Origin of the sequence: Polaribacter staleyi (genome assembly GCF_038024045.1) — a bacterium.
In the GTDB taxonomy this organism is placed as follows: Bacteria; Bacteroidota; Bacteroidia; order Flavobacteriales; family Flavobacteriaceae; genus Polaribacter; species Polaribacter butkevichii.
This window is the reverse complement of the sequence record NZ_CP150665.1, coordinates 1,384,116-1,441,786: the sequence shown is the minus strand read 5'-3', so window position 1 is coordinate 1,441,786 and position 57,671 is coordinate 1,384,116. Positions and strand designations below refer to the sequence as shown.

General features: G+C 31.6%; 63 protein-coding genes (2 of these 63 cut by a window edge). 47 read left to right on the top strand and 16 right to left on the bottom strand.

Features of this window, described 5'->3' with window-relative positions:
- From WHD07_RS06375 to WHD07_RS06360, 4 genes are all read right to left on the bottom strand, one after another.
- Positions 1-1,075, bottom strand: the start of a protein-coding gene (locus WHD07_RS06375) for a TonB-dependent receptor (protein ID WP_343330479.1). It extends 1,994 nt beyond the left edge of the window; the window shows 1,075 of its 3,069 coding nt (coding positions 1-1,075); its start codon is at positions 1,073-1,075; its stop codon lies beyond the left edge, outside the window.
- Between the two features lie 742 nt (positions 1,076-1,817).
- Positions 1,818-3,365 (bottom strand): SusD/RagB family nutrient-binding outer membrane lipoprotein, encoded by a 1,548-nt coding sequence (locus WHD07_RS06370; protein WP_343330478.1) that lies wholly within the window; start codon positions 3,363-3,365, stop codon positions 1,818-1,820.
- A 12-nt stretch (positions 3,366-3,377) separates the two neighbouring features.
- On the bottom strand, positions 3,378-6,617 hold the full coding sequence (locus WHD07_RS06365; protein ID WP_343330477.1) for a SusC/RagA family TonB-linked outer membrane protein: 3,240 nt from the start codon (positions 6,615-6,617) through the stop codon (positions 3,378-3,380).
- Positions 6,618-6,733: 116 nt separating this feature from the next.
- Positions 6,734-8,398: a ShlB/FhaC/HecB family hemolysin secretion/activation protein gene (locus WHD07_RS06360; protein ID WP_343330476.1), complete on the bottom strand. Its 1,665-nt coding sequence runs from the start codon at positions 8,396-8,398 to the stop codon at positions 6,734-6,736.
- A 176-nt stretch (positions 8,399-8,574) separates the two neighbouring features.
- Here WHD07_RS06360 and rpsL point away from each other — a divergent pair, with 176 nt between their 5' ends.
- The 40 genes from rpsL (at position 8,575) to WHD07_RS06160 (ending at position 36,421) form a co-directional block, all read left to right on the top strand.
- Entirely contained in the window at positions 8,575-8,949 is a 375-nt protein-coding gene (gene rpsL / locus WHD07_RS06355) for a 30S ribosomal protein S12 (protein WP_018943587.1), read from the top strand.
- A 138-nt stretch (positions 8,950-9,087) separates the two neighbouring features.
- Complete coding sequence (gene rpsG, locus WHD07_RS06350; RefSeq protein WP_087522435.1) at positions 9,088-9,567, top strand: 30S ribosomal protein S7; 480 nt, start codon at positions 9,088-9,090, stop codon at positions 9,565-9,567.
- Positions 9,568-9,572: 5 nt separating this feature from the next.
- On the top strand, positions 9,573-11,690 hold the full coding sequence (gene fusA, locus WHD07_RS06345; protein WP_343330475.1) for an elongation factor G: 2,118 nt from the start codon (positions 9,573-9,575) through the stop codon (positions 11,688-11,690).
- A 19-nt stretch (positions 11,691-11,709) separates the two neighbouring features.
- The gene (gene rpsJ, locus WHD07_RS06340; RefSeq protein ID WP_004568745.1) at positions 11,710-12,015 is read left to right on the top strand and encodes a 30S ribosomal protein S10; all 306 of its coding nucleotides are present in this window, start codon (positions 11,710-11,712) and stop codon (positions 12,013-12,015) included.
- A 287-nt stretch (positions 12,016-12,302) separates the two neighbouring features.
- Complete coding sequence (gene rplC, locus WHD07_RS06335; RefSeq protein ID WP_105050445.1) at positions 12,303-12,920, top strand: 50S ribosomal protein L3; 618 nt, start codon at positions 12,303-12,305, stop codon at positions 12,918-12,920.
- Complete coding sequence (gene rplD, locus WHD07_RS06330; RefSeq protein ID WP_105050446.1) at positions 12,920-13,549, top strand: 50S ribosomal protein L4; 630 nt, start codon at positions 12,920-12,922, stop codon at positions 13,547-13,549. Before rplC ends, rplD begins: the two co-directional genes overlap by 1 nt.
- Before the next feature lie 9 nt (positions 13,550-13,558).
- Complete coding sequence (gene rplW / locus WHD07_RS06325; RefSeq protein ID WP_105050447.1) at positions 13,559-13,849, top strand: 50S ribosomal protein L23; 291 nt, start codon at positions 13,559-13,561, stop codon at positions 13,847-13,849.
- A 12-nt stretch (positions 13,850-13,861) separates the two neighbouring features.
- Positions 13,862-14,686: a 50S ribosomal protein L2 gene (rplB, locus tag WHD07_RS06320; protein ID WP_105050448.1), complete on the top strand. Its 825-nt coding sequence runs from the start codon at positions 13,862-13,864 to the stop codon at positions 14,684-14,686.
- Positions 14,687-14,692: 6 nt separating this feature from the next.
- The gene (gene rpsS / locus WHD07_RS06315) at positions 14,693-14,971 is read left to right on the top strand and encodes a 30S ribosomal protein S19 (protein WP_015482224.1); all 279 of its coding nucleotides are present in this window, start codon (positions 14,693-14,695) and stop codon (positions 14,969-14,971) included.
- A gap of 6 nt (positions 14,972-14,977) precedes the next feature.
- Positions 14,978-15,382, top strand: coding sequence for a 50S ribosomal protein L22 (gene rplV / locus WHD07_RS06310; protein ID WP_068451511.1), 405 nt, complete (start codon positions 14,978-14,980; stop codon positions 15,380-15,382).
- An 11-nt stretch (positions 15,383-15,393) separates the two neighbouring features.
- Positions 15,394-16,119: a 30S ribosomal protein S3 gene (gene rpsC / locus WHD07_RS06305; RefSeq protein WP_105050449.1), complete on the top strand. Its 726-nt coding sequence runs from the start codon at positions 15,394-15,396 to the stop codon at positions 16,117-16,119.
- Between the two features lie 22 nt (positions 16,120-16,141).
- Positions 16,142-16,573, top strand: coding sequence for a 50S ribosomal protein L16 (rplP, locus tag WHD07_RS06300; RefSeq protein ID WP_105050450.1), 432 nt, complete (start codon positions 16,142-16,144; stop codon positions 16,571-16,573).
- Positions 16,574-16,584: 11 nt separating this feature from the next.
- Positions 16,585-16,776: a 50S ribosomal protein L29 gene (gene rpmC / locus WHD07_RS06295; RefSeq protein ID WP_068451520.1), complete on the top strand. Its 192-nt coding sequence runs from the start codon at positions 16,585-16,587 to the stop codon at positions 16,774-16,776.
- Between the two features lie 20 nt (positions 16,777-16,796).
- On the top strand, positions 16,797-17,054 hold the full coding sequence (gene rpsQ / locus WHD07_RS06290) for a 30S ribosomal protein S17 (RefSeq protein ID WP_065320234.1): 258 nt from the start codon (positions 16,797-16,799) through the stop codon (positions 17,052-17,054).
- A gap of 1 nt (position 17,055) precedes the next feature.
- Positions 17,056-17,424: a 50S ribosomal protein L14 gene (gene rplN / locus WHD07_RS06285; RefSeq protein ID WP_068451523.1), complete on the top strand. Its 369-nt coding sequence runs from the start codon at positions 17,056-17,058 to the stop codon at positions 17,422-17,424.
- Between the two features lie 12 nt (positions 17,425-17,436).
- On the top strand, positions 17,437-17,739 hold the full coding sequence (rplX, locus tag WHD07_RS06280) for a 50S ribosomal protein L24 (protein WP_105050451.1): 303 nt from the start codon (positions 17,437-17,439) through the stop codon (positions 17,737-17,739).
- 8 nt (positions 17,740-17,747) lie between these two features.
- Entirely contained in the window at positions 17,748-18,299 is a 552-nt protein-coding gene (gene rplE, locus WHD07_RS06275) for a 50S ribosomal protein L5 (RefSeq protein ID WP_105050452.1), read from the top strand.
- A 3-nt stretch (positions 18,300-18,302) separates the two neighbouring features.
- On the top strand, positions 18,303-18,572 hold the full coding sequence (rpsN, locus tag WHD07_RS06270) for a 30S ribosomal protein S14 (RefSeq protein ID WP_036825705.1): 270 nt from the start codon (positions 18,303-18,305) through the stop codon (positions 18,570-18,572).
- 163 nt (positions 18,573-18,735) lie between these two features.
- Complete coding sequence (rpsH, locus tag WHD07_RS06265) at positions 18,736-19,134, top strand: 30S ribosomal protein S8 (RefSeq protein ID WP_087522449.1); 399 nt, start codon at positions 18,736-18,738, stop codon at positions 19,132-19,134.
- Positions 19,135-19,143: 9 nt separating this feature from the next.
- A complete protein-coding gene (rplF, locus tag WHD07_RS06260) occupies positions 19,144-19,689 on the top strand; it encodes a 50S ribosomal protein L6 (protein WP_105050453.1) in 546 nt (181 codons plus the stop codon).
- A gap of 11 nt (positions 19,690-19,700) precedes the next feature.
- A complete protein-coding gene (rplR, locus tag WHD07_RS06255; RefSeq protein WP_105050454.1) occupies positions 19,701-20,051 on the top strand; it encodes a 50S ribosomal protein L18 in 351 nt (116 codons plus the stop codon).
- A 3-nt stretch (positions 20,052-20,054) separates the two neighbouring features.
- Positions 20,055-20,579: a 30S ribosomal protein S5 gene (gene rpsE / locus WHD07_RS06250; RefSeq protein WP_105050455.1), complete on the top strand. Its 525-nt coding sequence runs from the start codon at positions 20,055-20,057 to the stop codon at positions 20,577-20,579.
- 11 nt (positions 20,580-20,590) lie between these two features.
- Positions 20,591-20,773 (top strand): 50S ribosomal protein L30, encoded by a 183-nt coding sequence (rpmD, locus tag WHD07_RS06245; protein ID WP_068451547.1) that lies wholly within the window; start codon positions 20,591-20,593, stop codon positions 20,771-20,773.
- A gap of 14 nt (positions 20,774-20,787) precedes the next feature.
- Positions 20,788-21,237 carry a 50S ribosomal protein L15 gene (gene rplO / locus WHD07_RS06240; protein WP_105050456.1) on the top strand — a complete coding sequence of 150 codons (450 nt, stop codon included), beginning with the start codon at positions 20,788-20,790 and terminating at the stop codon, positions 21,235-21,237.
- A 13-nt stretch (positions 21,238-21,250) separates the two neighbouring features.
- Positions 21,251-22,573 (top strand): preprotein translocase subunit SecY, encoded by a 1,323-nt coding sequence (gene secY / locus WHD07_RS06235; RefSeq protein ID WP_105050457.1) that lies wholly within the window; start codon positions 21,251-21,253, stop codon positions 22,571-22,573.
- Between the two features lies 1 nt (position 22,574).
- Positions 22,575-22,790 (top strand): translation initiation factor IF-1, encoded by a 216-nt coding sequence (gene infA / locus WHD07_RS06230; RefSeq protein ID WP_004568721.1) that lies wholly within the window; start codon positions 22,575-22,577, stop codon positions 22,788-22,790.
- 13 nt (positions 22,791-22,803) lie between these two features.
- Positions 22,804-22,920 carry a type B 50S ribosomal protein L36 gene (ykgO, locus tag WHD07_RS06225; protein ID WP_004568720.1) on the top strand — a complete coding sequence of 39 codons (117 nt, stop codon included), beginning with the start codon at positions 22,804-22,806 and terminating at the stop codon, positions 22,918-22,920.
- Positions 22,920-23,285 (top strand): 30S ribosomal protein S13, encoded by a 366-nt coding sequence (gene rpsM, locus WHD07_RS06220; RefSeq protein WP_105050458.1) that lies wholly within the window; start codon positions 22,920-22,922, stop codon positions 23,283-23,285. The genes ykgO and rpsM overlap by 1 nt, the downstream gene beginning before the upstream one ends.
- A gap of 77 nt (positions 23,286-23,362) precedes the next feature.
- The gene (gene rpsK, locus WHD07_RS06215; protein WP_036825729.1) at positions 23,363-23,746 is read left to right on the top strand and encodes a 30S ribosomal protein S11; all 384 of its coding nucleotides are present in this window, start codon (positions 23,363-23,365) and stop codon (positions 23,744-23,746) included.
- 82 nt (positions 23,747-23,828) lie between these two features.
- Entirely contained in the window at positions 23,829-24,434 is a 606-nt protein-coding gene (gene rpsD / locus WHD07_RS06210; RefSeq protein ID WP_343330474.1) for a 30S ribosomal protein S4, read from the top strand.
- Positions 24,435-24,527: 93 nt separating this feature from the next.
- On the top strand, positions 24,528-25,520 hold the full coding sequence (locus WHD07_RS06205) for a DNA-directed RNA polymerase subunit alpha (protein WP_105050460.1): 993 nt from the start codon (positions 24,528-24,530) through the stop codon (positions 25,518-25,520).
- 60 nt (positions 25,521-25,580) lie between these two features.
- Positions 25,581-26,054, top strand: coding sequence for a 50S ribosomal protein L17 (rplQ, locus tag WHD07_RS06200; protein ID WP_105050461.1), 474 nt, complete (start codon positions 25,581-25,583; stop codon positions 26,052-26,054).
- A gap of 94 nt (positions 26,055-26,148) precedes the next feature.
- Entirely contained in the window at positions 26,149-27,267 is a 1,119-nt protein-coding gene (gene carA, locus WHD07_RS06195; RefSeq protein ID WP_105050462.1) for a glutamine-hydrolyzing carbamoyl-phosphate synthase small subunit, read from the top strand.
- A gap of 274 nt (positions 27,268-27,541) precedes the next feature.
- Complete coding sequence (eno, locus tag WHD07_RS06190; protein WP_105050463.1) at positions 27,542-28,828, top strand: phosphopyruvate hydratase; 1,287 nt, start codon at positions 27,542-27,544, stop codon at positions 28,826-28,828.
- A gap of 177 nt (positions 28,829-29,005) precedes the next feature.
- Positions 29,006-30,292, top strand: a complete 1,287-nt coding sequence (locus tag WHD07_RS06185; RefSeq protein ID WP_105050464.1) for a citrate synthase — start codon at positions 29,006-29,008, stop codon at positions 30,290-30,292.
- A gap of 63 nt (positions 30,293-30,355) precedes the next feature.
- Positions 30,356-31,270 (top strand): dimethylarginine dimethylaminohydrolase family protein, encoded by a 915-nt coding sequence (locus tag WHD07_RS06180; RefSeq protein ID WP_343330473.1) that lies wholly within the window; start codon positions 30,356-30,358, stop codon positions 31,268-31,270.
- Between the two features lie 99 nt (positions 31,271-31,369).
- Positions 31,370-31,813, top strand: a complete 444-nt coding sequence (locus WHD07_RS06175) for a hypothetical protein (protein ID WP_343330472.1) — start codon at positions 31,370-31,372, stop codon at positions 31,811-31,813.
- Between the two features lie 337 nt (positions 31,814-32,150).
- Entirely contained in the window at positions 32,151-34,244 is a 2,094-nt protein-coding gene (locus WHD07_RS06170; protein WP_343330471.1) for an HAD-IIB family hydrolase, read from the top strand.
- 11 nt (positions 34,245-34,255) lie between these two features.
- A complete protein-coding gene (locus tag WHD07_RS06165; protein ID WP_105050468.1) occupies positions 34,256-35,530 on the top strand; it encodes a glycosyltransferase in 1,275 nt (424 codons plus the stop codon).
- A gap of 9 nt (positions 35,531-35,539) precedes the next feature.
- Complete coding sequence (locus WHD07_RS06160) at positions 35,540-36,421, top strand: carbohydrate kinase (RefSeq protein WP_343330470.1); 882 nt, start codon at positions 35,540-35,542, stop codon at positions 36,419-36,421.
- Positions 36,422-36,430: 9 nt separating this feature from the next.
- Here the strand turns inward: WHD07_RS06160 and WHD07_RS06155 are convergent, their stop codons facing one another.
- From WHD07_RS06155 to WHD07_RS06130, 6 genes are all read right to left on the bottom strand, one after another.
- Entirely contained in the window at positions 36,431-37,198 is a 768-nt protein-coding gene (locus WHD07_RS06155; protein WP_343330469.1) for a hypothetical protein, read from the bottom strand.
- A gap of 5 nt (positions 37,199-37,203) precedes the next feature.
- Positions 37,204-38,571, bottom strand: coding sequence for a M28 family metallopeptidase (locus WHD07_RS06150; protein WP_343330468.1), 1,368 nt, complete (start codon positions 38,569-38,571; stop codon positions 37,204-37,206).
- Positions 38,572-38,700: 129 nt separating this feature from the next.
- Complete coding sequence (locus WHD07_RS06145; protein ID WP_105050471.1) at positions 38,701-39,651, bottom strand: succinylglutamate desuccinylase/aspartoacylase family protein; 951 nt, start codon at positions 39,649-39,651, stop codon at positions 38,701-38,703.
- Entirely contained in the window at positions 39,641-40,516 is an 876-nt protein-coding gene (gene rimK, locus WHD07_RS06140) for a 30S ribosomal protein S6--L-glutamate ligase (RefSeq protein WP_105050472.1), read from the bottom strand. Before rimK ends, WHD07_RS06145 begins: the two co-directional genes overlap by 11 nt.
- Positions 40,516-40,953 (bottom strand): ATP-dependent zinc protease, encoded by a 438-nt coding sequence (locus WHD07_RS06135; protein WP_105050473.1) that lies wholly within the window; start codon positions 40,951-40,953, stop codon positions 40,516-40,518. The genes rimK and WHD07_RS06135 overlap by 1 nt, the downstream gene beginning before the upstream one ends.
- Before the next feature lie 57 nt (positions 40,954-41,010).
- A complete protein-coding gene (locus WHD07_RS06130; RefSeq protein ID WP_343330467.1) occupies positions 41,011-42,567 on the bottom strand; it encodes an NAD(P)/FAD-dependent oxidoreductase in 1,557 nt (518 codons plus the stop codon).
- A gap of 184 nt (positions 42,568-42,751) precedes the next feature.
- Between WHD07_RS06130 and WHD07_RS06125 the strand changes: the two genes are divergently transcribed.
- The 4 genes from WHD07_RS06125 (at position 42,752) to WHD07_RS06110 (ending at position 48,267) form a co-directional block, all read left to right on the top strand.
- On the top strand, positions 42,752-43,609 hold the full coding sequence (locus WHD07_RS06125; RefSeq protein WP_343330466.1) for a PPK2 family polyphosphate kinase: 858 nt from the start codon (positions 42,752-42,754) through the stop codon (positions 43,607-43,609).
- A gap of 100 nt (positions 43,610-43,709) precedes the next feature.
- Positions 43,710-44,537, top strand: a complete 828-nt coding sequence (locus WHD07_RS06120) for a 3'-5' exonuclease (RefSeq protein ID WP_343330465.1) — start codon at positions 43,710-43,712, stop codon at positions 44,535-44,537.
- 96 nt (positions 44,538-44,633) lie between these two features.
- Positions 44,634-45,119 carry an ABC transporter ATPase gene (locus WHD07_RS06115; protein ID WP_343330464.1) on the top strand — a complete coding sequence of 162 codons (486 nt, stop codon included), beginning with the start codon at positions 44,634-44,636 and terminating at the stop codon, positions 45,117-45,119.
- A 229-nt stretch (positions 45,120-45,348) separates the two neighbouring features.
- The gene (locus WHD07_RS06110; RefSeq protein WP_343330984.1) at positions 45,349-48,267 is read left to right on the top strand and encodes a glycoside hydrolase family 3 N-terminal domain-containing protein; all 2,919 of its coding nucleotides are present in this window, start codon (positions 45,349-45,351) and stop codon (positions 48,265-48,267) included.
- Positions 48,268-48,380: 113 nt separating this feature from the next.
- On the opposite strand, the gene WHD07_RS06105 is transcribed toward WHD07_RS06110, so the two are convergent.
- From WHD07_RS06105 to WHD07_RS06080, 6 genes are all read right to left on the bottom strand, one after another.
- A complete protein-coding gene (locus tag WHD07_RS06105; RefSeq protein WP_343330463.1) occupies positions 48,381-49,439 on the bottom strand; it encodes a 1-acyl-sn-glycerol-3-phosphate acyltransferase in 1,059 nt (352 codons plus the stop codon).
- An 11-nt stretch (positions 49,440-49,450) separates the two neighbouring features.
- Complete coding sequence (locus WHD07_RS06100; RefSeq protein ID WP_105050479.1) at positions 49,451-50,368, bottom strand: bile acid:sodium symporter family protein; 918 nt, start codon at positions 50,366-50,368, stop codon at positions 49,451-49,453.
- 50 nt (positions 50,369-50,418) lie between these two features.
- Positions 50,419-51,060, bottom strand: coding sequence for a DUF4159 domain-containing protein (locus WHD07_RS06095; RefSeq protein ID WP_105050480.1), 642 nt, complete (start codon positions 51,058-51,060; stop codon positions 50,419-50,421).
- Positions 51,061-51,099: 39 nt separating this feature from the next.
- A complete protein-coding gene (locus WHD07_RS06090; protein ID WP_343330462.1) occupies positions 51,100-51,807 on the bottom strand; it encodes a 16S rRNA (uracil(1498)-N(3))-methyltransferase in 708 nt (235 codons plus the stop codon).
- A 146-nt stretch (positions 51,808-51,953) separates the two neighbouring features.
- Positions 51,954-53,075 (bottom strand): GTP cyclohydrolase, encoded by a 1,122-nt coding sequence (locus tag WHD07_RS06085; protein ID WP_343330461.1) that lies wholly within the window; start codon positions 53,073-53,075, stop codon positions 51,954-51,956.
- Between the two features lie 30 nt (positions 53,076-53,105).
- Positions 53,106-54,260 (bottom strand): transporter, encoded by a 1,155-nt coding sequence (locus tag WHD07_RS06080; RefSeq protein WP_343330460.1) that lies wholly within the window; start codon positions 54,258-54,260, stop codon positions 53,106-53,108.
- A gap of 178 nt (positions 54,261-54,438) precedes the next feature.
- Here WHD07_RS06080 and WHD07_RS06075 point away from each other — a divergent pair, with 178 nt between their 5' ends.
- The 3 genes in view from WHD07_RS06075 to WHD07_RS06065 are tightly spaced (at most 3 nt apart) and all read left to right on the top strand, a layout consistent with a single transcriptional unit that may run on beyond the window.
- On the top strand, positions 54,439-54,699 hold the full coding sequence (locus WHD07_RS06075) for a DUF4834 family protein (RefSeq protein ID WP_105050484.1): 261 nt from the start codon (positions 54,439-54,441) through the stop codon (positions 54,697-54,699).
- Between the two features lie 3 nt (positions 54,700-54,702).
- Positions 54,703-57,120 carry a YfhO family protein gene (locus WHD07_RS06070; RefSeq protein ID WP_343330459.1) on the top strand — a complete coding sequence of 806 codons (2,418 nt, stop codon included), beginning with the start codon at positions 54,703-54,705 and terminating at the stop codon, positions 57,118-57,120.
- Positions 57,117-57,671 carry the beginning of a glycosyltransferase family 4 protein gene (locus tag WHD07_RS06065; RefSeq protein WP_343330458.1) on the top strand. 636 nt of this gene lie beyond the right edge of the window, so 555 of the gene's 1,191 nt are visible here — the first part of the coding sequence; it begins with the start codon at positions 57,117-57,119; its stop codon lies off the right edge, out of view. Before WHD07_RS06070 ends, WHD07_RS06065 begins: the two co-directional genes overlap by 4 nt.

Sequence of the window (57,671 nt, the reverse complement as noted above, 5' to 3'; positions counted from 1 at the left end):
TAATTTTTTGTTCGATGTTCAGTTTTAATCTTGCTATTTTATAGGTATCTTCTTTAATAGTACCTTCTTGGTCAAATAATGAAGCTGAAAAATATGATTTAGTGTTCTCTCCACCTCCTGAAATGCTAAATTGATTATTTTGAATTACTGCGTCTTTATTTAAAACTAGAGATAACCAATCAGTATCATAACTACTCGTTGGTAAAGGCGTTAAGATAGTTGGGTCTTTTGGAGCATCCAAAACACCTTTAGTAATATCATTTTCATAGTTAATTCTTGCTGCATCTGATACTTGTTTGTATTGAGCAGCATTTAACATGTTTGGTTTACTTGTTACATTTTGAAAACCATAAGAAGAATTAAAACTAATTGAAGTTTTTTGGTTATACGATCCCTTTTTTGTTTCTATTAAAATTACTCCATTGGAGGCTCTAGATCCATATATAGCAGTTGATGCTGCATCTTTCAAAACACTTATAGATTTAACATCTTGAGAAGATATTCCGTTCATATTTTCTTGAGGAACCCCATCAATTATGTATAATGCACTGTTCGAGGCACTTAAAGAGCCGTTACCACGAATACTTATTTGTGTGGCGTCTCCAGTTCTTCCTCCTGTACTTACAATTTGTAATCCTGCTGTTTGTCCTTGTAAAGCTTGAGTTATAGAAGCAACAGGTTTTTCTTCCAATTGTGTTGGTGAAATTGTAGACACAGATCCTGTTAAAGCTTCTTTAGTACTGGTACCATAACCAACTATAATAACCTCTTCTAAAACGCTTTCATCTTCTGTTAAAATTAAATTAATAACATTTGAAGTGTTTACTGTTCTTTCTGTTTTTTTATATCCTAAATATGTAAAAACTAAAACATCTCCTTTTTTAGCTTTAATAGAGTATTTTCCATCAAAATCAGATTCAACACCTTTATTTGTCCCTTTTTTTAATACACTTACTCCTGGTAAAGGTCCTGATGCATCAGTAATCGTACCTGATACGGTTTTTTCTTGTGCAAAAGTTATTTGCACGATTAACGCTATGAGGAGCGTTAAAAATTTGTTAAACTTTGTCTTCATTTTTATTGTTATTTGAATTAATTAAGTGCTAAAGTCTTAAATTAATCTTAAAGAAACAACTTTTTAACCAAAAAAGGTTATGTAAATAAAGCGTTGATCTTAATTCTTGTTTAATATTTTATACTTTAAATTCTATACTTTTTTTTAATTTGCATTTAATTAATATAGTTGCCTTAGTTATTGGTTTTAGTGTTCTTTTTATGTTAAAAAAATAGAAACTAGATAATTCTTTGACTTTTAGTTTTTATAAAGATTTTAATTGTTTTATACCAGTTGTATTATTTATTTGTTATTTTTTGGCCTCTTTGTTGTGAATAAGATCATGTAATTGTTTTTTAAGTCTATCCTAAAACTATATTTATGATATATTCAATAATTGGTTGAATATGTTATTATTACAAAATTAGTCTTATTTGTAAAAACTTCAATTCTTCATATATTATAAGAATGTACTTTTAATATTTGTAATTAAAAATCGTATTTTGTATTGTGCTTTATCTTATTTGAGTTTTTAGAACATTTATTTTTTGTAGAACCTATTAAATACTTTTTTTTAGTTTGAATATTACTAATGAGTGTTTCTCTTTGTCTAGTAATTTACTTTTTATAAGGCCTATATTTATAATGTATTGTTTAGTGTTTGAAATTTAGAACTTTTTCTTCCACTATTTTTTGAGCAAAAAAAAGAGACGTAATTTAAATTACGTCTCTTTTAAAAGAATATTGATTATTAGATAATTGTTTAGTTTTTATCCCAGAACAATTTTTGTTCTGCTGTGTCTGTTCCAATTGCTGAAACTGCAGAAGTGTAATTTGATCCGTTTAAGGTTTGTTCAATCACTGGATATGTATATTTATTTGGGTAACCAGATACGGCATCTACAGCGGTATTCATAATTGGGAAATCTAAAAGTCTGATAGAAGTCCAAGCTTCAAAACCTCTGTTATAAAGTGCTATCCATTTTTGATTTCCTATTACTTCTTTCCAAGTTTTAGTTGCAATTAAGGTATCGTAGTCTACGGCAGGATCCGCAAGGTAGGAAGTTGCTTCTGCAACAGTTCCTCCCCAATTTACAAAAGAAGCTGTAATACCAGCATCATAATGACTTTTTACGGTACCACCAACATTAAATGTTCTAGCACGGGCTTCAGCTAATAAAAATTCTACTTCAGCATAGTCTAAAATTACACCAGGAGCTTCTGCAGCTTCTACTTTTGCAGAAACTTGAGTGTGAGTAGAGAATCCAGATGAGCTTCCAATTACACCTCCTAAGTATACAGTTTCAGGTGTAGTGGTGTCAGCATCAACATTGTTTAGAAAATAATATTTCATTCTAGGGTCTGTTCTTGTTACCGAACCAGGTACAACAGTTTTGTTGTCTTTGTTGTCAATAGTTCCGTCTTCATTAGAATCTGTTAAGTATTCATAAGATCTTGGTTGCATAAGTTCAACAATAGTTTCTGCAGCAACATAATCATGTCTTCCACTTAATATTAAATTGGAATGTATAGGATGCGTGTTAGGGTCTGCAGAAAGATATTTAAAGTTCGCATTATCTGCATTACTGGTGAAAACTCCAGATGTAACTGCAGATTCTACAGTACTTTTTGCAAAAGCGTTGTCTACATCAGATAATAATATACCCATTCTTAATTTTAAAGAAGCAGCAAATTTTTTCCAACTTGCAACGTCACCACCATAAATATTATCTGCAGTGCCAAAACTACCTTTTGTAGTGTCTAATGCATTGATAGCTGCTGTTAATCTGGTTATTAAGTCTTTGTACACAGTAAGTCCATCATCGTATTTTGGTAATAGATTGTCTATGTCTAAAGATTCTGTGTAAGGAATATCACCAAAAGTTTCAACTAGAATACTGTACGTATACACTTTTAATATTTCTATTACTTGTAATTTGTTTGGTACTAGTACAACATCAGATGCTAAAGGGTAAGTTGTAGCTGCAATTACTTTACCAGCTTCATCTAAATCTTTTAATACATCTTTGTATAAAATACTCCAGTGTGTTCCTGGTATATTACGTCCTATTTGGTCGTAATTACTTTCATCGGTATAGGTAGTTTCTTGTAAAAATTGTGCCCATAGTTGGGTGTTATTATTATTTACGTTAACGTCTACTATTTGGTCTACTAGATTCTTTTGAGCACCTGTAAATAAACTTTCTCCAGGTACAGCAGCAGGATCTTTAATGTTCTGATTAAGATCCTCTAAGTTGTTAGAGCACGATGTAATTACTACAGCCGCGATTAATATTAATATTTTTTTCATGTTTTTCATTTTTTAGAATTGAAGTTTAACATTTAAACCGAAATCTCTTGTTGTTGGTAAAGAACCAACTGAGTACCCTTGTAAGTTACCAGATCCTAAACCTCCTTCTGGGTCTTCATGAGGTGTGTTTTTATGAATAATCCATAAGTTTGATCCTGTAAAACTAATAGAGGCATCATTTAAAAATGTTCTATCAAGAACGTTTTTAGAGAAGTTATAGGTAATAGATAATTCACGTAATTTAACATAACTTGCATCATAAACAAAAGCTGCGTTAGGTAAACCTCTAGCGTAACCAAAAGCACCATATCTATCTGTTCTAATTCTGGTAGTATTGGTAGAACCATCTGCATTAACTCCTGGGTTAATATAACCACCACCATTGGCAATGGTATTTCTTACTGGGTTGCCAAGGTCATTTATAAATGCAGTTTCTGCATATAAACCAGTGGCTAAACCATAGTATTGATCTAAAGAGAATACACTTCCTCCTTGTTGTATGTCTAATAAAAAGTTTAATGAAATATTTTTATAACGAAAACTGTTAGAGATTCCCATATTCCATTCAGGGTTAATGTCTCCAATTACTTGGTCAGATGTACCTGTTGCAATATATTGTCCGCTTGCAGCGTCTACTACTTTTTCTCCATTTATGTATGTGTAATCTGTTCCTTGTATAACCCCATAAGGTTCTCCAACTCTAGCATTTAAAGTAACACCTCCTTGAAAAGAACCTAATTGTAAGTTTTCTATACCATCAACTAAAGATACAACAGTGTTTCTATTTCTAGACCAGTTTACGTTCATGTTCCAAGTAAAAGTTTCTGTTTTTATAGGACTACCATAAGCAGAAAGTTCAACACCTTTGTTTTCTATTTCTCCCGCATTTAAAACCTTAGACGTAAAACCTGTTGCTCTAGAAACAGGAACTCCAAAAATTTGATCTACTGAATTGTTTTTATAATAAGCAACATCAAAACCAAGTCTATTTCCTAAGAATTTCATCTCTAAACCAAGTTCCATACTTTTAGTAGTTTCTGGTTTTAAGTTTGGGTTTTTCTTAACATTACCAACAGATGTACTTGCACTACCAATAGGAGTGTTTACTACAAAACTATCATATAAGAAATCAAAAGGAGCACTGTTACCAACTTCTGCATAATTAGCTCTTACTTTACCAAAAGAAATCCAGTCTTTTTCTATTAATTTAGAAAACAAGAAACTTCCAGATACAGATGGGTAACCAAAAGTACTATGATCTGCAGGTAGCGTAGAAGAATGATCTCTTCTGTAGGTAGCGTCTAAAAATAACATATTGTCATACCCTAAAGAAGCACTAATATAAACACCATCTACTCCAATTTTTTCTGCTCTTTCATCTGGTAAAGGTAGTGCATTTACACTATTCTGAATAGAGTATAGTTTAGGTACACTTAAACCACCAGCAGTAGATATGTGAATAATATTTAAATTATTTCTTCTAATGTTAGTTCCTAAAATTCCTTTTAAATTTACTTTATCACTTAAGTCTGTATTAAAATTAGCCATTAAGTCATAGTTTGTTTCTGTGTTTTGAATGTTTTTTCTTCCGTAACCAGAATCTACATTTCCTCTACTTACTCCAAAATTACTAGCAACACTTCCGTTTGCTCTTCTTTCTTCTTGCAATTCAGAATAAGTATCTGTAGCAATTCTACCAGTAATGCTTAACCAATCTTTTACATCATAAGTTAAAGAAACATTACCAATAAAACGACTTCTAGAGTCATTTTGGTAGTTTTCGTAGCGTGTCCAATATGGATTGTCCCAGAAAATCGGAGCAGAACCAGCATCTGAAGTAGCAGGGTTCCATGTTACGTTTCTTTTTGTTGCAAAATAAATGTCTTTTTGTTGTTGAAGATCAACATTGGTTTGCCACCATTGTTTAAAGTTAGCAACAACATTATCTCCATACCCTGTAGAGTTACGTCCTTTTCCTGCCGTTTTAATATAATTAGCTAAACTAGATACTGTAAGTTTATCGCCTAATTTAGTATTACCGCTGAAAGAGAAATTGTGTTTTTTAATTTCACTATTTGGCATTAATCCAGTTTGGTCAAATTGTGTGTAGTTTATTCTGAAAGAACCATTTTCCATGCTTTTATCCAAAGAAATAGAATTTGTTAATGTAATTGGTGTTTCAAAAAAGGTAATAGGACCGTTTGCCGCATTTACCCAAGGTGTTGCTTTTTTGTAGTTTGGAGAATCTGGGTCAAAAGAATCCCATTGATAAACTAAACGTCCGTCAAATGGAGCTCCATAAGATCCATCTTCTGTGTAAGGTACAAGTAAATCATCAGAGCCGTTCCCTGTGATATCTTCTAATGTCCAGTAATTTTCTGGTCCATCATAATAATGTCCGTAACCAGCACCATATTGTGTTTGGTATTTTGCAAAAGTACTTTTGTCTATTTTACCAACAGTCATACCGGTACTAATGGTTACACCAATTCCTTTTGCATTTTTTCCTTTTTTAGTGGTAATCATGATTACCCCATTTGCTGCTCTAGATCCATACAATGCAGAAGCTGCAGCACCCTTAAGTACGTTTACAGATTCTATATCATCTGGGTTAATATCTGATGCTGCGTTACCATAATCATAATAACCTCCATTTGCTTGTGCTTGACCGGCAGAATTTGTGTTTGTGTTATTAATTGGTACACCATCAATTACAAATAATGCTTGGTTACTTCCTTTTAAAGAAGCGTTACCTCTAATTACAACGTTTGTTGAACCACCTAAATTGTTGTTCTTTTTAATTTGTACACCGGCTGCTTTTCCTGAAAGTGCGTTTACAAAGTTACCACTTTTGTTTGTGGTTAATTCTTCTCCACTAACTTTTTGAGTAGCGTATCCTAAAGATTTTTTATCTCTAGAAATACCCAAAGCTGTAACAACTACTTCATCTAAAACATTGTTATCTTCTACCATTGCAATATTAATGGTGTTAGAATTACCTACTGTTTTTTCATAAGTTTTGTATCCTACATAACTAAAACTTAAGACATCTCCTTGTTTTGCGTTAATAGAATACTTTCCATCAAAATCAGTTTGAGTTCCACTATTTGTGCCTTTAATAGCAACACTTACTCCAGGTAGTGTACCAGATGAATCTGACACAGTCCCAGAAACTTTTTTTTCTTGTGCAAAAGATATTTGCATCAGAAACGCTAATAGTAGCGTTAAAAATCCTTTAAACTTTGTTTTCATTGTTGAATAAATTTGAATTAATTGGTTCAAATATCATGCTTTATTATTAAATAAACAATTTTTTTTGTTAAATAAGGTTAATAAAGTGTTAAGTGTGGTTAATGTGTTGAGGATTCCTAAAAATAGTTTTTCCAATTGATAATTAACTTAATTCTTTTAAAATCAATGTTTTGTTTGTTTATTTTTCCCGCAGAAAGACTTAAGTTAATTTGAGAATTATTTGTGTTAAATAAATATCCTAAACCGAAACCCAAAAGAGTCTCTTTTTGTGAATTTAAGTCAATTCGTCCAATATCGGTTATGGTATATAGATAAGATTTTTCTGAAGTAAGGTATCTATATTCTATATTAAAATAATTAAAATTTTTGGTGAATATGCTTTGTTCATTAAATCCTCTAATACTATTTGCTCCTCCAATTCTTAAAAGTTCATTATTAAAATAGGTATCTGAATTTAAGTATCCAATTTTATTTCTGATGTAAATGCTATTCCGTAAATTTAAATCCCACAGATATGAAATTGTAGATTCAAATTTAAATTGATTGCTAGAATTTCCGCTCACCTTTCTTCGTCCAAAACTAGGATTGATTTCTAGAAAAAATTTATTAGTAAAAAAAACGTCGTTTTTAGGAATTCTGTGTTTCAATTCCATTCCCAAAAAATAATTATCAAAGTTTTCAATATTGTTGTTTAAGTTTTTGATTAGGTTTTCTGAGGTTTCAGAATTATATGTTAAAGCAATTTTTGTTTTTGAGTTGATATTATAAGAAAGTCTAGAGTCGAATTTTGAATTTATAAAACTAGAATCTTGTTTGTAAATTAAAAAAGATACCTCCGGACTAAATTTGGAATTAAAAATATAAGGTATCTCGGTAGATAATTCTAATTCTTGTCTTTCTTCACCTATGCTATTCCAAAATAACTCAAAATTTTCACCACTATTAAGAATATTGTTTAGTTTGATGTCCAAATTACCATTAAATAATACATTTCCGTTTTCTTTAGACGTAAAACTAACGATTCCGTCAAAACTATTATTTTGACGTTTTTTTAAATACATGTATAATAGTGTAGAATCTTTTGTGAATAAAACTTCTGGAGGTTTTATTTCCGTTACAAATGAGATCCCTTGACTTGCAGTTGATATTTCTTTAATTTTTTGTTGGTTAAAAAGGGTGTTTGGTTTAATGTTAAAATAATTTTTTAAATACGATTTCGGGAAGTTTTCATACCCTTTTATTTTTACTTTATTGATAACTCTTTTTTTCGATTGATTAATTTTTAATTCAGCAAATAAATTATCTTCTTTAATTTTGATATTCTGGAGTTGAATTTTAGAAAATGATTTTCCCTCATTGTCTAATTTTTTAGAAATTTCTGATAAGGTTTTCGATAATTTTTCAATAGGTATTTTAATTGTTTTATCTTTTATCAGATTTTTTTTAAAATAAATTTTAGAATTTGAGTCTAATTTAATTATAACGTTGTTTGTTTCCTTATTCAAATTAAAATAAGCAGTATATTTTTTTTCAATACTATTTATGCTGTCAACTGTATTTATAAAGTACCCAGTTGTTTTTAAATATTCAGATATTCTATTGATTTCTAAATCTAAGGCTTTTGTTGTTTTGTGTTCTTTTTTATAATCAATCTTTTCTAAAAGAGTTTTTTCAATAGTATTTATAGAGGTAATTTTTAAAGTAAAATCTTGTGCAAATATTCCATGCAAAGAAAATAAGGCAAATAGTGTTAATATATAAAGAGTGTTTTTTTTATTCAAAATAGATAAAATAGTTGGTTCAAATGTAATGGAAAATCATAAAAACGGGTATAAGAAATAATAATATAAAAAAATAACTTACTGATATTTGCAGTATTAGAATTTAATCGTACATTTGCGGACTCTTAAAAAAGAGATAAGGTTTAATTATAAACGAAAAACAGTAATAATTTAGTATGCCAACTATTCAACAATTAGTTCGTAAAGGAAGAACCAAAATAACTAAGAAGAGTAAATCGGCTGCTTTGTCGTCTTGTCCTCAAAGACGTGGAGTTTGTACACGTGTTTATACTACAACACCAAAGAAACCTAATTCAGCAATGCGTAAAGTTGCCAGAGTTAGATTGACAAATGGTAATGAGATAAACGCATACATTCCAGGTGAAGGACATAACTTACAAGAGCACTCGATAGTATTAGTTAGAGGTGGAAGGGTAAAAGATTTACCAGGTGTTAAATATCACGTGGTACGTGGAGCATTAGATACAGCAGGTGTTGAGGGTAGAACCCAACGTAGGTCTAAGTATGGTGCAAAACGCCCAAAGAAGTAAGAGTTATCAGTAAAAAGTTATAAGTTTTTGATGTTGCTTTTTCTGTGTTTGAGTTTTTTCTTGAATATGGATTTAAAAACAAGGAGGTTTATTTCTAACGACTAATAACAAATTAATTAACTTTTTTAATGTAAAGACATGAGAAAAAGAGCAGCAAAAAAAAGAGTCTTATTACCGGATCCAAAATTTAACGATCAGTTAGTAACACGTTTTGTGAATAACTTAATGTGGAGCGGTAAGAAGTCTGTAGCGTTTAAAGTGTTTTATGACGCTTTAGAGCTAGTAGAAGAAAGAAAAGGAGAAGACGAAGAGAAATCGGCTTTAGAAATTTGGAAAGATGGTTTGTCAAATGTGATGCCTCACGTAGAAGTAAGATCTCGTCGTGTTGGTGGAGCAACATTCCAAATCCCAATGCAAATTAGACCGGATCGTAAAGTGTCTATGGCTATTAAATGGATGATTTTATATACTCGTAAGAGAAATGAAAAAACCATGGCGCAACGTTTAGCAGCAGAAATTTTAGCAGCAGCTAAAGAAGAAGGTGCAGCGGTAAAAAAACGTACAGATACTCATAAAATGGCAGAGGCTAATAAAGCTTTCTCTCACTTCAGATTTTAATAGAGATGGCTAGAGATTTAAGATATACAAGAAATATTGGTATTGCCGCACATATTGATGCTGGTAAAACAACAACAACAGAACGTGTATTGTATTATACAGGTGTTTCTCATAAGATAGGAGAAGTACATGATGGTGCAGCTACTATGGACTGGATGGAGCAAGAACAAGAAAGAGGTATTACAATTACTTCTGCAGCAACTACTTGTGAGTGGCAATTTCCTTTGGAAAACGCAAAACCAACTCCAGATACTAAAGGATATCACTTTAATATTATTGATACTCCTGGTCACGTAGATTTTACGGTAGAAGTAAATAGATCTTTACGTGTGTTAGATGGTTTAGTTTTCTTATTTTCAGCAGTTGATGGTGTTGAGCCTCAGTCTGAAACTAACTGGAGACTTGCAGACAACTATAAAGTGCCTAGAATTGGATTCGTTAACAAAATGGACCGTCAAGGATCAGACTTTTTAGCAGTTTGTCAACAAGTAAAAGATATGTTGAAATCAAATGCGGTGCCAATCGTTTTAAATATTGGTGACGAGGATGAATTCAAGGGTATTATAGATTTAGTTAAAAATCGTGCTATTGTTTGGCATGATGAAACTCAAGGAGCAACTTTTGATGTTATTGAGATTCCTGAAGATATGAAAGAAGAAGCTCGTAAATATCGTGCACTTTTAATTGAAGAAGTAGCAAGTTATGATGAGAATCTTTTAGAGAAATTTATGGAAGATGAAGATTCAATTACAGAAGACGAAGTGCATAATGCATTAAGAGCTGCTGTAATGGATATGGCTATCATTCCTATGATTTGTGGATCTGCATTTAAAAACAAAGGTGTACAGTTTCTTTTAGATGCTGTTTGTCGTTACTTGCCTTCTCCTATGGATAAGGAAGGTATTGTTGGTATAAACCCAGATACAGAAGAACAAGAATTACGTAAGCCAAGTGTAGATGAGCCTTTTGCAGCTTTAGCATTTAAAATTGCTACTGACCCTTTTGTTGGTCGTTTAGCATTTTTTAGAGCATATTCTGGTCGTTTAGATGCTGGTTCTTATGTTTTAAATAACCGTTCAGGTAAAAAAGAACGTATTTCACGTATTTATCAAATGCATGCTAACAAGCAAAATGCAATTGATTATATCGAAGCTGGAGATATTGGTGCTGCTGTTGGATTTAAATCTATCAAAACAGGAGATACTTTATCTGCAGAAAAATTTCCTATTGTTTTAGAATCTATGGATTTTCCAGATCCAGTAATTGGTATCGCTGTAGAACCTAAAACAAAAGCAGATGTTGATAAATTAGGAATTGGTTTAAGTAAATTAGCCGAAGAAGATCCAACTTTTACAGTTCGTTCTGATGAAGCTTCTGGTCAAACTATTATTTCTGGAATGGGAGAATTACATTTAGATGTAATTGTAGACCGTTTAAAACGTGAGTTCAAAGTTGAAGTGAATCAAGGTCAACCTCAAGTAGAATATAAAGAAGCTATTACTGCAGCAGCAGATCATAGAGAAGTTTATAAGAAACAATCTGGTGGACGTGGTAAATTTGCAGATATTGTATTTACAATAGAGCCTGCAGATGAAGGTGTTCAAGGATTACAATTTGAATCTGTAATTAAAGGTGGTAATGTTCCTAGAGAATTTGTACCTTCTGTAGAAAAAGGATTTAAAGAGGCGATGAGAAACGGACCTTTAGCGGGTTACGAAATGGATTCAATGAAAGTTACTTTAAAAGATGGATCTTTCCACCCTGTGGATTCTGATGCATTATCTTTTGAGTTAGCAGCAAAAATGGGTTATAAAGCAGCAGCAAAATCGGCTAAAGCTAAAATCATGGAGCCATTGATGAAATTAGAAGTGTTAACTCCAGAGGAGAACATGGGAGATATTGTAGGTGATTTAAATAGAAGAAGAGGGCAAGTAAACGACATGAGTGATCGTGCTGGATCTAAAGTTGTAAAAGCTTTAGTGCCTTTATCTGAAATGTTTGGTTACGTTACTGCTTTAAGAACTATGTCTTCTGGTAGAGCAACATCTACTATGGAATTTTCACATTATGCGGAAACTCCTTCTAATGTATCTGAAGAAGTAATCGCAAAATCTAAAGGATAATCTACTTAATAATTACAAGATGAGTCAAAAAATTAGAATTAAATTAAAGTCTTACGATTACAATTTAGTAGATAAATCTGCTGAAAAAATCGTTAAGACGGTAAAAAGTACTGGTGCTGTAGTAAACGGACCAATACCATTACCAACACATAAAAAGATTTTTACTGTATTACGTTCTCCACACGTAAACAAAAAATCTAGAGAGCAATTTCAATTAGCTTCATACAAAAGATTATTAGACATCTATAGTTCTTCTTCAAAAACTATTGATGCTTTAATGAAACTTGAGTTGCCAAGCGGTGTAGAAGTTGAGATCAAAGTATAAGTAAATATTAACTTTCGGTTTAATTTTGTTAAACCGAAAGTTTTTTATACTTTTGCAACCCGATTAAGAGTCGGTAATGCTATTTTTTAAGTAAAATTGAATAATAGTAACATGTCCAGAGCGTTTCGCGAAGGAAAAACGGAAAAAACAAAATCAGCGTTGAATTTGTTTTGCGCTGTTTTTTTTTGTTGAAACTTAAAGGATGAGAATGAAACAATTGTTTCGAAAAAATAATTATTAATAATAGACGCGCTGGATAAATATCTATCGTCTAAAATTTTAACTAAATGTCTGGGTTAATAGGAAGAAAGATTGGAATGACCAGCTTATTTGATGAAAACGGGAAGAATATTCCTTGTACAGTAATCGAAGCAGGTCCTTGCGTAGTTACCCAAGTCAGAACCGAAGAGGTTGACGGGTACACTGCGTTGCAACTTGGTTTCGATGACAAAAAGGCGAAGAGTTCTAACAAAGCGTTAGACGGTCACTTTAAAAAAGCTGGCACCACTGCTAAAAGAAAAGTCGTTGAATTTCAAGGGTTTGAAGAAGAGTATAAATTAGGAGATTCTATCACAGTATCTCACTTTGAAGAAGGTGAGTTTGTAGATGTTTCTGGTGTTTCTAAAGGGAAAGGTTTTCAAGGGGTTGTAAAACGCCATGGATTTGCCGGTGTAGGTCAAGCTACTCACGGTCAGCACAACCGTTTAAGAGCTCCGGGTTCTATTGGTGCTGCATCTTATCCTGCAAGAGTATTCAAAGGAATGCGTATGGCAGGTAGAATGGGTGGAGATAAAGTGAAAGTTCAAAACTTAAAAGTATTAAAAGTAGTTGCTGAAAAGAACTTACTTGTTGTTAAAGGAGCGATTCCTGGACACAAAAATGCTTTTGTAACTATTCAGAAATAATGAAAGTAGCAGTTTTAGATATTACAGGAAAAGATACAGGTAGACAAGTTGAACTTTCTAGCGATGTATTTGGTATTGAGCCTAACAATCATGCTATTTATTTAGATGTTAAGCAATACTTGGCAAATCAACGTCAAGGAACGCATAAATCTAAAGAAAGAGCAGAAATTGCAGGTTCTACAAGAAAAATTAAAAAACAAAAAGGTACAGGTACTGCGAGAGCAGGTTCTATCAAATCTGGAGTTTTTAGAGGTGGTGGTCGTATGTTCGGTCCAAGACCAAGAGATTATTCTTTTAAATTGAATAAGAACTTAAAGCGTTTAGCACGTAAGTCTGCTTTAAGTATTCAAGCAAATGATAAAAATTTAGTAGTAATTGAAGATTTTAACTTTGAATCACCAAAGACTAAAAACTTTGTAGATGTTTTAAAAGCATTAGAAATTGAAACTAAAAAATCTTTGTTTGTGTTAAGTAATGAAAATGCAAATGTGTATTTATCATCACGTAACTTAAAAAAGGCTAAAGTTGTTAAAGCTTCAGAAATTAATACTTATGGTGTTTTAAATGCTAATAAAGTAGTAATTACAGAAAGTTCTTTAGAAGGAATTAATACAAATTTAAGTAAATAGGGATTCATAATGAGTATTTTAATAAAACCTATTATCACGGAAAAAGCTACAAACGATAGTGAGTTATTTAATCGTTATACGTTTGTTGTAGATAAAAAAGCTAATAAATTAGAAATTAAAGGTGCAGTTGAAAAAGCATACGGGGTTTCTATAGCTAGCGTTAAGACTTTAAATTATCCAATTCAAAGAAATACAAAGTTTACTAAAAAAGGTTTAGTAACTGGTATTAAAAGTGGATACAAAAAAGCTATCGTTCAATTAGCAGAAGGAGAAAGCATTGATTTTTATAACAATCTTTAAGAAAAGACAAAAATGTCAGTTAGAAAATTAAAACCAATAACACCAGGTCAGCGTTTTAGAGTTGTAAATGGGTTCGACACCATAACAACTGATAAGCCGGAGAAAAGTTTACTTGCTCCGAAAAAACGATCTGGAGGTCGAAACAGTCAGGGTAGAATGACAACTCGTAATATAGGAGGTGGTCATAAACAAAGATACCGTATTATCGATTTTAAAAGAGATAAAGCAGGTATTCCCGCAACAGTTAAAACTATAGAGTACGATCCAAATCGTACAGCATTTATTGCTTTACTTAGTTATGCTGATGGAGAAAAACGTTATGTAATTGCACAAAACGGTTTAACAGTAGGTCAAACAGTTGTAGCAGGTAGTGATATTGCACCAGAAATTGGAAATGCAATGCCATTAAGCCAAATTCCTTTAGGAACTACAATTTCTTGTATAGAATTACGTCCAGGACAAGGAGCTGTTATGGCTCGTTCTGCTGGTTCTTTTGCTCAATTAATGGCTAGAGATGGTAAATATGCAACAGTAAAGTTACCTTCAGGTGAAACAAGATTAATTTTGTTAACTTGTATGGCTACTATTGGTGTTGTATCTAATTCTGATCATCAATTATTAGTATCTGGTAAAGCAGGTAGAAGAAGATGGTTAGGTAGAAGACCTAGAGTTAATGCAGTAAGAATGAACCCTGTCGATCACCCAATGGGTGGTGGTGAAGGTCGTGCTTCTGGAGGTCATCCAAGATCTAGAAATGGTATTCCTGCTAAAGGATTTAAAACTAGATCTAAGACTAAAGCTAGTAATAAGTACATTATAGAACGTAGAAAGAAATAATAAGTTATGGCAAGATCATTAAAAAAAGGACCTTACGTTCACTATAAATTAGAGAAAAAAGTGTTAGCTAATGTAGAGGCTGGTAACAAAACTGTAATTAAAACTTGGTCTAGAGCAAGTATGATTACTCCAGATTTTGTTGGACAAACAATTGCAGTTCATAACGGACGTCAGTTTGTACCAGTTTATGTAACAGAAAACATGGTAGGGCATAAATTAGGCGAATTTTCACCAACTCGTTCTTTTAGAGGACACGCTGGTGCAAAAAATAAAGGAAAAAAATAGTAGGATATGGGAGTTCGTAAAAAAAACATGGCAGATCAGTTAAAAGCAGATAGAAAGCAACGTGCTTTCGCGAAGCTTACTAACTGTCCTACATCACCAAGAAAAATGCGTTTAGTCGCAGATCAGATAAGAGGAGTTGAAGTTGAAAAAGCTTTACAAATCTTAAAGTTTAGCCCAAAAGAAGCTTCAATTAATTTAGAGAAATTGTTATTGTCTGCAATTGCAAACTGGCAAGCTAAAAATGAAGAAGCATCTATTGAAGACGCTAAATTATTTGTAAAAACGATTTGTGTTGATAGCGCAGGAATGTTAAAGAGATTAAGACCAGCTCCACAAGGGCGTGCTCATAGAATACGTAAGCGTTCTAATCACGTTACTTTAGAGTTAGGTAGTAAAAATTTAAGCAATTAATTAAAGTAGAAATGGGACAAAAAACAAATCCAATAGGGAATCGTTTAGGAATCATCAGAGGTTGGGAATCTAACTGGTACGGTGGTAATGACTACGGAGATAAATTAGCTGAAGATTATAAAATAAGACAGTATGTAAATGCTAGATTATTTAAAGCAAGTGTATCAAGAGTAATTATAGAGCGTACTTTAAAACTTGTAACCGTTACTATCACTACTGCACGTCCAGGTATCATTATTGGAAAAGGAGGTCAAGAGGTAGACAAGTTAAAAGAAGAGCTTAAAAAAATTACAGGTAAAGAAGTTCAAATTAATATTTTTGAGATTAAACGTCCAGAATTAGACGCAAAATTAGTTGCAGTTAGTGTTGCTCGTCAAATCGAAAATAGAATTTCTTACAAGAGAGCTACTAAGATGGCTATTCAAGCTACAATGCGTATGAATGCTGAAGGAATTAAAATTCAAATTTCAGGTCGTTTAAACGGAGCTGAAATGGCACGTTCAGAGCATTATAAAGAAGGAAGAATTCCTCTTTCTACTTTTAGAGCTGATATTGATTATGCACTTGTTGAAGCTCATACTCAATACGGAAGACTAGGTGTTAAAGTATGGATTATGAAGGGTGAGGTATATGGTAAAAGAGAATTGTCTCCATTAGTTGGCTTGTCTAAAAAACAAGGCGGTAATAAAGGTGGTGGTGATAGATCTAAACGTCAACAACCTCGTAGAAGAAAATAATTTTTAAAATTAGAAATTAAAAATGTTACAGCCAAAAAGAGTAAAATACCGTAAGGTACAGAAGGCGAAAGGAAATATGACTGGTATTTCTGGTAGAGGAAATCAACTTTCTAATGGAATGTTTGGTATCAAATCTTTAGACCAGAACTTGTTAACTTCTCGTCAAATAGAAGCAGCTCGTATCGCGGCAACTCGTCATATGAAAAGAGAAGGTCAGTTATGGATTAAAGTATTTCCAGACAAGCCTATCACAAAGAAACCTTTAGAGGTACGTATGGGGAAAGGTAAAGGAGCTCCAGATCATTTTGTTGCAGTTATTAAACCAGGTAGAATTTTGTTTGAAATTGGTGGTGTACCAATGGATGTTGCAAAAGAAGCTTTACGTTTAGCAGCACAAAAACTTCCAGTAAAAACGAAGTTTGTAGTAGCAAGAGATTTTGATATTAACGCATAATTCTAAATAAAATGAAACAATCTGAAATAAAAGAATTATCTATAGCGGATCTTAATGAGAAGCTTGGAGCGTTGCAAAAGAATTATACTGATCTTAAAATGGCTCACGCAATAACTCCTTTGGAGAATCCGTTGCAATTGAGAGGTTTAAGAAGAACTGTAGCAAGAATTGCAACAGAATTAACAAAAAGAGAATTACAATAATTCTATAGTCAGTTTTAAAGATGGAAAAAAGAAATCTTAGAAAAGAGAGAATTGGTGTTGTTTCTAGTAACAAAATGGAAAAATCTATTGTTGTTGCAGAAACTAAAAGAGTTAAGCACCCAATGTACGGTAAATTCGTATTAAAAACGAAAAAGTATGTTGCACACGACGAACAGAATGATTGCAACGAAGGAGATACTGTTAGGATCATGGAAACAAGACCTATGAGTAAATCTAAACGTTGGAGATTAGTAGAAATCCTAGAAAGAGCTAAATAATATGTTACAGACAGAATCAAGATTAAAAGTCGCAGATAACACTGGAGCAAAAGAAGTTTTAGTGATTAGAGTTTTAGGAGGAACAAGAAAACGTTACGCAAGTATTGGAGACAAGATTGTAGTAGCTGTTAAATCTGCAACTCCTAACGGAACTGTAAAAAAAGGTCAAGTATCTAGAGCAGTTGTTGTAAGAACGAAAAAAGAAGTAAGACGTAAAGACGGATCATACATTAGATTTGATGATAACGCTTGTGTACTTTTAAATCCTACAGAGGAAATGAGAGGAACACGTGTTTTTGGACCTGTTGCACGTGAACTTCGTGAGAAACAATTCATGAAAATAGTATCATTAGCACCTGAAGTGCTTTAAATCATTAATAAGATGAAGAAGTTCAAATTAAAATCAGGAGATACTGTAAAAGTAATTGCAGGAGATCATAAAGGATCTGAAGGAAAAGTTTTACAAATCATTAAAGATAAGGATAGAGTATTGGTAGAAGGTGTTAACTTAGTTTCTAAGCACACAAAACCAAGCGCTCAAAACCCTCAAGGTGGTATTGTAAAGAAAGAAGCTTCACTTCATATTTCTAACTTAATGTTAGTAGAAGATGGTGTAGCTGTGAGAGTAGGTTATAAGGTTGATGGAGATGCTAAAACTAGAGTCTCTAAAAAAACTAAAAAATAAGAATAATCATGAGTTACGTACCAAGATTAAAAGCAGAATACAAAGAAAGAGTTATAAGTGCTCTTACTGAAGAATTCAGTTATAAGAATGTAATGCAAGTACCAAAATTAGAAAAAATAGTTGTTTCTAAAGGTGTTGGTGCTGCAATTGCAGATAAGAAATTAATAGATTATGCTTTAGAAGAGTTGACTAAAATTACTGGTCAAAAAGCGGTTTCTACAATGTCTAAAAAAGATATTGCTGCATTTAAATTACGTAAAGGAATGCCAATTGGTGTTAAAGTTACTTTACGTGGAGATAAAATGTACGAATTTTTAGATAGATTAGTTACAGCTTCTTTACCTCGTGTAAGAGACTTTAACGGTATAAAAGCTAATGGTTTTGATGGAAGAGGTAATTACAATTTAGGTATTACTGAACAAATCATTTACCCAGAGATTAATATTGATCAAGTGAAAAAAATTAACGGTATGGATATTACTTTTGTAACATCTGCAAATACTGATAAAGAAGCGAAGTCATTATTAGGAGAATTAGGTTTACCATTCAAAAAAAATTAAGAAATGGCTAAAGAATCAATGAAAGCTCGCGAACGTAAGAGAGCGAAAACAGTTGCAAAATATGCAGAAAAGAGAAAAGCTTTAAAAGAAGCTGGAGACTATGAAGCATTGCAAAAATTACCAAAGAACGCATCACCAATTAGAATGCATAACAGATGTAAACTAACTGGTCGTCCAAAAGGATATATGAGACAATTTGGTTTATCTCGTGTTACGTTTCGTGAAATGGCTAATCAAGGATTAATACCAGGTGTTAAAAAGGCAAGTTGGTAGAAATCAAAAATAAAGCTTATTATTAAAAATAGAATGTGTATCTTTGCACGCTCTATTTTTTTTGAGTATAAGAATTTTAACTGATTATAGGTTCATTTATCACAGAGAAATCTGTAGCATAAATAGAGGTATTTGAAAACCGTAATCGCAATTTTAAATAAATATGTATACAGATCCAATCGCGGATTTTCTTACAAGGGTAAGGAATGCAATCGCAGCAGGACACAGAGTAGTGGAAATTCCAGCTTCAAATTTGAAGAAGGAAATGACTAAAATTTTGTTTGATCAAGGGTATATTTTAAGTTATCAGTTCAATGACGATAAAGTTCAAGGAACAATTAAGATCGCTTTAAAGTACGAAAGAGATACAAAAGAGTCAGTAATTAGAAAGATTCAACGAATCAGTACACCAGGTTTACGTAAATATGTTGGTTCTACAGAGATGCCAAGAGTATTAAACGGACTTGGAATTGCTATTGTTTCTACATCTAAAGGTGTAATGACAAACAAAAAAGCACGTCAGGAAAATGTTGGAGGAGAAGTTTTATGTTACGTTTATTAATCTAAAGAAATGAGTAGAATAGGAAAAAATCCCGTTAGCATTTCACAAGGTGTAGATGTAAACATAAAAGACAATGTTGTAACCGTAAAAGGAAAATTAGGAGAGTTAACTCAAACAATTTCTGAAGGAATTACAATAAAAATTGAAGATGGTATTATCACTTTAGATAGAGCATCAGAAAGTAAAAACCATAAAGCACAACATGGTTTAATGAGAGCTTTAATCAATAACATGATTGAAGGTGTGAGTAAAGGTTGGACTAAGGAATTAGAATTGGTTGGTGTTGGTTATAGAGCATCTAATCAAGGACAAAAATTAGATTTAGCTTTAGGTTTCTCTCATAATATTGTTTTAGAATTAGCTCCAGAAGTAAAAGTTGAGACAGTATCTGAGAAAGGGAAAAACCCGATCATTAAATTATCTTCATTTGACAAACAATTAGTTGGTCAAATAGCTGCTAAGATTCGTTCTTTCAGAGCACCAGAGCCTTATAAAGGAAAAGGTGTGAAGTTTGTTGGTGAAATATTAAGAAGAAAAGCAGGTAAATCTGCATAATATATAGCATTATGGCATTATCAAAGCTACAAAGAAGAGCTAGAATTAAGCGTAGAATTAGAAAGATTATTTCTGGTACTGCTACTAAACCAAGGTTATCGGTTTATAGAAGTAACAAAGAAATTTACGCTCAATTAGTAGACGATGTAAACGGAGTAACATTAGCTTCAGTTTCATCTAGAAATAAAGAAATACAAGCAGGTACAAAGACAGAGCAGGCTGCAGCAGTTGGTAAAACAATAGCTGATAAAGCTGCCAAAGCAGGAGTTGAAACGGTTGCTTTCGATAGAAACGGATATTTATATCACGGTAGAGTTAAAGTATTAGCAGACGCTGCAAGAGAAGCGGGTTTAAAATTTTAAGAAATTATGCAAGGTTATAAAAACGTAGAAAGAGTAAAGCCAAGTGGGTTAGAGCTTGTAGATAGATTAGTAGGCGTACAACGTGTTACCAAAGTAACAAAGGGTGGTAGAGCATTTGGTTTCTCTGCAATTGTTGTTGTTGGAGATGGTAATGGTGTTGTTGGTCATGGATTAGGGAAATCTAAAGATGTTGCATCTGCTATTGCTAAGGCAATTGAAGACGCAAAGAAAAATTTAGTTAGAATTCCTATTTTAGAGGCAACTTTACCTCATGAGCAAAAAGGTAAGTTTGGTGGAGCAAAAGTGTTCCTTAAACCTGCTTCTCATGGTACAGGAGTTATTGCTGGTGGTGCTGTAAGGCACGTATTAGAATCAGTAGGTATACATGATGTATTATCAAAATCTCAAGGATCTTCAAATCCTCATAACGTAGTAAAAGCAACTTTTGATGCTTTGTTACAATTACGTAGTGCAGCATCTATTGCTAAACAAAGAGGAATTTCTTTAGAGAAAGTTTTTAACGGATAAATCTAAGAACGATGGCAAGAATTAAAGTTACACAAGTAAAAAGTCAAATCGGACGTCTTCAGAGTCAAAAGAGAACTTTAGAGGCATTAGGTTTACGTAAAATGCACCAAACTGTAGAGCATGAGGCAACTCCTTCTATAGTTGGTATGGTAAATACAGTTAAACACTTAGTTTCTTTCGAAGAAATTAAATAAGATATTTAGAAAAAATGAGTTTACATAATTTAACACCAGCAGAAGGTTCCATTAAAAAAGGAAAAAGAATTGCAAGGGGTGAAGGATCTGGTAAAGGTGGTACCGCTACAAGAGGTCACAATGGTCAGAAATCTCGTTCAGGTTATTCTAAAAAGATTGGTTTTGAAGGAGGGCAAATGCCACTTCAAAGACGTGTACCTAAATTTGGTTTCACGAATATTAATCGTATTGAATATCAAGGTATCAACTTAGATAAATTACAATCTTTAGTTGATAGTGGTAAGATAACAGATACAGTTGATTTAGATACTTTAATTGCTAATAGATTGGCAAGAAAAAACGACTTAATAAAAATATTAGGTGGTGGTGAGTTAAAGGCTAAATTAAATATAACTGTACATAAATTTACAGCAACAGCAAAAGCGGCTATAGAAGCTGCTGGAGGAGAAGCTGTTACTTTATAACATCCCGTAAATGATGAAATTGATAAATAGATTAAAAGACATTTTCAGTATTGAAGAATTGAAAAACAAAATTCTACTTACTATCGGTTTAATTGCTGTATATCGTTTTATGGCTTCAGTTCCATTACCTGGAATAGATCCATTACAATTATCAGCTTTAAAAGAAAGTACTTCTGGAGGTCTTTTAGGTTTATTAAATGCATTTACAGGAGGAGCATTTGCAAGAGCCTCTGTTATGGCACTTGGTATTATGCCTTATATTTCTGCATCTATTGTAGTTCAGTTAATGGGAATTGCGGTTCCATATTTACAAAAACTACAAAAAGATGGAGAAAGTGGACGTAAAAAAATTACACAAATAACTAGATGGTTAACTATTGGTATTACTTTGGTGCAAGCACCAACTTATATTACGGCTATTAAAACTCAATTTGGTTTAGGACCTGAAGCTTTTTTAGTTACGGGACCTACTTTTTGGGTATCATCTATTATCATTTTAACTGCAGGAACAATTTTTGCAATGTGGTTGGGAGAGCGTATTACAGACAAAGGAGTTGGTAATGGTATTTCATTATTAATTACTGTAGGTATTTTAGCTAAGTTTCCAGCGGCATTTTTACAAGAGTTTGTTGCTAAAACAACAAATGCAGGTGCAGGTGGTATTATGATGGTTTTAATTGAAATCATTGTTTGGTTCGTGGTAATTTTATTAACTGTGCTATTAGTTACTGCTGTAAGAAAGATAGCGGTACAGTATGCTAGAAGAACAGTTGTTGGTAATATTCAAAACGTTGCAGGTTCAAGAGATTATATTCCTTTGAAATTAAATGCAGCAGGTGTAATGCCTATTATCTTTGCACAAGCAATTATGTTTTTACCAGTTGCTTTGGCTCAAAGATTTCCAGCAATTTCTAGTTTACAAGATATGAATGGTTTAGGGTACAATGTTATTTTTGCATTGTTAATTATCATTTTTAGTTATTTCTACACTGCAATTACTATTCCTACGAATAAGATGGCAGATGATTTAAAGAGAAGTGGTGGTTTTATACCAGGTATTAGACCAGGAAAAGACACAGCAGATAGATTAGATTCTGTTTTATCTAGAATTACTTTCCCAGGATCGTTATTTTTAGCAGGATTATCAATCTTACCAGCAATTGTAGTTCAGTTTGGAGTACAACATAGTTGGGCCATGTTTTATGGTGGTACATCATTAATAATTATGGTTGGAGTTGCAATTGATACGTTGCAACAAATTAATTCGTATTTACTAAATCGTCATTATGATGGTTTAATGAAAGCGGGGAATAGCAACAGAAAATCGAATAAATAGTATGGCTAAACAATCAGCAATTCAACAAGACGGAACTATTACAGAAGCATTATCTAATGCAATGTTTCGAGTAGAATTAGAAAACGGACATATTGTTACGGCACACATTTCAGGTAAAATGCGTATGCATTATATTAAATTGTTACCAGGTGATAAGGTAAAATTAGAAATGAGCCCTTACGATTTATCAAAGGCAAGAATTACTTACAGATACTAAAAAAACAAAACAGATGAAAGTTAGAGCATCAGTTAAAAAAAGAAGTGCCGACTGCAAAATAGTTCGCAGAAAAGGTAGATTATACGTGATTAATAAACAAAATCCTAGATTTAAACAAAGACAAGGGTAATGGCAAGAATAGCAGGTATTGATATTCCAAAGAATAAAAGAGGAGTTATTGCTTTAACTTACATCTTTGGTATAGGAAGCAGCAGAGCTCAAAAAGTTCTAGCAGAAGCAAAAGTAGATGAGAGCATTAAAGTTCAAGATTGGACAGATGATCAAATCGCAGCAATTAGAGAGCAAGTAGGATCTTTCACTATTGAAGGAGAATTACGTTCTGAAGTACAGTTGAACATCAAACGTTTGATGGATATCGGTTGTCAAAGAGGAATTCGTCATAGACTTGGTCTTCCATTAAGAGGACAAAGAACTAAGAATAACTCTCGTACAAGAAAAGGTAAGAGAAAAACTGTAGCTAACAAGAAAAAATAAGTTAGATAAAGTAATAAAGATCTAATAATAGTTTTTACTATAAAATTAGAAAACTAAATTACTAAAACTGAAAAATTATGGCAAAAGCAAGTTCAAAAAAGCGTAAAGTAATAATTGATGCTATAGGAGAAGCACACGTAACTGCATCTTTTAACAACATCATTATTTCTTTAACAAATAAAAAAGGTGATGTTATTTCTTGGTCATCTGCAGGTAAAATGGGTTTTAGAGGTTCTAAAAAGAATACTCCATATGCAGCTCAATTAGCAGCAGAAGATTGTGCAAACGTTGCAAAAGAAGCAGGTTTACGTAAAGTAAAAGTTTATGTAAAAGGACCGGGTAATGGTAGAGAATCTGCTATTAGATCAATTCATAATGCAGGTATCGAAGTAACAGAAATTATTGATGTTACACCTATTCCTCATAACGGTTGTCGTCCTCCTAAGAGAAGAAGAGTATAATTAAATATTTTAACTTGATGGGAATAAGATTATCGAAGGAGTAAGCCTTAATTCATAATCCCTATCTATAACAACAAAAGAAATGGCAAGATATACAGGACCAAAAACTAAAATTGCTCGTAAGTTTGGTGAAGCAATTTTTGGAGAAGATAAAAACTTCGAAAAAAGAAATTTCCCTCCAGGACAACACGGTAACGCAAGAAGAAGAGGAAAAAAATCTGAATATGCATCTCAGTTAATGGAGAAGCAAAAAGCTAAATATACTTACGGTATTTTAGAGCGTCAATTCAGTAACTTGTTTAAGCAAGCGCAATCAGCTTCTGGTATTACAGGTGAAATCTTATTACAATTATGTGAATCTCGTTTAGACAACGTAGTTTACAGAATGGGTATTTCTAACTCTAGAAGTGGAGCTCGTCAATTAGTTTCTCACAGACACATTACTGTGAACGGTGAAATCGTTAATATTCCTTCTTATATTTTAAATGAAGGTGATGTTGTTGCAGTAAGAGAGAAATCTAAATCATTAGTAGCTATCGAGAATGCTTTAGCTTCTAATAACAATGTTTTTGAATGGTTAACTTGGAATTCTGATACTAAAACAGGAACGTTTGTTAAAGTACCAGAAAGATTACAAATTCCAGAAAACATCAAAGAACAATTAATCGTAGAATTATATTCTAAGTAATAAATTAATCATATTGAGATTCAGCCAAAGGGTATATAAGTATTTCTTCACACTTATATACCGCGCAACTGAATAACAATTAAAACGAAGAAAATGGCAATTTTAAATTTTCAAAAACCCGATAAAGTAATAATGATCGAATCTACTGATTTTACGGGTAGATTTGAGTTTAGACCTTTAGAACCAGGTTTTGGTTTAACAATAGGAAATGCTTTAAGAAGAGTACTTTTATCTTCTTTAGAAGGATTTGCAATTACATCATTAAGAATTGATGGTGTAGAACATGAATTTTCTACTGTTTCAGGAGTTGTAGAAGACGTTACAGAAATTATCTTAAACTTAAAACAAGTTCGTTTTAAGAAACAAATAGAGGAAACAGATAGAGAAACTGTTTCTATATCATTATCTGGTCAAGAGCAGTTTACTGCTGGAGATTTACAGAAGTTTATTTCTGGTTTTCAAGTATTGAATCCAGATTTAGTAATCTGTAACATGGAGAAATCTGTAAAGTTAAATGCAGAAATTACCATAGAAAAAGGTAGAGGATTTGTACCTGCGGAAGAAAATAAAAAAGCTTCAGCACCAATTGGTACAATTTTTACTGATTCTATCTACACACCAATTAAGAATGTAAAGTATGCAATCGAAAATTTTCGTGTAGAACAAAAAACGGATTATGAAAAATTAGTTTTCGATATCGATACTGATGGATCAATAAACCCAAAAGACGCATTAACAGAAGCTGCAAAAATATTAATCCACCACTTTATGTTATTCTCAGATGAGCGTATCACTTTAGAGGCAGATGAAATTGCACAGACAGAAACATATGATGAAGAGTCATTACATATGCGTCAGTTATTAAAAACTAGATTAATCGATATGGATTTATCTGTAAGAGCTTTAAATTGTTTAAAGGCTGCAGAAGTTGATACATTAGGAGATTTAGTTTCTTTTAACAAGAGTGATTTAATGAAATTTAGAAACTTTGGTAAAAAATCATTAACAGAACTAGAAGAATTAGTTATTGTTAAAGGTTTAAGTTTTGGAATGGATTTAACAAAATACAAATTAGATAGAGATTAATTTTTCATATTTTGCTCCTCAAAATGAGTAGATGCAAGATGAAAGTATAAAACAAAGGTCATGAGACACGGAAAAAAGCATAATCATTTAGGAAGAACAACTTCGCATAGAAAAGCGATGTTAGCTAATATGACTTGTTCTTTAATAGAACATAAACGTATTAACACAACAGTGGCAAAAGCAAAAGCATTAAGAGTTTTTGCAGAACCATTAATAACAAAGTCTAAAAGTGATACTACTCACAACAGACGTGTTGTTTTTTCTCATTTACGTGATAAATATGCAGTTACAGAATTATTTAAGGAAATTTCTGTAAAAATAGGAGATAGACCAGGAGGGTACCTTCGTATCATCAAATTAGGAAACCGTCAAGGGGATAATGCTCCTATGGCAATGGTAGAATTGGTTGATTACAACGAACTTTACAATCCTAATGGTAAGAAAGCTAAGAAAACTACTCGTAGAGGAAGAAGCAAGAAAGCTGATTCTCCGCAAGTAGAAGGGACTGCATCAGAAGAAAAATCTGAAGAATAAGAAATGAAAATTTTTTAAATCATATTAAAAGGGATAAGCGTTTACGTTTATCCCTTTTTTTATATTTTTGCATTAAGAAACACAACAACTATCAATGAAATATCAAACACGAAAAAAAGCACTTGTTTTATTAGCAGATGGAACAATTTTTTATGGAAAATCTGTAGGAATAGAAGGAACATCTACAGGAGAAATCTGTTTTAATACTGGTATGACTGGTTATCAAGAAATTTTTACTGATCCATCTTATTTTGGCCAGTTAATGGTAGCTACAAATGCACATATTGGTAACTACGGGGTAAATGATGAGGAAGTAGAATCTGACGGAATAAAAATTTCAGGTTTAATTTGTAGAAATTTTAGTTTTACACATTCTAGAGTAGACTCTAATGGAAACTTAAAAGATTGGTTTACAAAACATAATTTGGTTGCAATTTCTGATGTTGATACTCGTGCATTAGTTTCTTATATTAGAGATAATGGAGCCATGAACGCAATTATATCTACAGATGTTGATAATATTGATGCATTAAAAGAACAATTAGCCAAAGTACCAAGTATGGAAGGTTTAGAATTGGCTTCTAAAGTATCTACTAAAGAACCTTATTTTGTAGGGGATGAAAATGCAGAATTAAAGATATCTGCTTTAGATATTGGAATCAAAAAAAATATATTGAGAAATTTTGTTAAAAGAGGAGCTTATGTAAAAGTTTTCCCTTTTAATGCAAGTTTTGAAGATTTAGCATCTTTTAACCCTGATGGTTATTTTATATCTAATGGACCTGGTGATCCAGAACCATTAGTTGAGGCTCAAGAAGTAGCTAAAGAAATTATCAAAAGAAATTTACCTTTATTTGGTATCTGTTTAGGACATCAAGTTATTGCTTTGGCTAATGGAATTTCTACGTATAAAATGCACAATGGTCACAGAGGAATTAATCATCCTGTAAAAAATTTATTAACAGGTAAAGGAGAAATTACTTCTCAAAACCACGGTTTTGCCATTGATAGAGCAGAAACGGAAGCAAATGAAAATGTAGAGATTACACATGTTCATTTAAATGATAATACAGTAGCAGGTATCCGTATGAAAGACAAGAATGTTTTTTCTGTACAATACCATCCAGAAGCAAGTCCTGGGCCACATGATGCTGAATATTTATTTGATCAATTTATAGAGAATATTAAAGAGGCTAAAAAAGTTTTATCTTAACTTAAAAGTCATCCATCGTAACATTATTGTTTTTCATCAAAAAATTAAATATTGGTGGCTTTTTAATCTTATTTTTGAAATGTGATGTAAAAATCACAATCTTTTTCATAGCAATTTTCCCACTCATTTTTTGAGTGGGTTTTTTTATTTTAATTAAAATAATTTTAGCAAACGTTTTCGTAATTAATTAGGTACAAATTATTAAATGCTTTAGACATTTCGTAATTTAGCCTCAGCAAGTTTAAGATTTTAAATTAATTAAATAATAAATAAAATGAGCATTATAATTAGCGTTCACGCACGTCAAATTTTTGATTCAAGAGGTAACCCAACAGTAGAAGTAGATGTAACTACAGAAAATGGTGTTTTAGGTAGAGCAGCAGTTCCTTCTGGAGCTTCTACAGGAGAACATGAAGCAGTAGAATTACGTGATGGAGGTAAAGATTACATGGGTAAAGGTGTTTTAAAAGCAGTTTCTAATGTAAATAACATTATTGCAGCTGAGTTATTAGGTACATCTGTTTTCGAACAAAATGCTATCGATCAATTAATGATAGACTTAGATGGTACGCCAAATAAATCTAAATTAGGAGCGAATGCTATTTTAGGAGTTTCTTTAGCTGCTGCCAAAGCTGCTGCTAACGAATTAGGTATGCCTTTATATAGATATGTAGGTGGTGTTTCTGCTAATACTTTACCATTACCAATGATGAATATCATTAACGGTGGTTCTCACTCAGATGCTCCTATTGCATTTCAAGAATTTATGATTATGCCAGTTAAGGCAAAAACTTTTTCTGAAGCTTTAAAAATGGGAACTGAAATTTTCCATAACTTAAAAAAAGTTTTACATGACAGAGGTTTATCTACTGCTGTAGGTGATGAAGGTGGTTTTGCACCTACTTTAGATGGTACAGAAGATGCTATTGAAACAATTGCTTTAGCAGTTAAAAATGCAGGGTATGTTTTTGGTGAAGAGATAAAAATTGCATTAGATTGTGCTTCTGCAGAGTTTTATGTTGATGGTAAATACGATTACACTAAATTTGAAGGAGATAAAGGTGTTATCCGTACAAGTAAAGAACAAGCTGATTATTTAGCTGAATTGGCAGGAAAATACCCTATTATTTCTATTGAAGATGGAATGGATGAAAATGATTGGGATGGTACAAAATACCTTACTGAATTAATTGGAGATAAAGTTCAATTAGTTGGAGATGATTTATTTGTTACTAATGTAGAGCGTTTGGCTAAAGGAATTGAAAATGGAATAGCAAATTCTATTTTAATTAAAGTAAACCAAATTGGTAGTTTAACAGAAACTATTGCAGCTGTAAATATGGCTAAAAATGCAGGTTATACATCAGTAATGTCACATAGATCTGGTGAAACAGAAGATAATACAATTGCAGATTTAGCGGTAGCTTTAAACTGTGGTCAAATTAAAACTGGTTCTGCTTCTCGTTCTGATAGAATGTCTAAATACAATCAATTATTACGTATCGAAGAAGAATTAGGATCAACTGCTTATTTTCCAGGAGAAAATGCTTTTAATGTTTAAGATACTGTTCTTATAATTTATAAAACCTCATAAGAAATTATGAGGTTTTTTTTTGCCTACTAGCCACATAAGTTAATGTTATTTTAAAATTTCTAAAATCTATGAGTACAACCTTTTAAAATCTTTTAAAATTTGGTATCTTCGTGACACTAAACAATACAAAAAAATCAAGGGTAAATGTCAGATACAGCAAAATTACATATTGGAGACAATTCTTATGAGTTTCCACTTGTAAAAGGAACAGAGAATGAAGTTGCTATAAATATTAAAACTCTGAGGAGTGCAACTAATGGAGTAATAACAATAGATCCTGGTTATAAGAATACAGGTTCTTGCGAAAGTGCTATTACTTTTTTAGATGGAGAAAAAGGAGTTTTACGATATAGGGGTTATTCAATTGAAGAACTAGCTGAAAAAGCAGACTTTTTAGAAGTTTCTTATGCTTTAATTTTTGGTAATTTACCAACAAAAGAACAATTAGATAAATTTCATAATGATATTAGAGACCATTCTTTAGTTGATGATGATGTTAGAAAAATTCTAGAGGCGTTTCCTAAGACAGCACACCCTATGGGAGTTTTGTCTTCATTAACAAGTGCACTAACAGCTTTTAATCCTTCTTCTGTAAATGTTGAATCTAGAGAAGATATGTACAATGCAATTGTACGTATTATGGCAAAGTTTCCGGTTTTAGTATCTTGGACAATGCGTAAGCAAAAAGGAATGCACTTAAATTATGGAAAAAAATCTTTAGGGTATGTAGAGAATTTGATGTTTATGATGTTTAAACAACCAAATGAAGATTTTGTAATTAACCCGATAGTTAAAGATGCTTTAGATAAATTATTAATCTTACATGCAGATCATGAGCAAAACTGTTCTACTTCTACTGTTAGAATTGTAGGTTCTTCTCATGCAGGTTTATTTGCCTCTCTTTCTGCTGGTATTTCTGCACTTTGGGGGCCATTACACGGTGGAGCAAACCAAGCTGTTTTAGAAATGTTAGAAGCTATTAGAGCTGATGGTGGTGATACCAAAAAATACATGGAAAAAGCAAAAGATAAAAATGATTCTTTCCGTTTAATGGGATTTGGTCATAGAGTTTATAAAAACTTTGATCCAAGAGCTAAAATTATTAAAGCAGCTGCAGATGAACTTTTAAATGATTTAGGTGTTAAAGATCCTATTTTAGAAATAGCAAGAAGTTTAGAGCAAGAAGCTTTAAAAGATCCTTATTTTGTAGAAAGAAAACTTTATCCAAATGTAGATTTCTATTCAGGTATCATTTATAGAGCTATGGGAATACCTACAGAAATGTTTACAGTAATGTTTGCTTTAGGTCGTTTACCAGGTTGGATTGCTCAATGGAAAGAAATGCGTCTTAATAAAGAACCAATAGGTAGACCTCGTCAAATTTATGTTGGTGAGAATTACAGACCATTTGTAGGCATAGAGAAAAGATAAAATTTATTACATTTACAAAAACAAAGCTTCATATTTTATGAAGCTTTTTTTATCCCTTTATATATGTTAAAACTTAATATTAAAAACGAAACATCAAGATTAAGAGCTGTAATTTTAGGTATAGCAAATAGTAATGGTGGTGTACCAAAAGTAGAAGATTGTTATGATCCTAAAAGTATAGAACACGTGTTAGCTGGTACCTATCCAAAAGAATCAGCAATGGTCTTAGAAATAGAAGCCGTAGCTAATATTTTAAAAAAATATGATGTTAAAGTATTTAGACCAGACGTAATAGAAAATTATAATCAGATTTTTTCTAGAGATATTGCTTTTGTTATAGAAGATACTTTTATCGAGGCAAATATTCTTCCAGATAGAGAGAAAGAGTACAAAGCCATAGATAAAGTGATTACTCAAATAGACTCAAATAAGGTGGTTGTTTTACCTAAAGAGTGTCATGTAGAAGGAGGAGATGTAATGCCATGGAATGATTATATTTTTATTGGTACTTATTCTGGAAGTGATTATGCAGATTATATTACGGCACGCACAAATATAGACGCAGTAATTGCGTTGCAAGAATTATTCCCTCATAAAAAAGTAAAATCTTTTGAATTAAGAAAATCGAATACAAATGCAAAAGAGAATGCATTGCATTTAGATTGTTGTTTTCAACCAATAGGAAAAGACAAAGCTATTCTTCATAAAAACGGATTTTTAGTAGAAAGTGAATATGAATGGTTGGTTAACTATTTTGGAAAAGAAAATATTTTTGAAATTACAAAAGAAGAAATGTATAATATGAATAGTAATGTTTTTTCAATCTCTGAAGAAGTTATTATTTCTGAAAAAAACTTTACAAGATTAAATACTTGGTTAAGGCAGAATGGTTTTACAGTAGAAGAAGTTTCTTATTCTGAAATAGCGAAACAGGAAGGTTTATTGCGTTGCTCTACAATGCCTTTGATAAGAGATTAAGTTACAAGCGTAAATTATTTTATAATTTTGGTAGGGTAAATAGGGCTATAGTTGTTTTACTAATAAGAAAACAAATTATTCACTATTAAAACTATTATTATGAAAGTAATTAAATCAATTTTTACAATAATTCTTTTTTTTTCTGCAACTTTCATTTTTGCTCAAGACTCAGAAAAAAAGTCTAAAGCTGATATAAAAAGGTATTACCAGCAAAGAGCTAAGGAAGACGCTAAGTTTGAACAAGATTTTAAAGGAACTTCTAAAGCTGATGAAAATAAGTTTTGGAAAGAACAGAAAGAGTATGAAAAAGAATTAAAAAAAAGAGACCGAGTAGCATATAAGGCTTATATGCAAGGGAAAAAAGATGCTTATTCGGAACATTATGATCATTGTAATAATCACTGTGAACATAGTACACACTATCAATATCATGCTAATTTTTATTACCATGGATATTATAATAATGAAAGAAGGACTTATAGAAGAACGAGTCATACAAGTATTAAAATTGGTACACCAAGTGTTCGGTTAGGTCTTTTTTAATTATATCATAAAACAAAAAAACGAGCAACTTGCTCGTTTTTTTATTTTACCCCTTAATACTGTTTTTAGTTTTCAGTATAGAAATACAATATTGCAAGCAATTTAAAAGCACACTTATAAAGACTTTTTATTTATTTATATAATTTAAAGCAACTTTGATGGAAAAATAAAATTATTTTCTTTCACTATTCCTTATTTAGTATTTTATGATAGTCATAATTATCACAATCATAAAAATCAAACTACAAATAACGATACTCGTCCTAACTTTTGGTTGCTCTTTGATTTTTAATTAAATTCAGTGTTATTAATGATTCTCTCTTAAAAACACAATGAAATGACCTTAAATAGCTTAAAAATTGAAAATAAAATAAAATTATTATCATTTGATATTGATAATACCTTAATTGATTTTCACACCTATAAAAGTAATTTTAAAAAAACTTGGGAAAAGTATCAAGATCAAAACGATGTAATTCTAACCTATAATACGGGACGTTTAATTGATGATGTTTTAGATTTAATAGATAAAAAAGTACTTCCTAAACCAGATTATATTATTTCTGGTGTGGGTACTCATATTTATAATTATAAAAAAGGAGCTGTAGAAAAAGAATTCAATGATGTTTTAGATGATGGTTGGAATTTAGAAGCTGTAGAAAATATCATTCAAAAAATAACACATCCTATTAGTGATCAACCTAGTAAATTTCAACATTCATATAAAAGAAGTTATTTTTTTCATGATGCTAGTAATGAACTGATAGATGAAATAGCACAAGATTTTGCAGATGCAGATATGGATGTAAATGTGGTATATTCTGGTAACAAATTTTTAGATATTTTACCTAAATGGGCAAATAAAGGAAACGCATTACAATGGTTGTTAAAAAGATTAGATTTAAAATCAGATCAGGTTTTAGTAGCAGGGGATAGTGGTAATGATTCTGCTATGTTCGATTTAAAAAATGTTTCCGGAATTGTAGTTGCCAATGCACATGATGAACTATATCTATATACAAAACATAAAAAAGTCTATCATACAGAAAAAGAAAAAGGAGATGGTATTATAGAAGGACTCATTTTCTATGAAATATTACCAAAAGAAGCTCTTGAAAATACAAATATTGATCATTCTGAAGATTTCTTTATCAAAAAGGAATTAGACAATATAGCTTTAGAAGATGATGATGAAAAAATAGCTTTAATTCAAGAAGGTTATGTAAAAGCAATAGAAGCGTTAAGAAAGAACATTACGCCACTTGGTTTTTCAGCCTGTTCTATAAAAGACAATATTCCGAATGGTACCGATGAAAATTATCATAGTGTTTGGGCTAGAGATGGCGCCATAACAGTAATTGGTTCACTGTCTTTAATAGAGGATGAAGAAATACACCAATGTCAAAGACAGACTTTAATAACCTTGCTAGAGAATATTTCTAGAAACGGACAAATTCCTGCGAATGTAAGATTAAAAGATGGTGAACCAGATTATTCTGGAGTTGGTGGTATTTGTTCTATAGATAGTGGTATTTGGGTGGTAATTGCATTTTACGAATATGTAAATGTTACTAAAGACATTCAGTTTTTAAGAAAATATATTGGAGATATAAAAGAAACCATGCGTTGGTTAGGCGCTCATGACAGTAATAATGATGCCCTTTTAGAAATCCCTGAAGCGGGAGATTGGACTGATTTATTTGGTAGGAGTTATAATATTTTATATGATGAAATTCTTTGGTATCGTTCTAATGTTTGTTTCGGGCGAATGTTAGAAATGCTAGGAAGCCATGAAGATGCAGGCGAATATATTAGATGGTCTCAGGTGATAAAAAAGGAAATTGTACAAAATTTTTGGCCTTCTACTCAGCAAAAATTATTTCAATCGGTTTCTTTTGCAGAAAAGCAATTTACTTTAGGAGATACGTCTTATTTAATAGCACAAACTACACCCTTCGATTTTAGTTGGCGTTGCGATGTTTTAGGAAATGTTTTGGCCTTTTTACACGGAACCATAGATGCAGAAAAAGCGCATCAAACTTTTAAGTTTATGTTAGGTGTTGGGGTAAATGATCCTTTTCCTGTTGCAAATGTATATCCCGTTGTAAGTCCGGGAGATCCAGATTGGAAACCTTATTACACCGTAAACCTTCTCAATTTGCCAAATCATTATCACAATGGTGGTATTTGGCCTTTTGTGGGCGGATTTTGGGTAAAGTTTGTAAATAAATTAGGTTTTAAAGATGTTGCCATTGCAGAGTTACATAAACTAGCGTTAATTAATAAAGAAGGAATTAATGAAGCGTGGGAGTTTACAGAGTGGGCACACGGAACTACCGGAAAACCTATGGGGAAAGCATATCAAGCTTGGTCTGCAGCCCAATACATCTCAGCTTGTAATGATTTAAAAATAATTAAAACTAAAAACTAAAAACTAAAAATATGAAATCAATATTAATGATCTCTTTACACGGATATGTGGCAGCAAATGCTGAATTAGGAAAACCAGATACAGGAGGTCAAGTAGTATATGTATTAGAATTAGCAGATAGATTTAGTCGATTAGGTAAACGTGTAGATTTGGTAACACGGCAGTTTGAAGATCAACCAGAATATGACCATGTAGATGATAATTTTAATGTGTGGAGAATTCCTTTTGGAGGTAAAAAGTTTATCAGAAAAGAGGATATGCACGATCATCTTAAAAAATTTGTAACCAATACGTTGGCAGCCATAAAAAAAGAAAATAAGAAATATGATGTGGTGTATTCTCATTATTGGGATGCAGGTTGGGCAGGACAAAAAATTGCAGAGGAATTAGGTATTTGTCATGTACATACACCGCATTCTTTAGGTTGGTGGAAACAGCACTCTATGGGAAGTGATATGGATGAGAAAGAAATGGAAAAAACCTATCGATTTAAAGAACGTATCAGAAAAGAATATTTTGTGTATCAGATGTGTAATTTTGTGATTGCAACCACACTTCCTCAAGTAGACTTATTAATACAGCAATATGATGTGTTGTCTAGAAACTGTAGCATGATTCCTCCTGGAATTGATGAAAATAGATTTTTTCCTGTTCCTTCTAAAGAAAATGATAAAATCCGATTAAAATACGATATCAAACCAACCGATATTTTAGCGTTGGGTAGAATGGCGCATAATAAAGGCTATGATTTATTATTACATGCTTTACCTACTGTTTTTGAGTTGTGTCCGGAAGCTAGATTAGTAGCTGCTATTGGTGGAGATTCTCAGCAAGATAGAGATGGAATCGAAAAATTAAAAGAATTGGCAGAAGAGTTAGGGTTGATGGATAAAATTAAGTGGAAAAATTATATAGCTGATGAAGATTTAGCAAATGTATATAGATCTGCAAGTGTTTTTGCAATGCCTTCTAGATACGAACCTTTTGGTATGGTTGCTATTGAAGCAATGGCTTGTGGTACACCAAGTGTAATTACTGTTCATGGTGGTTTGTGCGATTTAATTGATTTTGGTAATCAAGGTTTATTTGCAGATCCACACAGACCAAAAGAATTTGGTGCTATGATGGCAATGCCTCTTTTATATCCAAAATTAAGAAACGAAATGTCTGTAGAAGGAGCACGTTTTGCCCGTCGTAATTTTGGTTGGACAGGTATTGCAAAAAGAATGCTAGCTATTTTTTCTAGCTCTATTAGTCAAAGAACTTCTGAGTCTAATATTTATTAAAATCTATGTATGTCTAAAATTGTATGTTTTGGTGAAGTTTTATGGGATGTTTTTCCTAATCATAAAAAAATAGGAGGAGCCCCTTTAAATGTTGCCGTTCGTTTAAAATCTTTTAACAATGATGTTGCCATGATTAGTGCTATTGGTAATGATGTTTTAGGTAAAAAGATTTTAAAATACATCAATGATTTAAAAATAAATACAGAGGCTGTTGAAGTTTTAGAAGATTTTAATACAGGGGAAGTTACCGTAACCTTAAACAAAAAAGGTGCAGCAACTTATAAAATTGTACATCCAAAAGCTTGGGATAAAATTCTATTTACAGCAAAATCATCAGAAATGGTAAAACAAGTTGATGCTTTTGTTTTTGGAAGTTTAATAACTAGAGATGCTGTTTCTAAAAACACATTATTTCAACTTTTAGATTATGCAAAATATGCTGTTTTTGATGTGAATTTAAGAGCACCTTTTTACACAAAAGAGCTTTTATTAGAGTTGATGCATAAAGCAAACTTCATCAAATTTAATGATGACGAATTGTATGAGATAAGTGATTTTTTAGGCTCTCCGTTTCATAATTTAGAACAAAACATACATTTTATAGCAGAAAAAACTAAAACAGCACATATATGTGTTACAAAAGGAGAACATGGTGCTGTTTTGTTATATGATCATCAGTTGTATTATAACAGTGGTTATAAAATTAAAGTAAAAGATACTGTTGGATCTGGAGATTCTTTTTTAGCATCATTAATAAGTAAATTAATAAATGGTGCATCACCACAAAAAGCAATTGATTTTGCTTGTGCAGTAGGAGCATTGGTTGCAGAAAAAGAAGGAGCAAATCCAATAATAACAGAAAAAGAAATTTTAGATTTTAGCAGAGTATAATTTATTCAATTATTTTAATTCATCTAAAAAAGGCTTTAATTCTAATAGCGTTATATCATCACGTTTTCTTAATTCTTTTAGAAACCAAGCTTTATGTCCGGCACCATAAGTAATTAAAATACGTTTATTTTGATACTTATATTTCTGTAAAATTTTTTCAATATTCCAATAATGTGCAATATTAATATTGTCCCAACCACCAAGACCTAATTCTTCATTGAAAAGTCTGTTATAAGTTCCTAATCCAATATTAGAAATACTATCATACGTATTGGTGTGTATAAAATAAGGGTCATTTCTGTTACCTGTAATAGCCATAATAGAATCAGATTTTCTATTAGCTTCTCTGTATTGTTTCCAATCAGATTTCCGTAAAGTATCTCTGCTAATGGCTCTTAATTTTTGTTGACGTTCTATTGCCATAGAAGCAGACCAACCTGCAGTTGGTATAATTTCAAAATCCATAGTTTTTGATAGCGGAAAAATGACTTTTGTATATTCAGGAAAACGAGAAACTCTAGGTTCTGAAATAGAATCATCTCTTTTAAAACCTTCCATCGCTTCTTCAAATCTATTTGGCGGAATTTCAGTTAAAATAAGATCAGGTTTAATTTCTTGAATTAGTTTAGTTAGTTTTTCTATAGAATATTCTTCTGAAGTTAAATGACTACTATGTATCGTTCCTAAAACTAAAACTTCATTCTTTTTATCTTTAGTACAATTAAAAAGTAAAAAGATAAAACTAAGGGCAAATAGACTTTTAATTATTGTTTTCATATTTATTATCTTAAAATTTTATTAGGGAAAACAACTACACTTTCGTGTCCATCCTCTCCGATAGCAGCAACACCAAAAAAGAAATTATCTATCACAATTCCATCTAAAGTAAACTCGTTGGTTTCTACATATCTAGAATTATCCCAAGTGGTAGAAGTTGTGTCTCTCCAGTAAATTTTATATCCTTTAGCACCATCAACTTTGTTCCATCTTAACTTTGCTGATGCTTGTACAATTCCTCCAATAGCTACTTCTTTTGGAGCTTCTGGTGCCCAAGCTAAACTAGCCATTGTTATAGCGTTAACGGCAGTTAATTTTTTTGCGTACTCAAAATTTACATGCTCAAAAGTATCCCCGTATTTTATACCATTTTCGGTTCTAATATTTTGATGTTGTTGGGTGTAGTTTTCGTGGGCTTCCATAATTCTAATTCCTGCAAAGCCTAAGTCATTAAAAGGTCTGTGATGTCCTCCACGTCCAAATCTATCCAATCTATAAATCATCATCGGATTCATTTCTGGCATATATGTTTTTACACTCTTGTGAATATATCTTGCTAATTGTCTCGAAATTCCATCAACTTCTCCTCCATAAAATCTGCGCATTTTACGCTGTTTTTCAGTTTCATTCGCAGGCACAGGTTCCGAGAAAATTCTAAAACTACGATTGTCAATTACACCATCTACCCCTTTTATATTTCCAATCATATCGTTGTTTAAAACGCCAATAATATCCCAATCTTTTTCTTTTGCATATTTTGCTAAACCTGCTCCACCAAACAAACCTTGTTCTTCACCAGAAAGACCAACATAAACAATACTGCTTTCAAATTGATATTTACTTAACACTCTTGCAGCTTCTATAGTACCTGCCATTCCAGAAGCATTGTCATTTGCACCAGGAGCGTCTGTTGTAAAATCCATTGTATCACTTGCACGAGAATCAATATCTCCACTCATAATAATATAGCTGTTTGGGTATTTTGTTCCTTTTTGAATCGCTACAACATTTACTATCCAAGCATCATGAGGAACTCTTCTATTGCCCTCTTTAGTAACAAAATCCTTTTGATAAAAAGTACTTATACAGTTGTTGCAGTTATTGGAAATTGCATCAAATTCAGATTTTATCCAACGTCTTGCTGCTCCAATTCCTCGAGTTGTAGAAATTGTATCAGAAAACGTATTTCTTGTGCCAAACTCGGTTAATGTTTTTATATCCGCTTTAATTCTATCCGCAGAAATAGTATTTATAATATCGTAAATTTTTTGATCCGTTTGGGCGGAAATTGATAGGGTAATAAATAATAAAAGGAGCGTAGTTTTTCTTATAATTTTATTAATTACAATACTAGGAAGAAATTTGGATAACATCTATTAAAAATTTTGCTCTAATATACAGCCTTTTTAAAAAAAAGAAACCATTTCAATAAAATTGAAATGGTTTTTTATTTTGTAGTTAAAAAGGTATTGGCTTTTGTATCAATTAGAAAAATACATAGATTATTCTTCTATGCTCACATGAAATAAAGCATCTCCTTTATTTACAATAGGTGTTTTATTGATACAGAAAATATGACAATCAAAAGGAGCATAAACTTTCTTTTTAAATTCACCAAAAGGATCTTGAATAACGCCTAAAACTTCTTTCTTTTTTACAAAACTTCCGTTTGCAACTCTAATTTTAAACATTCCAGAATCTAAAGCTCTTATCCATTTTGCTTTATGTACAAATATTGGTGTTGCCCTAACGGTGATTTCTCCTTCGATTAAACCTAAACGAATTAATACATTTTTAGTTCCGTTTACACCTTCGTTAATAATAGTAGGGTTTAGTTCTTTCGTTTTTCCTCCTTCAAAAAGTAAAACCGTTTTACCCATTTTATGTAACGTATCTCTTAAAGATTTTTTAATGTTTTCAGAAAAAACAATCATTGGCGGGTTAAAAACCTTGGCCAATTCTAAAGCTTTTTCATCTTCTTCACTACATCTTATCTGTGCAATATTATCACGATCTCCTCCTCCGGTATGAAAATCAATAACATAATCTACAATCGGGGCAATTTCTTTTGTAAATTGATAGGCAAATTGGCTGGCTAGAGACCCACTTGCAGACCCAGGAAACATTCTATTTAAATCTCGTCCGTCAGGAAATTCTCGAGTCTGAATTAAATAGCCAAAAATATTAAAAACAGGAATACAAATAATGGTTCCGTTTTTGGGCTTGTTAATCTTTAAATTGATGATTTCTCTAATAATTCCAACACCATTTGTTTCATCACCATGAATACCCGCTAGTAATAAAACCACGGGTCCCGGATTTTGAGAACGCTCTATTATTATAGGAACCTTTACAGTAGTTCTTGTATGTAATTTTGCTACTTCTAAATCTAAAACGGTGCGTTTTCCTAAAGGAATAACTTTTCCTAAAAGAACAAATGGTTTATTCGACATGAATTTCTAAATAACGAATGATTTCTTTGGCAATATTTTTACCTGTAGCGATTTCAATACCTTCTAAACCAGGAGAAGAATTTACTTCTAAAACTAAAGGACCTTTAGAAGATTGTAACATATCTACACCAGCAACCCCTAAACCTAAGGCTTTTGTTGCTTTTAAAGCTGTTTTTTCTTCTTCATCTGTTAATTCTATAACAGTTGCATTACCACCTCTATGTAAGTTAGAACGGAATTCTCCTTCTTTACCTTGACGTTTCATGGCACCAATTACTTTTCCGTCTACCACAAAAGCTCTAATATCTGCACCACCAGCTTCTTTAATAAATTCTTGTGCAATAACTCTTGCACCCAAACCATTAAAAGCCTCTAAAACAGAAGTTGCTGCATTTTTGGTTTCTGCTAAAACAACACCTAAACCTTGTGTGCCTTCTAATAATTTTAAAATTAATGGTGCTCCTCCTACAGATTCAACCACATGTTCTACATCTTTTGTGTAGTTGGTAAATACGGTTTTTGGTAAACCAACACCAGCTCTTGCTAAAATTTGCAAGCTGCTTAATTTATCTCTAGATTTTACTAAAGCTTGAGAAGAAACGGCAGAAAATACTTTCATCATTTCAAACTGACGAATAACAGCTGTTCCATAAAAAGTAACAGAAGCTCCAATTCTAGGTATAATAGCATCAATATTTTCTAAATACTCTCCTTTATAAAATATTTTCGGTGCTTTTTTTTCAATTTCGATATTACACTTTAAATGATCTACCACCATTACGTCATGACCTCTTTTTTCAGCGGCTTCTACCAATCTTCTAGTTGAATACAATTTGGGGTTTCTAGAAAGAATTACAATTCTCATTATATTTTGTTTTTTAATTTGTAGGATAAATCTTTCATAGTTGTGTCTATTAAAAATTTATGATTTAAAAATTTTCTTCCCAATAATACAGGAAAAGTCATGTCTTTACGTTCACTTAATGTTAAATGAATTGGAAAATTCATATTAAACATAATGATCTCTGTCTCAATCATAAATCTCTTTTCAGAAATACCATTAGAGCTTTTAACCAATTTAGAAGCATATTTTTTAGTGGAAAACTCTTTGTTGTTATAAAAAGGGTGTTCAGGATCTAATAATGTAAATCTAATAAATTTTTCAGTATTTACAGTGATTTCTTCAATGTTTGAACAATGAATTGATGACGTATAAGCACCTGAATCAATTTTTACATCAATATCTTCTAAAATTAATTCAGGGAAATCAGCTTTGTCAATTCTGCCAATTGTAATTTTCATTCGTAATATATTAAGAAGTAAAATTACAGATACTTATTCATTAATAAAGAAAAAGTTTTAAAATTTTGCAATTGCCGCTTCTGCACATCGTTCTCCATCCATTGCAGCAGAAACAATTCCGCCTGCATAACCACCACCTTCACCACAAGGAAACAGTCCTTCTATTTCTGTGTGTTCTAAATTTTCTTTTCTAGGGATGTTTACGGGTGATGAAGTTCTAGATTCTACCCCAATAACATTTGCTTCATTGGTATAATAACCATGCATTTTTTGTCCGAATGCAGCAAAACCTTTACGCAATCTACTACCAATAATTTTAGGCAATAAAGAATGCAAAGGCGCCGATTTTAACCCAGGTTGATAAGAACAATCATTTAAATCTGTAGATAATTTTCCGTCTACAAAATCTACCAATCTCTGTGCAGGAGCCGTTTGTGTTCTTCCTCCAGCAAAAAAGGCAATTTTTTCTAGATCTTTCTGAAACTCTAATCCTTTAAGCGCTCCAAATTCCTCGTATTTTTTAAAATCTTTATCAATATCTAATTCAACAACAATTCCCGAATTTGCAAAACGGTTATTTCTTCGAGAAGGCGACATTCCGTTTACAACAACTTCTCCATTGGCAGTAGCCGCAGGTACAATAAATCCACCAGGACACATACAAAAAGAATATACGCCTCTGTTATTTACTTGATGCACCAAACTATAAGCAGCAGCAGGTAAAAGTTCGTCTCTTTCTCCCGAACAATGATATTGAATCTGGTCTATAATTTCTTGTGGATGTTCTACACGAACACCCATAGCAAAAGATTTTGCTTTTAATGCAATTTCTTTTTTATGTAGTAATTCGTATATGTCTCTTGCAGAATGACCTGTTGCCAAAATAACCGAGTTAACAGCCATTTCAGTTCCATTCTTTAATTGAATTGCTTGTAGTTTATTATTTTTTACCGTAAAATCTGTTACACGAGTTTCAAAATGAATTTCGCCACCAAATTTTAAAATATTCTCACGAATGTTTTCGATAATTTTAGGTAATTTATTCGTTCCGATATGAGGATGTGCATCTACCAAAATTTGTTCTGTAGCTCCGTGATACACTAGGTTTTCGAAAATTCTACGAACATCACCACGTTTTAGAGAACGCGTGTAGAGTTTACCATCAGAATAAGTACCTGCACCACCTTCACCAAAACAATAATTAGAATCTTCATTTACAAAATGATCTTGATTAATTGCTTTTAAATCTCGTCTTCTATCTTGTACGTTTTTACCGCGCTCTAAAACTACAGGTTTGTAACCTAATTCTATACAACGCAATGCAGCGTACATTCCTGCAGGACCAAAACCAATAATATGTATTTCTTTGGCATTAGAAACATCTTTGTACTCAAAAATATAATCAGATTTTTCTGGTACTTTTTCGTTGATATAAACAGCTACTTTGTAATTAAAAATGATGTCTTTTTTACGAGCATCTATAGATTTACGGAGTACTTTTACGGCAGAAATTTCACTTTTATCAAGGCTTAATTGTTTAGAAGCTTTGTATAAAAGAATGTTTTCTTTACGTTCTTCTATTAAATTTACTCGAAGTTGAATTTCTTTTACCATGTGGCAAAAATAACAAATTTTAAAGGTTAATAAATAAATAACTTTATGCTAAAATTATGATTTAAATATTTTATTTTTTTTAATTTTAGAAGAAGACTAGATTGTGAATATAATTATTAGAAAATGCCGTTAAAATTCAAGGTAAAATCATGATTTTATCTATCTTTAAAAAATATTTAAAAGGATGCTAGACAAAGGTAAATACAAAGTAAAAAATAACATTCAACTTGCTGATTTTAATACAAAAGAAGTAGTTGAAAAGGCAGATAAAAAGCTTAAGAAAATAAGAAAAAAGCTAAGTAAAATTCAGGATACCATGTATGCAGAGGGCAAATATAGTATGCTAATTTGCTTACAAGGAATGGATACTTCTGGTAAAGATAGCTTAATTAGAGAAGTTTTTAAAGATGTAAATGCACGTGGAGTAGAGGTTCATAGTTTTAAAGTGCCTACGGAGTTAGAATTAAAGCACGATTTTTTGTGGAGGCATTATATTGCGCTTCCGGCAAAAGGTAAAATTGGCGTTTTTAATAGAACACATTATGAAAATGTGTTGGTAACTAGAGTGCATCCTGAATATGTTTTTGGAGAAAATCTACCCACCATAAATACTTTAGAAGATATCAATGATGATTTTTTTCATAACAGAATGGATAGAATCAATGCTTTTGAAAAGCATATTGTTGATAGCGGAACCATTGTTTTAAAATTCTTTTTAAATTTATCTAAAGAAGAGCAAAAAAGTAGGTTGTTACGAAGATTGAATTTACCAGTTAAGAATTGGAAATTTTCTGCAGGCGACTTAAAGGAACGTAAATTGTGGGACAAGTATCAGTTTTGTTATCAAGATTTATTAAATAGAACTTCTACAGAAAATGCGCCTTGGTTTGTAATTCCGGCGGATGATAAACCAACAGCAAGATTTATTTTAGCAGATATTGTATTAGAAGAATTAGAAAAATATAATTTTAAAGAGCCTTCACTTCCTGCAAAAATACAGGATAAGGTGGCCGAATTTAAAAAACAATTAAATAACGAATAAATAATAGTTATAAAGTAGAACGTTTAAAAGTTGTACAATTTTGGAAACAGAATTTTAACTTAAAAAGCATTATAACTTAAAAAAAATAAGAACTAGAGGAATGAATTTAAATTTAACAAAACCAATCGTATTTTTCGATTTAGAAACAACAGGGGTAAATATTGCAACCGATAAAATTGTAGAAATAGCCATTTTAAAAGTGTTTCCAAACGGAAACAAAGAAAGTAAAACATGGTTGGTAAATCCAGAAATAAAAATTCCACAAGAATCTATAGATGTACACGGTATTACCAATGAAAAAGTAGCAGCAGAACCTACATTTAAAGAATTGGCTCCTAAGATTAATGAAATGATTGGAGATGCAGATTTGGCAGGTTTTAATTCTAACCGATTTGATATTCCTTTATTAGCAGAAGAATTAATGCGTGCAGGAATTGACTTTGATATGAAAAATAGAAAAGCAATTGATGTACAAGTTATTTTTCATAAAAAAGAACAAAGAACTTTAAGTGCGGGTTACCAATTTTATTGTGGTAAAGAATTAGAAGGAGCACATGGAGCAGAAGCAGATACCAATGCAACTTACGAAATTTTATTAGCACAATTAGATAAGTATGATGATATAGAAAATTCTGTGGATGCTTTAAGTGCATATTCTACACACGGAGAACGAGCAGATTTTGCAGGATTTATTCTAATGAATGATAAAAAGCAAGAAATCTTTTCTTTTGGAAAATACAAAGGAAGAACCGTAGAAGAGGTGTTTAAAGAAAACCCAGGGTATAATAATTGGATGCAAAATGCAGATTTTCCTTTATACACTAAAAAGGTGTTAAAAGAAATTAAAGAAAGAATGACAGCTCCAAAAAAGAAAATGTCTGACGCCGAAAAGTTACAAGCTTTGCAACAGAAGTTTAATTTAAGATAGGTTTTTAATGGTTGTTGTCATTTCGAAATGCGTCTTTTTAGACGATTGAGAAATTTAAGAATCTAACAATCCAAATATCTAATAATCTAAAAAAGTATGTTTACAGAATATAAAAATTTACCAAATAATTCTCGCGTTTGGATTTACCAAGCAGATAGAGAGTTTACAGAGAATGAAATAAACTTTATTTCAGAAAAAGCAGAAGACTTTATTAACCAATGGACGCGTCATGGAGACGATTTAAAAGGTTCTTTTACTATAAAATACAATCAGTTTTTAGTGTTGGCGGTAGATGAAAGTTTTAATAATGTATCTGGTTGCTCTATAGATAGTTCTGTTCGTTTTATTAAAGAATTAGAAAACGAATTAAAATTAGACTTAATGGACAAAATGAACATTACGTTTAAAGATAATGAGAATATTAACTTAGTAAAATTATCAGATTTTCAGAGGTTTGCCAAAGAAAAAAAAGTAACTGCAGAAACTATTGTGTTTAACAATATGGTAAATACCAAGGCCGATTTTGAAAATAATTGGGAGATTCCTGCAAAAGAAAGCTGGCACAAACGCTTTTTGGTATAACTATTGATTTTTAAGTTATAACTGAGGTTAATAAATAAGTTGCGTTAAGGATTGAAATGACATCCTTTTTATAATCTAATTAAATAAGCGTCATTGCGAGGAACGAAGCAATCTGTTTATGGATTATGAGATTGCCATAGTTTACAAAAAAGTAAACTTCGCAATGACATTATAAAAAGATATAATGGAAAGCCTGTTTAAACGCCCAAAAAATATGTTCGAAAATAATATGAAGAAAGAGTTACTAATTATCCTTTTTATAGGTTTTGTTTTTAATATATCTGCACAGAGTGTAGATCCTTTAATAACAAAAGATGCCGAAGCACAAGATGTTTGGATAGATAGTATTATAAAAAATATGACTTTAGATGAAAAAATTGGTCAGTTATTTATGATACAAGCCTATTCTAATAAGGATAAAAAACACGAAGATTACATTACAAATATGATTAAAAAATATCATGTTGGTAATTTAATTTTTATGCAAGGCACACCAGATAAACAAGCGACACTTACAAATAAATATCAAGATTCTGCAAAGGTGCCTTTATTAATTGGTTTTGATGGTGAGTGGGGCTTAGATATGCGTTTAAAAAATACGTATCGTTTTCCTTGGAACATGACTTTAGGGGCCATTAAAAATGATTCTTTGATTAAAGAATTTGGATTGCATTTAGGGAAACATTGTAACAGATTAGGAATTCATTTAAACTTTGCACCGGTTGTAGATATTAATACAAACCCAGAAAACCCTATAATTGGAAATCGTTCTTTTGGCGAAAACAAAGAAAACGTAACAGAAAAAGCAATAGCGTTTACACAAGGTATGCAAAGTATGGGGGTTTTAGCAAGTGCCAAACATTTTCCGGGTCATGGAGATACGGCAACAGATTCTCATCAAACATTGCCTGTTTTAAATTTTGATTTGGCGCGTTTAGATTCGATAGAATTATATCCTTATAGAAAAATATTCGACGCCGGCGTAACTAGTGTTATGACTGCGCATTTAAGTATACCAAGTTTAGAGTCGGATAGCAGATTGCCTACTTCTTTGTCTAAGAATGTGGTTACAGATTTATTACAACAAAAACTAGGTTTTTTAGGTTTGGTAATTACCGATGGTTTAAATATGAAAGGTGCAGCAAATTATGCAACATCAGCAGAAATTAATTTGGCAGCAATTCAGGCAGGGAATGATTTGTTATTAATTCCGCAAGAAATTCCTGCAACTGTAAATATCATAAAAAAAGCAATTGAGCTAAAGACGCTTACAGAAGAGCGTATAGATTTTTCTGTTCGTAAAATATTAAAAGCAAAATATTGGGCAGGTTTAAACAATTACAAACCTGTGCAATTAGAAAACCTTAATGCCGATTTAAACTCTATAGATGACGAATTGTTACACAGAGAATTGGTTAAAAATTCATTAACGGTTCTTAAAAATATAAACGGAAACATACCTGTTAGAAATTTAGAAAACAGAAAAATTGCTTATGTAAAATTAGGCGATGATTCGGGTGCAGATTTTGTAAATATGCTACAAAATTACGGTAAGGTAGATGTGGTTTCTGATAAAAATTTAGACGGACTTATAAAAAAATTAAAACCTTATAACTTGGTAATTATCGGTTATCATAAATCGAATGCAAACCCTTGGAAAAGTTATAAGTTTAAAGACAAAGAATTGGTTTGGTTGCAAGAAATTGCACGTGAAAAAAATGTAATTTTAGATGTTTTTGCAAGTCCGTATAGTTTGCTGCAAGTAAAATCATTTACCAATATAGAAGGGCTTATTGTTTCTTATCAGAATAGTAAATTAGGGCAAGAATTATCTGCACAACTTATTTTTGGAGCTTTTGGTGCCAAAGGAAAATTACCGGTAACTATTAAAACCGATTTTTTTGAAGGTAGAGGTTTTACCACATCTAACCTTGGTAGGTTTGAGTACACGTTGCCAGAAGCAGCTAATTTATCATCTGTAAAATTAAAAGAAATAGATTCTTTAGCAACCATTATTTTAAAGAAAAAAATGGCACCAGGTTTTCAGGTTTTTGTAGCCAGAAACGGTAAGGTTGTTTTAGATAAAAGTTATGGGTATCATACAGATAAAAAGCTTTTAAAAGTAAAAAACTCTGATGTTTATGATTTGGCTTCTCTTACTAAAATTTTAGCATCATTGCCTTTAATAATGAAAGCAGAAGAAGAGCAAAAAATTTCTTTAAATGAAAAGTTACAAGAGCTTTTACCAAGTTTTAAAGGATCTAATAAAGCAGCGGTTTCTGTAAGAGAAATACTATCGCATTATGGTCGTTTAAAAGCATGGATTCCTTTTTATGTAGCTACGCAAGATAGTGTAACACATAAAAATTTACCTACTTTTTATAGCAATGTAAAATCTAAAAAATTTGCCATAAAAGTTGCCAAAAATTTATATATAAATAAAAATTATAAAGACAGTATTTATAAATATATAAGAGACGCAGACCAAAGAGAAAGACCTGGTTATAAATATAGCGATTTAGGCTATTATTTGTTTAAAGAGGCTATAGAAAACACCTACCAAAAGCCTCTAAATACATTAGTAGACGAAGAGTTTTACCAGTCTTTAGGCGCAAACAGAACGAGTTATTTACCGTTGCAAAAGTTTGCTAAAAACGAAATTATACCCACCGAAAAAGACGATTATTATCGTAACCAATTAGTGCAAGGTTATGTGCATGATATGGGTGCAGCAATGTTAGGCGGAGTAGGAGGTCATGCGGGGTTATTTGCCAATGCAAACGATGTTGCTAAGATTATGCAAATGTATTTACAAAAAGGATATTATGGTGGTAAACGATATTTAAAAACCGAAACTGTAGATAAATTTAACCACCGTTATTTTTCTGATAAAAAAGTACGTAGAGGTTTAGGTTTTGATAAACCACAGTTAAACCCTAAGGTAAAAGCAACTTGTGGATGTGTTTCCGATGAGAGTTTTGGGCATTCTGGTTTTACAGGTACCTATACTTGGGCAGATCCCAAAAGCGGAATTGTGTATGTGTTTTTATCAAACAGAGTGTATCCTACAGCGGCAAACATGAGTTTAGTAAGAAGTAATATGCGTACCGAAATTCAGCAAGTTATTCAAGATGCTATTATAGATTAGTAGCTATTTCCTGCTTTCACTACTCGCTTTTTTTATCCTAAAAAGGAATAAAAAAGAGCTCAAACAAAAACCGTTCAATCAGGGCTAAACCTGTTTGAACGGTTTGTTTTTTTTTAAGAACTAGCTTCTGTATTTGTTGGCGATAACTTACTATATATAAATATAATTAAAAGGCTAAAGGCTAAGTAGAGTAACCCCATTTTATTACCAAAGAAATACGATACAATAAAAGCTTGTAATACATAAAATAGCGGTAAAATAAACAAGTTAAAAGTAAACCTAAACGTATCTATAAAATCAACATCCGGATTTTTCTTAGCTTGTTTTTTGTAAATGAAATACTGTATAATACTATTTAAAACAATTAAGTAATACAAGGGTTTTAAATAATTTTTAGAACCTTCTTTTTTAGGCGGAAATGTATTTGTTTTTATCATTTCTTGTACTTTTTTAACTTCTGTAAAATCTACTTGAGCATCATTTAACTTTGTTAAAACAGTATCATAGTTTTCATCCTTTTTTTTATGTACAGATAAATTTTTTAATTGGGCATCTACCTCATTTTTTAGAATATTGATAGATTTACTCGGTATGTTGTTTGCGTAAATTTTACTCGCATCAATCGGTGTTCCGTAATGCAAAGCTACTTTACAAGGAAACTGAGAAGCATTTTGGTAGGTAAGTCCAACAGGTACAACCTGAATTTGTAAATCGGGGTATTTTTCAATAGCACCGTAAACAATTCTTGTAAACCCTTTACTTAAAGGCCTTACAGTTCTATCTCTACAATCACTTCCTTCCGGAAAAATCATTAAAGATTTTCCTCTATTAAAAATGTTGTAGCATTTATTAAAAACTTCTTCGTTTTTTGCTAATTGATCAATTCCGTCTCGCATCCTATAAATAGGAATAAGGTTTAAAGAATTAAGAATTTTTTCTATAATAGGATTCTTAAAAGCAGCAGCTTTTACTAAAAAATAACTCGCTCTAGGATTATTAGTAGTTACAATTAACGGATCTATCAATCCGTTAGGATGGTTTACCGCAAAAAGTACAGCACCTTTTTTAGGAACATTTTTAAGGCCAACTATCTTTATTTTTTTTGTGTAAAAAAAGAGCCCTAGTTTAACGTACTTGCGCACTAAACGAAACCACATCTGCGAAATTTCCATATATTTTATAATTATTTTAAAGATGATTTTCTGCCCCAATAAGTGGCTAATGCCATGCCAGAAAAAACATCCCACACTCCCCAAAAGGCAGCTAATAAAGCCATGCCTCCTAATCCTTCAAAGAAACCAAAAATAAGCAATAAACCTAAACCTCCATTTTGTATTCCTGTTTCCATAGCTATTGTTTTGCAGTCTTTTTTATTCAATTTAAAACTTTTTGCGGTATAAAACCCTAAAAAGTAAGCAAATATGTTATGAAATATCACCAAAAATAATACGTGGTGAATATGATTTACAAAAACATCTAAATTTTGAGAAAAAGCAATAAAAATTAGTGCAATAAAAACCAACATAGACAGCGGTTTTAAAACCTTTTCTATTTTGCTAGCCATTTTAGCATGGTAATGTTTAATTAGCATACCAAGAAGTAAAGGGATTCCTAAGATTAATGAAACGAGTTTAAACAAATCAAAAGGGTTTAAAGAAACTGTTTTTAAAATTTGATTTGTAGGTTCGTATAAACTTCCCCAAAATTGAAGGTTAAACGGAGTCATTACAATACAAATTAATGTTGCAAAAGCAGTTAAGCTCACAGATAATGCTGCATTTCCGCCAGCCATTTTACTAAAAAAATTAGATACATTTCCTCCAGGACAAGCAGCAATCATCATCATTCCTAAAGCAAAACTAGGATGAGGTTTTATCAATAAGATTGCTAAAAAAGTAAATGCTGGCAATAATATAAATTGCGATAAAACTCCCACAAAAACTATTTTAGGGTTTTTAAAAAGTCGTTTAAAATCGTCTACACTAATTGCTAATGCAACACCAAACATAATAATAGCGATAGCAATATTTAAAACCCATAAACCACTCTCGTCAAAATTTATTTTAATGTCGTCTATATTTATATCTATGTTGTTTTGCATGGTTTTGAATTAGTAGAGAGGCTAAAAAACTTATTTTTGCTTAACGCTTACTAGTTTTTAAAAGCAAATTCAATAATATTTGCACCCATTTTTAAAGACTTTTCACGAACATTCTTTGGGTTGTTATGCACTATTTCATCTTCCCATCCATCACTTAAATCGGTTTCATAATCATAAAAAACAACCAATCTACTTTCGTAAAATAAACCAAAGCCTTGTGCTGCTTTTTTATCATGTTCATGAATTTTAGGAATTCCGTTTTTAAATTTATACGTTTGGTTATAAATAGGATGATTGTTGGGTATTTCTTTAAACTCTAAATTCGGAAATACTTTTTTCAATTCTCTTCGGATATGTTTGTCTAAACCATAATTATCCGAAACATGTAAAAATCCGCCAGAAATTAAATAATTTCTAAGGTTATTAGCGTCGTCATCAGAAAATAAGATATTTCCATGCCCTGTCATAAATAAGATTGGGAAGTTAAAAATATCTTCGCTGTCAATAGTTACTGGTTGTGGATCTTTAGAAATATGAGTACCAATATTTGCGTTTGCAAATGCTATTAAGTTAGGTACTGCAGTTGGGTTTGCATACCAATCTCCACCACCATTGTATTTAAGAATGGCAACGTCTTGTGCATTTACCGAAAAATATAGAAATATGAATATTAGAAATAAAGGTTGCTTCATTAATTATTTTAGTGAGAATTGAAAGCAATATAGTAAAAATTACTGATTGATAAACGAAACCGTATTTACAGCCACCAAAGCTGCCGTTTCTGTGCGCAATCTACTTTCTCCTAAAGAAACCGGAATCATGTTTTTTGCCAAACATTTTTTTATTTCATCCGGAGAAAAATCGCCTTCTGGTCCAATTAAAATGGTTGTTTTTTCTGAGGGTTTTACAACAGATTGTAATAATGTTTTTTCTTGATCTTCACAATGAGCAATACAAACTTGTTCTTTAAAATCTTGTTTTATAAAATCGGCTAATTTTACAGCTGGGTTTAATTTTGGCAATGTAAATTTTAAAGACTGTTTCATTGCAGATTGAAGAATCTTTTCGAAACGCTCTAGTTTTACAACTCTGCGTTCTGAGTTAGCACAAATAATTGGTGTAATTTCATCAATACCAATTTCTGTAGCTTTCTCTAAAAACCATTCAATTCTGTCATTTAATTTTGTTGGCGCAATGGCAATATGCAAGTAATAACTCCACGGTTTTGGTTTTTTCTGAGCGTTAATAATAATTGCTGCACACCTTTTATCGTTTGCAAAACTAATTTCTACATCAAATAATTCTCCTTTACCATTGGTGATTTTTAAGATATCACCTTCTTTTTTTCTTAAAACACGAACAATATGTTTGCTCTCAATTTTATCAAAAGTAATTTGTTTGGTTTCTGTAGAAATTTCTGAATTATAAAATAATTGCATGGTTATGAGTTCAAAATTTAATATGTAAAGTTGAGATTTCTCAATCGCTAAAAAAGCTCATTTCGAAATGATATTCGTTGGTTTTTTTTATTTTTGCCTACTGCCTACTGCCTACTGCCTACTGCCTACTGCCTACTGCCTACTGCCTACTGAATGTTTTTTCGATACGTTCTACGTCTTTTATGAGTTACGGGATCAAAGTTTTCCCATAATTTTTTAATAGCTTCATTGTCTTCTAACTCGGGAGTTCTAATACAATTATCGATTCCTAGAGGCTCAAAAGTTTTGGTGTATTGATCAAAAATAATAGCATGTACTCCTTTGTTTTGGTAATCTGGATGCACTCCAATTAAGTAAAAAGTAACGTCTTTAGCATGTTTTCTTGCATGTAATAAATGGAACAATCCAAAAGGAAATAATTTTCCTTTGGCTTTTTGTAAAGCTTCAGAAAAAGAAGGCATCACAATAGCAAAGGCAACTAATTTATTGTTTTCATCAACCACAAATTTTATATATTCTGGGTTGATAAAACTAATGTACTTCTTTTTAAAAAAAGCAATTTGAGCATCAGAAATAGGTACAAAAGAAGATAGTTTAGAGTAAGAAGCACTAAAAACTTCGAACATTTCATCTACATAAGGCATAATATCTTTTGTCTTTGTAAAATCTAATGCTTTTAATTTAAAACGTCTTTTTATAATGCTGCTAATTCTATCAAAATAAACACCATCAACATTTTTAAACTTAAACTTATTCTCTAAATATTCTTTCTCTTTTACAAAGCCTAATTGTTCTAAATGCTCTTTGTAGTATGGGTGATTGTACCAAGTAATCATGGTACCGATATGATCAAAACCTTCGACTAAAACACCTGTTTTGTCTAGGTTGTTAAAACCAATAGGGCCTTCTATATATTCTAATTTATTTTCAAGACCAATTTCTTTTACCTTATTTAATAAAGCTTTACTTACTTCAATGTCATCAATAACATCAAACCAGCCAAAACGCATTTTTTTAATTTGTTGCTTTTCAACCTCAAACCAATTGATAATTGCAATAACTCTACCAACAATTTTACCGTTTCTAATGGCTACAAAAAACTGTGCATCAGCATTTTCGAAAACAGGATTTTTTGTTGGGTCAAAATTATCAACTTCATCCTTAATTATAGGTGGTACCCAATATTTATTATCTTTATATAACGAAAAAGGAAATGTAACAAATTGTTTCATTTCCTTTTTCGTTGTCATTTTTTTAATTGTAATCATATTACAAAAATAGTATTTCTAATTGTTATTTTAGTCATCTTCCTTTTCAACTTCTTTCTCTAACTCTTTAATTTCTCGTTCTAGTTTTTCTATTTCTGTTTCTTCTTTTTTCTTTTTCTTACCAAAAATCCCTAAAAAGCCACCTTTCTTTTCTTTTTTTGAAGCACTTTCTCTACTTCTTTTTCTGCTTCTTTTTTTAATTGTTTTCTCTTTGTCTTTTTTCTTGAAAATATTAAAAATTCTATTAAAGAAACTATTTTGTTTTTTATTATATCTACTTATTGGAGTGCTTTTTAGTTGTTTTCCGTTTTCGTCCAAATCGGTATATGCATCGTGATGTGCATCAATTCTGTAAGAGATTCCTAAACCAGCATAAAAACCTTGAGATTTCCCTTCTTTAAGATATCTGGCAGAGGTGTTAATTTGTAAATCTTGATGAAAAAGATAGGCTAAACCAGCACCTAAATTCAAATTATTTTGATCATATAAATAGGTTGCTTGATGCTCTAAAAAACCAGACCAATTGTAGTTAAAGTTTTGGGTAGCGGTAATGATGTATGAGAATTCAGAAAAATCTGTTCCCATTTTATCATAATACACATTATAAATAATATTAAACTCGTCGGTAAGGTTTTGTTGTAGTAGTAGGCCTAGTTTTGGCGATACACTTTCTGCTTTATAATCTTTACTTACAACATCTGTATTTACACCCAAATAAAGAGCTACAGAAGGTATTAAACGTTTTTTGTCATACGCATGTCGTTTTCTCCAACTTCTAATTTCTTTTGTTTTGTCGGTATACTCTGGTTGAAACAATAAATACTTTGCACCAATGGTAAATTTACTTAATCCCGAAGTAAAATAATGAGACGTAAAAATGTTTTTAAAAGCTACTTTATCTTTTTGATAGGTTACTTGCGCATTTAATTCTAATTTTTCAAGAAAAAAACCAGTTCTAAAAAGTAAATCTGCACCATAAGCTTGTGGTCTCGAAAAAAGAGGTTCTACACTTGTATTTTTAAAGAAAAAATTACTCTCAAACTGATAAACGCCAGTACCAACACTATAAGGGCTTTCCGAAAAACCAGGTTTATTGGAGTTTATGATATCTGTGTATTGCGCTTGTAAGGAGTGGTTTACAAGTATAATAAAGGTGATAGAAAGTTGTAGAAAAAGTTTTTTCATAAATTAGGATACGATTTTATAAGTTGTATCTATCTGTTACACAAACATAGGTTAAAAATGCTATTTTTTAAAAGCAAACGATAGTTTTTTGAGTTTAAGAAAGTTTTATAGTTTCTAAACGCTTCAATTGTGTTCAAATTGTTATTTTTGATTGATTTTTTTATAAATATATATTTGAATGGGATTATTAAAAACAATTTTTTTTATTGTTCTTTTTTATTATGCTTTTAAGTTTTTAGCAAAATTATTTGCGCCTTTTTTAATTAAAAAAGCAGCGGAAACAATTCAAAAGAAGGCAGAACAGCAATATGGAGGAGCGCAACAAGAACAAAAAAGTACGGTTTCTGAAGGAGAAACCGTAATAGATAAAAAACCAAGTAGCCAACAACAAAGTAAAAACTCTGTTGGAGAATATGTGGATTTTGAAGAAATAGAATAATTTATGAAATTCACCAAATTTTTACCTTATGTAGTCGCTGTGGCCATTTTTGCTTTGGCTTCCATTATCTATTTTCATCCGCTTTTAAAAGGAGAAAAACTAAATCAATCTGATATTACTCAATTTACCGGAATGGTAAAAGAGATTAATGATTTTAGAGCAGAAAAAAATGCAGAACCTTATTGGACAGGTGCTTCTTTTAGCGGGATGCCAGCATATCAGGTAAGTGCCTATTATCCGAATGATTTTGTAAGGGTTTTAGATAGAACTTTACGTTTTTTACCAAGACCAGCAGATTATACTTTTTTGTATTTTTTAAGTTTTTTTGTCTTAATGATGGCGTTAAAAGTCAATTGGAGATTGGCTATTTTAGGATCGCTCGCCTTTGGTTTTTCTACTTATCTCATCATTATTTTTGGAGCAGGACATAATGCAAAAGCACATGCAATTGCATATATGCCTTTGGTTTTAGCCGGATTATTATGGGTTTTTCAAAAAAGATACATTCTTGGTTTTTTGGTTACTGGAGTCGCAATGGCTTTAGAAATTTATACAAATCATCCTCAGATGACCTATTATTTGGGCTTTGCCTTAATAATTTTAGGTATTGTAGAATTGATCCATGCAATTAAAGAAAAAATAATTCCGACTTTTATAAAACAAGTTGTTGTAATTATTGCTGCGGTTTTATTAGGTATTGGTGCCAATTCTTCTCGTTTAATGGCGATGAAAGAATATGCAGATTATAGTACTAGAGGGAAATCTGAATTAACAATTAATCCTGATGGAACAAAAAAAGCGGCCAGTAAAGGATTAGATAAAGCTTATATTACAGAATATAGTTATGCCAAATTAGAGACTTTTAATTTATTCATTCCACGTTTCATGGGTGGGGGAACGGTTGAAAAATTAGGAGAAGATTCTAACTTTTTTCAAACTATAGAAGATAAAGCAGGTAAAAAAGCAGCAAAAGAATATTCAGAACAGGCACTTACCTATTGGGGAGATCAAAATATTGTAGAAGCACCTGCTTATATTGGTGCCGTAATTTTCTTTCTATTTTTCTTAGGAATTTTCCTTGTAAAAGGACGTTTAAAACAATGGTTAGTTGCAGCAACAGTCTTTTCAATTTTAATGAGTTGGGGAAGGAATTTTGATGTTTTAACCAATTTTTTTATTGATTATTTTCCTTTATACAATAAATTTAGAGCAGTTTCATCCATACAAATCATAGCCGAATTATGTGTGCCTATTTTAGGTATATTGGCATTAAAACAATTCTTTTCTTCTAAAATTTCTTCGGATGAAAAACAAGACGCACTTAAAAAAGCAGTATATACTTTTGGAGGACTAATTATTGTAGGATTTTTATTAGCACACGGATTTTCTACTTTTGAAGGAATAAGAGATGCTCAATACAAACAATTACCAGGTTTAACAGATGCTATTATTTCTGATAGAAAATCGATGTTATTTATGGATACTTTGCGTTCTTTATTTTTAATGATACTTTCTGCAGGTGTTTTATGGATGCTGTTAAAAAATAAACTAAAACAAGGGATTGCAGTAATTGCATTAACGGTTTTTGTGTTGTTCGATTTAATTTCTGTGGACAAGAAATATGTAAATGAAGACGATTTTAAATCAGCAAGAAAAATAGAAAAACCATTTACAGCTTCTACAGCCGATAAAATGATATTGCAAGACAAAACACATTTTAGAGTAGGTAATTTTACAGTAAACCCAATGAATGATGGAAGTACCTCTTATTTTCATCAATCTATAGGAGGATATCATGCAGCAAAATTAGGACGTTATCAAGAATTGTTCGATTTTCAAATTGCTAAAAATAACATGCAAGTTTTAAACATGTTAAACACAAAGTATTTTATTATTGGTAATGATAAAGGAGAAAAGCAATCGCAATTAAACCCAGATGCTAATGGAAATGCTTGGTTTGTAGAACGTGTAAAAGTTGTAGGTTCTGCAAATGAAGAAATGCAGGCTTTAGATTCTTTAAATACAAAGCAAGTTGCCGTTTATCAAAAAGAGGCTTCTAAAGAAAGTAAAATTAGTTTTCCGAAAGAAATAGATACTACAGCAACTATAAAACTTTTAAAGTATGATGTTACCACGTTAACGTATCAATCTAAAACAGCAAAAAATCAGTTTGCCGTTTTTTCTGAAATCTATTATAAAGATGGTTGGAATGCTTATGTTGATGGAAAATTAACACCACATGTAAGAGTAAATTATGTGTTACGAGGGATGACAATTCCTGCCGGAGAACATATCATCGAATTTAAGTTTGAGCCAAAAGTAATTCAGCAAGGAAAAATTATTTCATTATCATCGTATGCTTTATTATTGTTGATAACAGCTGGTTGGTTCTTTTATGAAAAGAAGAAAGAGAAGAAATGAAAATAGGAATGATATTGGATGCTCCGTTTCCGCCAGATCCTAGGGTAGAAAATGAAGCTGTTTCTTTGGTAAAAGCAGGGCATGAGGTTTTTCTTTTTTGTTTAAAGTATGCTGATGAAAAAGAATCTGAACTTATTAATGGCATTCAGGTAAAAAGATATGCTTCTACTACTTTAGAATATAAATTATCAGCTTTAGCTTATACAGTTCCTTTTTACAGTTTCTTGATGGAAAAAAAGATTCATCAATTTATAAAAGAAACAACTATTGCAGCATTACATATACACGATATTAGAATTGCAGAAGCGGTTTTTAAAGCCAATAAATCATTTAATTTACCTGTAGTTTTAGATTTGCATGATAATATGCCAGAAGTAATGAAGTTGTATCCACATCTTCAAAAGTTTCCTGGAAAGTATATTATTTCGCCAGCTAAATGGAAAAATAAAGAAAAGGAATTTATAGAAAAAGCAGATAAAGTAATTTCTGTTTCTCCTGAATTTTTAGAGAATTTAGTAGAAAGGATTCCGTCTGTAAAAGACAAGTTAATT

Excerpts from the sequence above, each read along its gene's own strand:
- WHD07_RS06370 (WP_343330478.1), bottom strand. The coding sequence starts at position 3,365 with ATGAAAAAAATATTAATATTAATCGCGGCTGTAGTAATTACATCGTGC.
- rplP (WP_105050450.1), top strand. The coding sequence starts at position 16,142 with ATGTTACAGCCAAAAAGAGTAAAATACCGTAAGGTACAGAAGGCGAAA.
- rpmD (WP_068451547.1), top strand. The coding sequence starts at position 20,591 with ATGGCAAGAATTAAAGTTACACAAGTAAAAAGTCAAATCGGACGTCTT.
- WHD07_RS06150 (WP_343330468.1), bottom strand. The coding sequence starts at position 38,571 with ATGTTATCCAAATTTCTTCCTAGTATTGTAATTAATAAAATTATAAGA.
- rplR (WP_105050454.1), top strand. The coding sequence starts at position 19,701 with ATGGCATTATCAAAGCTACAAAGAAGAGCTAGAATTAAGCGTAGAATT.
- WHD07_RS06170 (WP_343330471.1), top strand. The coding sequence starts at position 32,151 with ATGACCTTAAATAGCTTAAAAATTGAAAATAAAATAAAATTATTATCA.
- WHD07_RS06085 (WP_343330461.1), bottom strand. The coding sequence starts at position 53,075 with ATGATTACAATTAAAAAAATGACAACGAAAAAGGAAATGAAACAATTT.
- WHD07_RS06165 (WP_105050468.1), top strand. The coding sequence starts at position 34,256 with ATGAAATCAATATTAATGATCTCTTTACACGGATATGTGGCAGCAAAT.
- rplF (WP_105050453.1), top strand. The coding sequence starts at position 19,144 with ATGAGTAGAATAGGAAAAAATCCCGTTAGCATTTCACAAGGTGTAGAT.
- rplB (WP_105050448.1), top strand. The coding sequence starts at position 13,862 with ATGTCAGTTAGAAAATTAAAACCAATAACACCAGGTCAGCGTTTTAGA.
- rpsH (WP_087522449.1), top strand. The coding sequence starts at position 18,736 with ATGTATACAGATCCAATCGCGGATTTTCTTACAAGGGTAAGGAATGCA.
- WHD07_RS06365 (WP_343330477.1), bottom strand. The coding sequence starts at position 6,617 with ATGAAAACAAAGTTTAAAGGATTTTTAACGCTACTATTAGCGTTTCTG.
- rplX (WP_105050451.1), top strand. The coding sequence starts at position 17,437 with ATGAAGAAGTTCAAATTAAAATCAGGAGATACTGTAAAAGTAATTGCA.
- rpsL (WP_018943587.1), top strand. The coding sequence starts at position 8,575 with ATGCCAACTATTCAACAATTAGTTCGTAAAGGAAGAACCAAAATAACT.
- WHD07_RS06180 (WP_343330473.1), top strand. The coding sequence starts at position 30,356 with ATGTTAAAACTTAATATTAAAAACGAAACATCAAGATTAAGAGCTGTA.
- rplE (WP_105050452.1), top strand. The coding sequence starts at position 17,748 with ATGAGTTACGTACCAAGATTAAAAGCAGAATACAAAGAAAGAGTTATA.
- eno (WP_105050463.1), top strand. The coding sequence starts at position 27,542 with ATGAGCATTATAATTAGCGTTCACGCACGTCAAATTTTTGATTCAAGA.
- WHD07_RS06155 (WP_343330469.1), bottom strand. The coding sequence starts at position 37,198 with ATGAAAACAATAATTAAAAGTCTATTTGCCCTTAGTTTTATCTTTTTA.
- ykgO (WP_004568720.1), top strand. The coding sequence starts at position 22,804 with ATGAAAGTTAGAGCATCAGTTAAAAAAAGAAGTGCCGACTGCAAAATA.
- rpsD (WP_343330474.1), top strand. The coding sequence starts at position 23,829 with ATGGCAAGATATACAGGACCAAAAACTAAAATTGCTCGTAAGTTTGGT.
- rplN (WP_068451523.1), top strand. The coding sequence starts at position 17,056 with ATGTTACAGACAGAATCAAGATTAAAAGTCGCAGATAACACTGGAGCA.
- secY (WP_105050457.1), top strand. The coding sequence starts at position 21,251 with ATGAAATTGATAAATAGATTAAAAGACATTTTCAGTATTGAAGAATTG.
- WHD07_RS06175 (WP_343330472.1), top strand. The coding sequence starts at position 31,370 with ATGAAAGTAATTAAATCAATTTTTACAATAATTCTTTTTTTTTCTGCA.
- rimK (WP_105050472.1), bottom strand. The coding sequence starts at position 40,516 with ATGAGAATTGTAATTCTTTCTAGAAACCCCAAATTGTATTCAACTAGA.
- rpmC (WP_068451520.1), top strand. The coding sequence starts at position 16,585 with ATGAAACAATCTGAAATAAAAGAATTATCTATAGCGGATCTTAATGAG.
- rplC (WP_105050445.1), top strand. The coding sequence starts at position 12,303 with ATGTCTGGGTTAATAGGAAGAAAGATTGGAATGACCAGCTTATTTGAT.
- rpsM (WP_105050458.1), top strand. The coding sequence starts at position 22,920 with ATGGCAAGAATAGCAGGTATTGATATTCCAAAGAATAAAAGAGGAGTT.
- WHD07_RS06110 (WP_343330984.1), top strand. The coding sequence starts at position 45,349 with ATGAAGAAAGAGTTACTAATTATCCTTTTTATAGGTTTTGTTTTTAAT.
- rplV (WP_068451511.1), top strand. The coding sequence starts at position 14,978 with ATGGGAGTTCGTAAAAAAAACATGGCAGATCAGTTAAAAGCAGATAGA.
- rplW (WP_105050447.1), top strand. The coding sequence starts at position 13,559 with ATGAGTATTTTAATAAAACCTATTATCACGGAAAAAGCTACAAACGAT.
- rpsJ (WP_004568745.1), top strand. The coding sequence starts at position 11,710 with ATGAGTCAAAAAATTAGAATTAAATTAAAGTCTTACGATTACAATTTA.
- WHD07_RS06125 (WP_343330466.1), top strand. The coding sequence starts at position 42,752 with ATGCTAGACAAAGGTAAATACAAAGTAAAAAATAACATTCAACTTGCT.
- WHD07_RS06080 (WP_343330460.1), bottom strand. The coding sequence starts at position 54,260 with ATGAAAAAACTTTTTCTACAACTTTCTATCACCTTTATTATACTTGTA.
- rplQ (WP_105050461.1), top strand. The coding sequence starts at position 25,581 with ATGAGACACGGAAAAAAGCATAATCATTTAGGAAGAACAACTTCGCAT.
- fusA (WP_343330475.1), top strand. The coding sequence starts at position 9,573 with ATGGCTAGAGATTTAAGATATACAAGAAATATTGGTATTGCCGCACAT.
- WHD07_RS06095 (WP_105050480.1), bottom strand. The coding sequence starts at position 51,060 with ATGAAGCAACCTTTATTTCTAATATTCATATTTCTATATTTTTCGGTA.
- WHD07_RS06160 (WP_343330470.1), top strand. The coding sequence starts at position 35,540 with ATGTCTAAAATTGTATGTTTTGGTGAAGTTTTATGGGATGTTTTTCCT.
- carA (WP_105050462.1), top strand. The coding sequence starts at position 26,149 with ATGAAATATCAAACACGAAAAAAAGCACTTGTTTTATTAGCAGATGGA.
- WHD07_RS06115 (WP_343330464.1), top strand. The coding sequence starts at position 44,634 with ATGTTTACAGAATATAAAAATTTACCAAATAATTCTCGCGTTTGGATT.
- WHD07_RS06185 (WP_105050464.1), top strand. The coding sequence starts at position 29,006 with ATGTCAGATACAGCAAAATTACATATTGGAGACAATTCTTATGAGTTT.
- WHD07_RS06075 (WP_105050484.1), top strand. The coding sequence starts at position 54,439 with ATGGGATTATTAAAAACAATTTTTTTTATTGTTCTTTTTTATTATGCT.
- infA (WP_004568721.1), top strand. The coding sequence starts at position 22,575 with ATGGCTAAACAATCAGCAATTCAACAAGACGGAACTATTACAGAAGCA.
- WHD07_RS06105 (WP_343330463.1), bottom strand. The coding sequence starts at position 49,439 with ATGGAAATTTCGCAGATGTGGTTTCGTTTAGTGCGCAAGTACGTTAAA.
- WHD07_RS06130 (WP_343330467.1), bottom strand. The coding sequence starts at position 42,567 with ATGGTAAAAGAAATTCAACTTCGAGTAAATTTAATAGAAGAACGTAAA.
- WHD07_RS06100 (WP_105050479.1), bottom strand. The coding sequence starts at position 50,368 with ATGCAAAACAACATAGATATAAATATAGACGACATTAAAATAAATTTT.
- WHD07_RS06090 (WP_343330462.1), bottom strand. The coding sequence starts at position 51,807 with ATGCAATTATTTTATAATTCAGAAATTTCTACAGAAACCAAACAAATT.
- rpsC (WP_105050449.1), top strand. The coding sequence starts at position 15,394 with ATGGGACAAAAAACAAATCCAATAGGGAATCGTTTAGGAATCATCAGA.
- WHD07_RS06120 (WP_343330465.1), top strand. The coding sequence starts at position 43,710 with ATGAATTTAAATTTAACAAAACCAATCGTATTTTTCGATTTAGAAACA.
- WHD07_RS06135 (WP_105050473.1), bottom strand. The coding sequence starts at position 40,953 with ATGAAAATTACAATTGGCAGAATTGACAAAGCTGATTTCCCTGAATTA.
- WHD07_RS06205 (WP_105050460.1), top strand. The coding sequence starts at position 24,528 with ATGGCAATTTTAAATTTTCAAAAACCCGATAAAGTAATAATGATCGAA.
- rpsQ (WP_065320234.1), top strand. The coding sequence starts at position 16,797 with ATGGAAAAAAGAAATCTTAGAAAAGAGAGAATTGGTGTTGTTTCTAGT.
- rplO (WP_105050456.1), top strand. The coding sequence starts at position 20,788 with ATGAGTTTACATAATTTAACACCAGCAGAAGGTTCCATTAAAAAAGGA.
- rpsS (WP_015482224.1), top strand. The coding sequence starts at position 14,693 with ATGGCAAGATCATTAAAAAAAGGACCTTACGTTCACTATAAATTAGAG.
- rpsK (WP_036825729.1), top strand. The coding sequence starts at position 23,363 with ATGGCAAAAGCAAGTTCAAAAAAGCGTAAAGTAATAATTGATGCTATA.
- rpsN (WP_036825705.1), top strand. The coding sequence starts at position 18,303 with ATGGCTAAAGAATCAATGAAAGCTCGCGAACGTAAGAGAGCGAAAACA.
- rplD (WP_105050446.1), top strand. The coding sequence starts at position 12,920 with ATGAAAGTAGCAGTTTTAGATATTACAGGAAAAGATACAGGTAGACAA.
- WHD07_RS06070 (WP_343330459.1), top strand. The coding sequence starts at position 54,703 with ATGAAATTCACCAAATTTTTACCTTATGTAGTCGCTGTGGCCATTTTT.
- rpsG (WP_087522435.1), top strand. The coding sequence starts at position 9,088 with ATGAGAAAAAGAGCAGCAAAAAAAAGAGTCTTATTACCGGATCCAAAA.
- WHD07_RS06145 (WP_105050471.1), bottom strand. The coding sequence starts at position 39,651 with ATGTCGAATAAACCATTTGTTCTTTTAGGAAAAGTTATTCCTTTAGGA.